Genomic DNA, 48078 nt, shown 5'->3' on the forward strand with positions numbered 1-48078 from the left:
GGTGATCTGGCAGCTGGCGGCCCCGGTGGAGCCGGCGAATCTGCTGGCGGAGCTGCGGCGGCTGGAGGAGCGCTGGCAACCGAGCCCGCGCCTGCTGTTGCTGCCCAGCCCCCTGAGCTGCCCCAGCGACTGGCTGCTGCAACTGCCGGTGCAGGGTCTGCTGCAGGACCCTGAACCCAGTGAATTGGTTGAAGCGATCACCACCCTGCTGGGGGGTGGTCGGGTGGTGGCCCTGCATCCATCCGCCAGCCGACCGGCCCCGGTGGCGGCGCCCCTGGGGCTGGGCCAATGGCTGCTGCAAAGCGGCCTGCAGCAGATCGAAATTGAACGGGTGCGCTGCGTTCTCGCCCTCGATCCACCCCCTGATTCGCTGCTGATGCAGGTGTTGCTGGAGGGGCGGCTGCGGGAGCTGGCGGCGGCGCGGCAGCTGCTGCTCTGGATCTGGGGCCCGGTGGTGCTGGCCTGGGGAGATGGCCGTGGCGAGGGCGGCGGCCCAACCCAGCCAGGCCCTGCTGCCGCTCACACCATCCAGGACGTCCCGCCTGGGGGCACGACGATCACCCTGCGGGAGCGCACGGCGATCGGGGTGTGGCGGGCGATCCAGGAGCGGCTCAACAGCGCCGCTGAGGCCGGCCTGGCCAACCGCACCGGCCAGCTGCTGGCGCTCGAAGGGCTCAGCCCCGAGCGTCGCCGCGACCTGCTGGTGGGGCTGATCGAGCAATTCGATCAGCTGCTGGAGCGCCTGCGCCAGGGCGAGGCCGGCGACCCGGAGCTGCTGAGCCACTGGCATCAGTGGCAGCCGGAACTGCGCCGCAGCGCCCTGCGCCAGTTGGCCGGCTCCTACGTGCAGCTGCCGCGGCTGGGGGAGCTGCTGGCGGTGGCCGACACCCTCGAGGCCAGCAGCGAACTGGCCAGCGCCGATCCGGAACTGCCGGAGGCCCAACCGATGCTTGGCGCCCTGCTCAGGGCCCAGCCGCTGCTGGTGGGCGGCCGCCTGCTGGCCCCGGATGAACCCCAGGCGCTGCTGCAGCTGGAGATGCTGGTGAGCAACTGGCTGATCCGCAATGCCGAACTGATTTGTGCTGAAGTGCTGTCCTGCTGCGGCAGCTGGCCGGAGCTGCGCCGTTACCTGCTCACCACCGACCTGCTGGCCACCCGCAACCTGGAGCGCCTGCGCAACCAGCTCAATGCCCAGCAACGCTGGGCCTCCTGGTTCCAGCGGCCGGTGCAGCTCTACGAAAGCCAGCGGCTGCTCTACCGGCTGGAGGCTGGGGCGATCGCGCCGCTGCTGCTCACCGAACCACGGGATCAGGAGTTGCGCCAACTGGGCTGGTTGCAACAGGCCGTCACCCTGGCCCTGGAAACCCGCGATGCCGTGGCCCCCCAGTTGCAGGCCGTCATCCAGCGCCTGGGGAATCTGGTGGTAGTGGTGCTCACCCAGGTGATCGGAAGGGCCATCGGCCTGGTGGGGCGAGGCATCCTCCAGGGCCTGGGCCGCAGCGTCGGCCGGGGCTGAAGCGCGGCAGCAACGAAAGGCTCGGGGGGTCACAATGACGCCAGTCCTGCCACCCACACCGTTGTTGCGCCTGCTCGCCCCGATCCGCCCATCCCTGGACCGCCTGCTGGCCCTCGGGTCTGCCCTTGCCCTGCTGCTGGCGCTGGTGATCGGCCCCGGGGCTCCGGCCGCCTTCGCCGCCCGCGACACGGACAGCTTCGATGGCAACATCTTCGCGCTCTACGCCGGCAACGGCTCCCTGGTGCCGCCCCGGAGCACCCTGGAGCAATCCCTGGCGGAGCACCGACCGGTGGTGCTGGCCTTCTACCTCGATGACAGCAGCGTCAGCAAGACCTTCTCTCCGGTCCTCTCTGAGCTCCAGCGCACTTGGGGCAACAACGTCGAGCTGATCTACCTCACCACCGACAACCTCCAGAACCGTCCTGACACGGGCCCCAGCGATCCGGCCCACTACTGGAAGGGCACGATTCCCCAGGTGGTGGTGATCGATGCCAACGGGACGGTGGTGTTCGATGCGGCAGGCCAGGTGAACACCGACGCGATCGACGCCGCCCTGGCCAAGGCCACGGGCCGGCCGGCGGCCCAGGGCCCCAAGGGCACGGTGGAGCGCAGCTTCAACGAGTTCAACAGCGAAATCACTCCGGCGCGCTGATGGCGACCCGCCTTGAAAGCGACAGCCTCGGGCCGGTGGAGGTGCCGGCGGAGCATTACTGGGGTGCCCAGACCCAGCGCTCGCTGCACTTCTTCTCCTATGGAGCGGTGATGCCGCTGACGCTGATCCACGCCTTCGCCCAGCTCAAGGCCGCCTGCGCCGAGGTGAACCAGGCCCAGGGCCTGCTTGATGACCAGCGCGGAGCACTGATCATCGCCGCCGCCGAGGAGGTGGCCGCCGGCCGGCTCGATGGCGAGTTTCCGCTGCGCATCTGGCAGACGGGCTCCGGCACCCAGACGAACATGAACCTCAATGAGGTGATCGCCAACCGGGCGATCGAGCGCAGCGGCGGCGTGCTGGGAAGCAAGGCACCGGTCCATCCCAACGACCATGTGAACCTGAGCCAGTCGAGCAACGACACCTTTCCGGCGGCGTTGCACGTGGCGGTGGCCCTGGAGCTGGAGCAGCGCCTGATCCCGGCGGTGGAAGCGCTGCGGGAGGCACTGAATGCCAAGGCTGAGGCGTTTGCAACGATCATCAAGATCGGCCGCACCCACCTCCAGGACGCCGTGCCCCTGAGCCTCGGGCAGGAGTTTTCGGGCTATGTGGCCCAGCTGGATCTGGGGCTCGAGAGCCTGCGCCTGAGCCTGCCGCGCCTCCGCGAGCTGGCGATCGGCGGCACGGCCGTGGGCACGGGCCTCAATGCCCCCCATGGCTTTGGGGAGGCGGTGGCGGCGCGGCTGAGCGAGCGCCTGGGGCTGCCGTTCAGCAGTGCCGCGAACAAGTTCCAGGCGCTGGCGGGCCAAGAGGCTTTGGCGGCAACGCACGGGGCGCTCACGGTGCTGGCGGGGAGCCTGATGAAGATCGCCAACGACCTGCGCTGGCTCGCCAGCGGGCCCCGCTGCGGGCTGGGGGAGCTGATCCTGCCCGAGAACGAACCGGGATCGAGCATCATGCCGGGCAAGGTGAATCCCACCCAGTGCGAGAGCCTGACGATGGTGGCGGTGCAGGTGATGGGCAACAACACCGCCGTGCAGTTGGCCGCCAGCCAGGGCAACTTCGAGCTCAACGTGTTCAAGCCCCTGATCGCCGCCAATGTGCTCGAAAGCATCGAGCTGCTGCGCGGCGCCTGCACGGGCTTCCGCCGCTTCTGCGTGGAGGGGCTGGAGGCGAACAGCTCCCGCATCGAGGAGCTGCTCGACCGCAGTCTGATGCTGGTGACAGCGCTCACGCCGGCGATCGGCTACGACCGCGCCTGCTCAATCGCCAAGCACGCGCACCAGCACGGCCTCAGCCTCAAAGAGGCGGCCCTGGTGCTGGGGGAGATCAGTGTCGAGGAGTTCGAGCGCTGGGTGCAGCCCGAGCAGATGGTCTGAAGGCCTGGAGGCCAAAATGGAGCCTGGGCCCAGGCCCGACCGCGCCGCTCAGCGCAGGGACTCCATGGAGGCCGCCATCCGCAGGAAGCTGACGTCGTCGATGGGGCGGCAGTCGCTGGGTTGATGGCTCTCCTTCCAAAGGGGTCCAGGAGTGGCCAGGCATTCCCCAGGCAGGGGACGGCCTAGGCAGCCTCTGGAGGCACTGCCGGGGTCTGAAGCCCAGCGCTGGGCGATCAACGTCCGCCAGCGACGCCGGCCATGACCCGGGCCATCACACGCACGCGCAGCCGCCGGGGCAGCAGCGCCTGGGAGGCGGCCAGCAACCGCGCCAGGCCGCCAGGATGAACGGTGATGCGGCGTCCCAGTGCCGCGAGCGTGGCGGCGGCCACCACTTCAGGGCTCTCGGCCGTGTCGAGACGCATGGCGGCGCGGGCCGCAAAGCCCGTGTGCACAGGGCCGGGGGCGGAGGCCAGCACATCGACACCCTGGGGGGCGAGCTCGATCGCGAGCCCTTCGGCGAGCGTCTGCACGTAGGCCTTGGTGGCGGCGTAATTGGCCGCCAAGGGAGTGCCCTGAAAAGCCAGCTGGGAGCTGAGCAGCACCAGCCCCCCGCGGCCGCGCCGCGCCAGACGGCTGCCGAAGCCATGGGCCAGGGCAGCCACCGCCCGGCAGTTGACATCGATCATCTCCAGCTCGCTGGCGAGTTCCGCCCTGAGAAAAGGCCCGGAGCTACCGAAGCCGGCGGCGGCCACCAGCAGGCCCACATCGCGTTCAGCGGTGGCGTCCAGCAGCAGGCCCGGAGCCCTGGGATCAGCGAGATCAAGGGCCACAACGCGAGCTTCGATGGCGTGGAGGGAGCTGAGCTCCTCGGCCAGGGCCGCCAGCACGCTCTGGCGCCGGGCCACCAGCACCAGATCCAGGCCCGCCTGGGCGAGCTGGCGGGCGAAGGCTTGGCCAAGGCCATCGGAGGCGCCGGTCACCACGGCCCAGGGGCCATAGCGCTCCAGCGGCCGCGGGTGAGCGGGATGGAATGGGACAGGCACGGCGGCGGTCACAACAGCGGAGGAGGCGGTGGGATCAGACCGGACGGCGCCGTCGCCAACTCTCCAGCCATGGGCATCAGTCTGATCAGACCCACCCGCCAGCCGCTTGCCCCCCCGACTGCAGCGTGGCGCGAACCCCGGCAACAACGCACGATCCAGGAGCCCCGGGGGTGTCGAAACGCTGGCCTGGCCCTGGCCGGGGGGGCGCTCGGGAGGACCGGAACGGATCGGTCCAGCGACTGAAACCGCGATGCAACCTTGTTCAGAGGGGCGGATGGCCCTGCGGGCGCAACAGAGTGGGTCGCAACGGATCCGGCGGCGGCGGGGCAGCGATCTCCTCCACGCTCACGAGACCACCCACCCAGAAGGCCTCCCCCTGGCGTTCGAGCAGGAACAACAGCAGCAGGGCACACAGTCGCTGCAACAGACGGGCCCGATCGACCACGGCCACCTGCAGGGTCTCGAGGGTGGTCAAGGCACTGGGGGACTGAACCGGGGCGGCGACGGCGGCGAGAGCCCACACGTCGGCAAAGACGAACAGGTGCTGGGGACTCGCCTCAGCCAGGTAGAGATCCAGTTCGAGCTCCCGTCCCCTGGGCCCAGCCAGCAGGTCTTTGGCCTTCCAGCGCAGGGGGAGATCCCGGCCCAGCGCGCCCAGACGATCCCCCGGAGCGAAGCCGCGTCTAAGGCCCTTGAGGAGCTTCCGCGCGGGGCCGCCGGTCTGGCTCAGGAACCGCCGGCGCAGCTTCGGGCGCGAGCGCAGCAATCGATCGAGCCGCTTCCAGCCCCGCTCCAGCGTTCGTGCCAAGACCCGCACGGCCCGGAGCCGACGCACAAGCTGCCCAGCACGGACAAGGTCCATGGGGGACTCGTTGACGCTCGCGCTGGGGGACTCCGGATCAAGGCCGGATCCGATCGCCTCAAGACCCAGGCGCAGGTCGTTGTGCAGACGGGCGAGGTCCAGTAGCAACTGGCGCTCCCATGCCTTCAGCTTCCACAGGGCCTTGCTGTTGATCCGGGCACGCTGGAGGGTCATCGGATGGGGCGCAGGCAGAGCGCCACGGGTGGCTCGCCCTTCAAGCGTGCGGCAAGGGTCAAGCAGTGCCAAGGCGGATCAACCAAGACCCGTCAGCGAGAAACATGGGCACTCTCCGGTCCTGAGAACAAGTCGGTAGGGGTCACGCCATGACCACCAGGGCGACCCTCTCTGACCAAGCCCTCCAGGACGGGGCGCCGGTTCACGGCTCAGCGGAAGGCGGAAGCTGTTGAGCTCTACCAGCAGGAGGTCCTTGTCTGCACTGCCGTGGCCCAACGTCGGGGGCTTCCCTCCTGCAGCCTGACCCGCTGGATGCAGCAGGCCAGGCCGATCAAGGCACCTTGAGGCTCCTCGCCAGCGAGGAGGGCGCTGAGCTCAACCGGCTCCGCAAGGAGAAGTTGGAGCTCACTGGGGAGAAGGATTGGGCGGGCGGCCGCAGCGCTACTCCGTCGCCATGGGGTGCCGATCGCGACGCCCTCCCCGGGCCAGGCACCGGATCTGCCATCCCAGCTAGCACCCAAAGACCACCACACCCCCAGGCGGGAGGTTACCGCGCTCAATCCACCAGCCCGTCTCCTTGGTCCAGAGCGCGGCGCCGGGACTGGCGCTGGTGCCCCTGGCGGCGGTGATCGCCAAAGGCTGGCCTGCCGGGTGGACCCCAGGGAGCTGCAGAGGCCGCACCCTTCGGACCGCAGGCCTCACCTGACGCCGTCCCGGCTGACGGCGTGGGCGCCAGTGTCGCGCGAAGCCGAGCTCAGCCGGGGCGATGGACAGCACGGCGGCAGCGGTCATGGTGACGGCAGTGGCCAGGCATGGTCGGGATGGCACCCAAGCGGGTCAACTCCCCAGGTCCCTCACTTCGCCTCCATCCAGTTCGGCCCCACGCCCGTCTCCACTGCCAACGGCACGCTGAGCTTCACGGCGTTCTCCATCACCGTGCGGGTGAGATCCCTCACCACATCGAGTGCCTCGGGGGCGGTCTCCAGCACCAGTTCATCGTGCACCTGCAGCAGCAGCCGCGCCGGCAGCTGCCTGGCAATCAGCTCGTGGTGCAGCTGCACCATCGCCAGCTTGATGATGTCGGCCGACGAGCCCTGGATCGGGGCGTTGGCCGCCGCGCGCAGTTGCTGGGCCTCCAGGCCGCCCCGGCGCGCCACCTCCAGCTCGATTTCCAGGGGGTCCTTACCCTTGAGCCGCCCGAGGCCGTTGGGATCGAACTCAAACGGGCGCCGGCGCCCCAGGATCGTCTCCACGTAGCCGCGGCTGAGGGCGAGGCGTTCCTGCAGCTCCAGGAAGGCGAACACCTTCGGGTAGCGCTGCTTGTACTTGCTCAGGAACTCCTTGGCCTGGGCCTGGCTGAGGGCCGTTTCCCGCGCCAGCCGCTGGGCGCCCATGCCGTAGATCACCCCGAAGTTGATCGTCTTGCCCAGGCGCCGCTCATCGGCACTCACCTCGGTTTTGTCGAGCAGCAGCCGGGCGGTGAGCGCGTGCACATCGTCGCCGCTGCGGTAGGCCTCCACCAGCACCTCCTCGCCCGAGAGGTGGGTGAGGATGCGCAGCTCGATCTGGCTGTAGTCAGCGCTGATCAGGCTCCAGCCTTCCTCGGGCAGGAAGGCCTTGCGGATCCGCCGGGAGTAGGCGGTGCGGATGGGGATGTTCTGCAGGTTGGGGTTGCTGCTGCTCAGGCGCCCTGTCGCCGTTACGGCCTGGTTGAAGTCGGTGTGCACCCGCCCGGTTTCGGGCTCCACCAGCAGCGGCAGCGCATCGACGTAGGTGCTCTTGAGCTTGCTGAGGATGCGGTGCTCCAGCAGCTTGGCCACCACCGGATGGTCGGCTTCGAGCTTCTCGAGTACGGCCGCATCGGTGCTCCAGCCGGTTTTCGTTTTCCTTGATTTCTTGCGGTCGAGCCCCAGGGTCTCGAACAGCAGCTCCCCCAGCTGTTTGGGGGAGGCGAGGTTGAAGGCCACCCCCGCCAGCTCCTGGGCTTCGTTCACCAGCTTCTCGAGTTGGTCGCCGAGTTCCACGCTCAGCTCCGCCAGGTAGGCGGTGTCGATGCGGATGCCCGTGGCCTCCATCAACGCCAGCACGGGCTCCAGGGGCAGCTCCACCTCCGCCAGCAGCGCCGGCAACGCCGGCCCCAGGGCCGCCAGCTCCGCCGCCAGCACCAGCGCGAGCCGGCGGGTGAGGTGCACGTCCATGCCGCAGTAGAGCGCCGCCGCCTCGATCGGCACCGAGGCGAAGGTTTCTCCTTTCCCCACCAGTTCGCTGAAGGCGGTGGGTACAAAGCCGAACTCCCGCTCGGCCATCGCTTCGAGGCCGTGCTTGGCGTTGGCATCGCGCAGGTAATCGGCCAGCAGCGTGTCCATCACCACCCCGGCCAGGGGCAGGCCGTGGCGCAGCAGCACCAGCCGGTCGTACTTGGCGTTCTGCAGCGCCTTGGGGTGCTCGGCGCTCGCCAGCCAGGGGGCCAGGGCCCCCAGCACCGCCTCCAGGGGCAGCTGGGCCGGCGCCGCAGGCGGGGCGCTGAGCAGATCGGCGGCCATCGGTGGGTGGTGGCCGATCGGGATGTAGGCGAGCGCATCGAGCGCATCGCCCCAGCACACCCCCACCCCCACCAGTTCGGCCTGGAAGGGATTGAGGGCCGTGGTTTCGGTGTCGAGGGCCACGGGCGCGGTGGGATCGCTGGCCGTCAGCAGCTGCGCCACCAGGGCCTCCATTTGCTCGGGCGTCGAGATGATCTGCGGTTGCAGGGCCGGTAAAGCCCCAGCGGGGGGTCCAAGGTTGGAGGCGGCCTCGGGCGCCTCTGGTGCCAGCGCCTCTGGTGCGGGCGCCGCGGGCGCCGCCAGGGCCGCCGCAGGATCGGTGTGGGGCAGGTGATCGGCCGAGAAGGCGCGCTCGAACGCCCCCAGCTGCCGCACCAGGCTGTGCAGCTCCAACTCCGTGAGCCGCCGGGCCAGGGCGCCGCCATCCACCTCCGCCAGCTCCAGCCGGGGCTCCTCGGGCAAGGGGATGTCGATCAGGATCTCGGCCAGGTGGCGCGAGAGGTAGGCGTTGGCCTTGTCGGCGCTGAGCTTGGCCTTGAGCGCCCCCTTGAGCGCCCCCTGGCTGGCCTTTTCATCGCTGAGCGCTTCGAGGGCGGCGTAGACGCCATCGAGGCTGCCGTTCTCCTTGAGCAATGTGATCGCGGTCTTGGGGCCTACCCCCTTCACGCCGGGGATGTTGTCGCTGCTGTCGCCCGTGAGCGCCTTGAGGTCCACCACCCCTTCAGGGGTGACCCCCAGCTTGGCGATCACCCCTTCGCGATCGATCACCACCGGGCCGGCGGTCTTGGCGTAGGGGCCGCCGCCGCCCATGTAGAGCACGGCGATGTCCCTTTCGTCGTCGACGAGTTGGAACAGGTCGCGGTCCCCCGAAAGGATGCGCACCCGCCAGCCGTCATTCGCCGCCCGATTCGCCAGGGTGCCGAGCACGTCGTCGGCCTCGTAGCCGGGGGCCAGGCACAAGGAAAGGTTGAGTGGGCCCGCCAGGATCTCGCGCAGGTTGTCCAGGTCGGCGAAAAAATGCTCCGGGGCCACATCGCGGTGGGCCTTGTAGTTGACATCCGCCAGGTGGCGGAAGGTGGGTTCAGCCGTGTCGAAGGCGATCACCACCCCCTGGGGGGTCAGCCCCTTGACGTTCTCCAGCAGCGCCTTGAGGAAGCCGTAGGTGACGCTGGTGGGCACGCCATCGGCGGTGGCCAGCCCCCCATCGCCCCCCTTGGCAAACGCGTAGAAACTGCGGAAGGCCAGGGAATGGCCGTCCACCAGCAGCAGCATGGGTGCCTCGGGCTTTTGCTTCGCCGCCATCCCCTCTCGCGCCATGTCCGAACCGTCGCCACAGCCTGCCACCACCCACCCGGCCGAGGGCTCAGCCCCCGCCGGTTCCCCAGAGCAGGACGGCTTGCCGGCGGATTTTCTGCGCGGTGCCTCCGCTGCCGCCCAGTCGGCCGCGCGCCAGTTCAGCGCTGAGCTGCTGTGTTTCGGCCCTGGCGTGGAGGTGATCCTGGCGGCGGTGGCGGCCGAACCGGACGAGCCACGCCTCCAGCTGTTGGCGGCCATCCTGCAGCTCTATGCCCTGGATCCCGCCGGCCAGCGCCAGGCGAGCGTGCACCTGGCAGCGGCCAAGGCCGCCAGTGGCTGCCTCGACCGCTTCGGTCGCGAGCTGCTGGAGGCGCTCAGCCCCTGGCAGGCAGGGGAGTACGGCCTCGCCCTGCTGCGCCTGGAGCTGCTGTGCGTGAGCCACCGGGAGGCGCTGCTGCCACTGAAGTTGATCGAATGGCTGTGCTTCTGCCGCGGCCAGGAGCTGCACGGCCCGCGCCTGCTGGAGCGCTCCCAGCAGCTGGCCCAGGTGTTTCCCGACCACCCGGACCGGCTGGCGATCGGTTCCTTCGCCCTGGAGCTCTGTGGCTGCCTCGAGGAGGCGCGGGCCTTGGCGGAGGCCGCCATCGCCGCGCGCCCCGATAACGCCTGGGCCGACCACACCTTGTCCCACTGGGCCCTGCGCAGCGGCCGGCTGGAGGAGGGGCTGTGTCAGCAGCAGGGGCGCTGCCACACCTGGGTGCGCACCAGCGCCGGCCTGCGCGTCCACAACCTCTGGCACCTGGCCTTGCTGCACCTCGCCCTGGGGGATGGACTGGCGGCCGAGGCGGTGCTCGATGAGCTGTTGGCAGGGGCGCTCCCCGAGCACGGCCTGCTGCCCACCGGCGAGCTGATCGACCTGATCGCCCTGGGCTGGCGACTGGAGCTGGTCGGCCGCCGCCAGGAAAACCTCTGGGAACGCCTGCGCCCCCATCTTGGGGAGCGATCGTCGGAGCCGCTGCTGCCGTTTCTGGCGGTGCATTACGCCTGGCTGCTGGGTCGCTCAGGCGACCAACCGGCCCTGGCGAAGCTGCTGGCCGGCGGCGAGCGCCTGGCCGGCGCTCCGGGCCTGGAGACGTCCTGGAGCTGGGCCAGCGGTGGATTGGAGCTGGTGCGTGGGGTGGGGGCGGCGGCGGCCGGGCGGCGGGGCGAGGCCTGCGCCGTCCTGGTGCCCCAGGGCGGGCGGCTGCGCTTCGGGGGGGGCAGCGATGCCCAGGTGCAGGTGCTCAGCCAAACCCTCGATTGGTTGGAGCGCCAGGGCTGTGCCTGAGTCCAGCGGATGCCCTGGGGACTCCTGGGCCGACATCAGCCCCTGCGGCGCCTACCGCTGGCGGCTCCAACGCCGCTGGGATCCAGGCCGGCCCGCGCTGCTGTTCATCGGCCTCAACCCCTCCCGCGCCGATGGCCGCCGTGATGACCCCACCCTGCGGCGCCTGCTCGGTTTCGCCCGCCGCTGGGGCCACGGCTCACTCACGGTCGTGAACCTCTTCGCTCGCATCAGCCCCAGCCCGGCAGCCCTGCACCGCTGCGCCGATCCGATCGGCCCCGCCAACCACGACTGGCTCCGCCAGACCCTGGGTGAGGCCCTTGCGGCCCCAGCCTCCTCCAGGCTCTGGCTGGGCTGGGGCAACGGCGGCCGCTGGCGGAACCGCGATCAGCAGGTCCTGGAACTGCTCTCCGCCGGCGGCGGCGGCCGCCTCTGGGCCCTGGGGCGCACTGCCTCCGGCCAGCCCCGCCACCCTCTGTATGCCCCGGGCAGCGCCCGACTGGCACCGTGGCTTCTGGCGCAGGGCGGGAAGGCTGCGGCATCCTGAGGGGGCGTTGAGCCGCCCCGATGTCCCGCACCCCCCGACGCTTTGCAGTGCACCTGCTCTTCAGCGGTGGCCATCGCGAGGTGGTCAATTTCGCCACGCTGGAGGCCTTCCAGCAGTGGTATGCCGGGGTCCTCAACGCTGGTCCGCCGGAGGCCTACGTGAACGTGCCGATCAGCGAACTGCAGGGTGAATACCTTGTGGTGCGCCCCAGCGCCATTGTCGGGATCAGGGTGGAACCCCAGTTTGCCGTGAACGAGGATTGAGTCCCATCGGCGACCGCCTGGGCCTGCTCTGGGGCCTCACCGTCTTCGCGGGGTCCATGGCCCAGCTCCTCGGTCAGCTCAGCGGGCTGCCCACGGTGGTGCTGTTGCTGGCTTCGGGCCTGCTGATCGGTCGGGCAGGCTTCGATCTGGTGGATCCCGGGCTACTGGGCTCAGGGCTGGAGCCGATCGTGGGGCTGCTGGTGAGCCTTGTGCTGTTCGACGGTGGGCTCAACCTGCGCCTGGCCGGCCGCGAGCCCCGCCAGACCCTGCTGCGGATCGTGCTGGTGCGCGGTCTTGTGGGGCTGGCGGGAAGCGCGGCCCTGGCCCACGGCCTGGCTGGCCTCGACTGGCCCGTGGCCCTGGTGTTCGGGGGGATCGTGCTGGCCACGGGCCCCACGGTGATCACGCCGATGGTCCAGCAGATGCGCCTGAAGGCCCCCCTGGCCCAGGTGCTGGAGGCCGAAGGGCTGGTGCTTGAACCCTTCAGTGCCGTGCTGGCGGCCCTGCTCTTGGAGCTGGCCCTTGGTGAACTGGACAGCTGGGGGGACCTGGCCGGTGCCCTGGCCCTGCGGATGGGGGGCGGTGCCCTCGCCGGTGCCCTGGCGGGCTTCCTGCTGGCCGCCGTGCTCCAGCGCCTGCCCGCCACCGGCGAGCGCAGCGGCATGGTCCGCCTCCAGGTCACCCTTGGCCTGCTGTTCCTGCTGTTCAGCGGCGCCGAGGCTCTGCTGCCCGAGGCGGGGCTGCCAGCCGCCGTCACCGCCGGGGTGGTGGTGGGTTGGCGCCTCGACACCGAAGCCGATCAGCTCGATGTCCTGATCCGTCAGATGGCCCAGCTGGCGATCACGATGCTGTTCCCCTTGCTGGCGGCGGATGTCTCCTGGGGGGAGCTGAGCCCCCTGGGCTGGGGTGGGGTGGCCTGTGTGCTGGGGCTGATGCTGCTTCGGCTCCTGCTGGTGCAGGTGGCGGGGGTGGGTCTGCCCCTGGGCGGCCGGGAGAAGTTCCTGTTGAGCTGGATCGCGCCCCGGGGCATCGTTACGGCCGCGGTGGCCAGCCTGTTCGCCATCCGCCTCGAGGACGCCGGTGTGCCAGGGGCCACCCTGCTCAAGGGCCTGGTGTTCCTGACGATTCTGCTCACCGTGGGACTCCAGGGCTTCACCGCCCCGGCCCTGGCCCGGCACCTGGAGCTGGTGGATCCCGAACCGGAAGCCACCGCAGGCGGCTCGGCCACCGGGGCCTCAGAGGCTGCGCTCGAGCCGGGCGAGGTCCTCGCCACTGGGGTGGAGTAGCTGCCAGGTGGTCACCAGATCGGGGCCCTGGAGGCTGCCGAGCAGGGCGGCGCGCAGGCTCTTCATCAGCACCCCTTTCTTTACGCCTGCGGCCTTGGCCGCGGCCCCCAGCAGCTCCTGGGCCTCATCCGGGACCAAGGGGACCCCTCTGCGGGCTTTGAGGGCTCCCAGCAGGGCGGCGAGGGCCGGCCGGGCCCCCTCCGTTTCCAGCTGAGCGCAGGCCGCCTCGTTCAACTCCGGCCGCTCGAAGAAGGGTTTGGCCTGCTCCACGCCATCGGCCAGCAGGGTGAGGGAGGGACCCAGCAGCTCCGTCAGTTGCTCCTGCCAAGCCGGATCGCTGCCGATCGCACCGGAGGCGGCCCAGCCTTGCGCCTCCCAGAGGGGCAACAGCTGACGGCGCAGCTCGGCCGCCCCTAGGCCATGGAGCACCTGGCCGTTGATCCAGTTCAGCTTGTCCCAGTCGAAGCGGGCGCCGGCCCGGTTGACGCGCTCGAAATCGAACACCGCCGCCGCCTGCTCGAGGGTGAAACGCTCCCCCATGCCCTCCGGCGGCGACCAGCCCAGCAGGGTCATGTAGTTGGCCAGGGCACCGGCGGTAAAGCCCATCGCCTGAAACTCCGACACCGAGGTGACCCCGTCACGCTTGGAGAGCTTGCGGCCCTCCTGGTTCAGAATCAAAGGTGTGTGGGCGAACTGCGGCAGCGGCAGGCCCAGGGCCTCGTAAAGAAGGATCTGCTTGGCGGTGTTGGCGATGTGGTCCTCGCCGCGGATCACGTGGCTGATCGCCATCGCCGCGTCATCCACCACCACCACCAGGTTGTAGAGGGGATCGCCGATGGCCCCGGAGGGCGCCCGCCGGGCAATCACCATGTCGCCGCCCAGGTCGGCCCCAGCCCAGCGCATCGGCCCACGCACGAGGTCGTGCCATTCGATCGCGGCCCCGTCATCGATGCGGAAGCGGATCACGCTCTGGCGGCCCGCGGCGATGAAGGCCTGCTCCTGCTCCGGGCTCAGGTCGCGGTGGCGGTTGTCGTAGCGCGGGGCCTTGTTCGCGGCGGCCTGGGCCTCGCGCATCGCCGTGAGTTCCTCCTCTCTGACGTAGCAGCGGTAGGCGTGGCCGCTCTCCAGCAGCTGCGCAATCGCCTGGCGGTGGGCCTCGATCCGCTCGCTCTGGATCACCGGTTCGCCGTCCCAGGACAGCCCGAGCCAGGCCAGGCCGCCAAGGATGTTGGTGGTGAATTCGGGCTTGGAACGCTCCCGATCGGTGTCCTCGATGCGCAGGAGGAACTGGCCCCCGTGGCGGCGGGCGAACAGCCAGTTGAACACCGCCGTGCGGGCCGTGCCGATGTGGAGCGTGCCCGTGGGGCTGGGGGCCAGGCGCACCCGAACAGGTCCGGCTACCGGCACGTGAGGGACTCCAGCAAGAGGTGAACGGGACTGACGGGATTCGAACCCGCAACTTCCGCCGTGACAGGGCGGTGCTCTAACCGGTTGAACTACAGTCCCAGTCCGGCTTTTGGCCGAGCTGCGTTGCGCTTGCAACCTCGGAAGTATCCGCGATCACGGGTCCCGCCGTCAACACACCACCTTGAACTGACCCGCTTCAACGGACCGTCTCAGGCGACGGATGGGGCTGGGATCCGATGCAACTCGGCGAGCATGGCATCGATGCTCTCGGGGTTGGCCGCTTTCTGGGGTGTGCTGAGCAGTTCACGGCCGATGACCAGGGCCCCGAGGTGGGCGAATTGCTGCCGCATGGCGCAAAGCAGCTTCTGGCCACCGCCACCACTATGGGTGGAGAGGGCCACGGGCACCCCCTGGAAGAGGGCACGGAAATCGGCGCTGCTGGTGGAGAGCCAGGCGATCGCGTTGACAAGAGTGGGGGGGAGACTGCCGTTGTATTCAGGCGCGCAGACCCACAGCCGCCGCTGCTCCAGCAGCACCCTGGCCAGCACCTCCAGGGGTTCTCCAGGCCCCTGGCTCTGGCGAGCGGGGGTGAACAGAGGCAGATCGAGGACCGTCAGATCGATCAACTGGGAGCCATGGCCCAGGGCCTGGGCGCGTTCTGCGACCAGCTGAGCCAGCACCCGGTTCTGGCCTGAGCTGGCCGTGAGGATGATCATGGGAATTGTGCGAAGCCGCTGAAGCCAGCCTCAGGGGCGGAAGCCAGCCGGTTCGATCAGGCGCACCTGGTTGCCCCGGGCAGTGAATTCACGCCCCTGGTCGCTCTGGACGACGACACGTCCTCCGGATTTGACCCGGATCACCCGGGCCCGAACCCAGCCGAGGGCAGCGGATTCGAGCACCTTGACCACATCACCGGGTTGTAGATCCAACTCCATGTCCGGAACCGCGAAACTGCAGAGGGCGTAGTCGGACGCGCCGTGGAGGACTTGAACCCCCGACATCAGGTTTTGGAGACCTGCGTTCTACCAACTGAACTAACGGCGCAAGGCGACATCCCTTGAGCCGCTGACAAAAATGTCAGCAGCCTGGATGAACGAGGACGAAGGCCTCAGCGATCGAAGCGCTGCTTGACGCGGGTGGCCTTGCCCACCCGATCCCGCAGATAAAAGAGCTTCGCTCGACGCACCTTACCGCGCCGCTCCACCTTGACGGAAGCCACCTGGGGGCTGTGCAGCATGAACACGCGTTCGACGCCGATGCCCTGGAAAATGCGGCGAACGGTGATGGTCTCGTTGAGGCCGCCGTGGCGCTTGGCGATCACCACTCCCTCGTAGGGCTGGATGCGCTCCTTGTTGCCCTCACTGATGCGCACCCCGACGCGCACGGTGTCGCCCACGTAGATCTCAGGCAGGTCGTTTTTGAGCTGCTCGGCTTCGAAGGCGCGAATCAGGTCGTAGGCGCTGAGCTTGCCGGTTTTCACCTTCGTGACCGGAGGTTCGGCCACGGCGGTTGCCGTTGGGGCGACCGTTTCTACTGCGGTGTCCGCGGCCTCAGCCACGGTTTCGCTCAACTCGTTCGATTCCGCTTCCATCTTCCGATTCCTTGAGCTCCTGGCCAAAGAAAGAGTGTACCGGCTCAGGGTTCCCTCTCCTGGACGGGAACGCCGGTGCCGAACTGCGCGGCCGGGGCCCTCCGTGCAGTTTTGCTCCATTTCTGCACCAGCATTCCAGCCCCGGTCGCCAGCATCCAGAGGAGACCCAGACCATTGAGCAGCACATAGACGCTCTTGAGCGGACTGCCCAGCCACTCCCCCTCGTGCAGCACCATCAAAACGTGGGTCTGATCGCGGCTCAGGCCGGCCCAATCATTGAGCAGGCGGTAAGCCATTCCGGTGCAGACCGTGAGCAGCAGCGGTGTGAGCACCACCGGCGCGATCAGGCCATGGAGACGGCGGAACGGCGCCTGGGAAGCCATGGGGTGGCTGGTGCGTCAGTCGGTCCAGTGTGGCGGTTGATAACTTGAAGGACCGCCGCTGGCGTTGACGCATGAATCTCTTCGCGGACCTGCTGGCCACAACCAACGCCGCGGCCACCAAGGCGGCCAGCAGCACCACCCAGGTGGGTCCGCGGATCCAGAAGAGCCGCCGTGGGGTGGAGATCAAATCGGCGCGGGAGATCGAGACGATGCGCCGCGCCAGCCGCATCGTCGCCACGGTGCTGCGAGAGATCACGGAATTGGCGGCGCCAGGGCTCACCACGGCCGATCTGGACCGCCACGCTGAAAAGCGCATCCGCGAACTGGGCGCCACCCCCAGCTTCAAGGGGTACCACGGCTTCCCCGCCAGCATCTGCGCCAGCATCAACGATGAAGTGGTGCATGGGATTCCCAACAGCAAAAAAATGATCCAGGCTGGAGATCTGGTCAAGATCGACACCGGTGCCTACTTCGAGGGCTACCACGGCGACAGTTGCATCAGCCTCTGCGTCGGTGAGGGCGTCAGTGAAGAAAGCCGCCGTCTTTGCCGCGTGGCCCAGGAAGCGTTGATGAAGGGTCTGGCCCAGATCAAGGCCGGCCACACCCTGCTCGACATTGCCGGTGCCGTCCAGGACCACGTCGAAGCGCACGGCTATGCCGTTGTGGAGGATTACACCGGCCATGGCGTCGGCCGCAACCTGCACGAAGAACCCTCGGTGTTCAACTTCCGCACCAAGGATTTGCCCAACATGAAGCTCAGGGCCGGCATGACCCTGGCGGTGGAGCCGATTCTCAATGCGGGCTCCAAGGCCTGCCGCACCCTCAAGGACCGCTGGACCGTGGTCACCGTCGATGGTTCGCTCTCGGCCCAGTGGGAGCACACGATTGCCGTCACCAGCGACGGTTGCGAGATCCTCACCGATCGGGATTTCTAGGCTCCGGTCGGGATGCCTCGGCTCCTGCGCCGATTTTTGGCCCAGTGATCAGCCCGAAGTAGATCCGGCGCCCGAGGGCCGCCAGCGGCATCGTGAGGTAGGTGAGCGGGTTGGGGGTGACGATGATCAGCCCGAGGCCGCGGCTGGCCTGGCCCAGCACCTGGCGGGCCACGAAGTCCGCCGGCATCACGCCGATCGGGTTGAGGGCGGAACGGAACGGCCCCAGCACCAGCCGGCGCAGGCGCCAGGGGGCGCCGGGGGCATCGAGTTGGCGCAGGCTCAGCAGCTCCCCCAGCAACCGTTTGCTCAGCTCGTAGAGCGGACTGAGCGCCGGCTGAACCTCGGCCTCCGACGTGTTCACCCATACCTCCTTCAGTGGTGACGCAGGATCGGGACGTCCCTGGCGCTCGCAGATCGCCACAAACAGCTCCAGCAATCGCCAGGCGCTCAGGGCATTCACCTCCAGGGAGCGCTCCACCGCCTCAGGGCTGCGAGCCCCATGGACGTTGAGGCCGTGGTTGATCACCAGGATGTCGACGTGCTCCAGCAGCGGCGCCAGGGCGCTCTCCTCGCCGCAGCTCCACTGCACCTGCTCGAGGCCGATCAGTTGCCCGTCGCCCCCCCTCAGTACCAGGGGTTCCGGCGAACTGCTGAGGGCGATGGGCTCGGCGCCGCGGCGCTGGAGTTCCTGCAGCAACTCCCTGCCGAGGCTGCCGCTGGCGCCACTCACGGCCACCCGCCGGCCCTTCAGGGGCAGAGCCCGGCCCAGAAGGGCATCAAGGAGATTCATTGGCTGGCCCCAAGCCATGGGCGAATGCCACGCAGGCTGGCAGCATGGTGCAACCTTTACTCGCGTGGCGCCCGATACATCGATGGCCTCGAGCAATGCCACGGATCTGGCCTCCCATGACGCCGCCCAGGTGGCCCTCTATGCCCCTTACTGCAGCGGGGTCAGTCGTGAGGAGGTGCTTGATCAGGCCATCCATCTGCTGGGCAAGGGGCGGGTGGAGGGCCAAAGGGTCCTGAAGTTCGGCACGCCCCATGTCTTTGAGCTGCGCTGGCAGGCCGGGACTTCCCCCCAGGAACGCAGCAGTTGTGATCTGAGTTTCCCCCAGATGCCTGAGGTGCTCTACAGCTTTTCCGTGCCCACCCACCAGCTCGTGCTCTGGCTGATGGACCTGATCCAGACCCGGGAAGGGGGCGCCGCACCGGACCTGCCAGAAAACTTCTGGCGCTGGCTCCTGGTCGGCGAGATTCCCCATAACCCTGAGCGCTAGATGGCCCCCACGCTTCTGATTGGCTCCTGTCACCCCTTCAGCGGCAAGTCGGCCGTGGTGCTTGGCCTGGGGCGCCAATTGGTGCAGCAGGGTCTGGCCCTGCGCTTCGGCAAACCCCTGGCCACCAGCGTCAGCCCCGATCCTGAACAGGAGTCGATCGAGCTGATCGATGACGACGTGCGTTTCGTCGGCCGCACCCTCGGCCTCGCCCCTGAGCAGCTGCTGCCCTCGCTTGAGCTGCTGGAGGCGGGCACGGCCCAGGCCCGGCTCCTGGAGGGGCACTGCAGATCCGGAGCTGGGTTGGCGTTGCTGCAGCGTCGCCTGGAGGCCTTCAGCGACGGGGTGACCCTCCTTGAGGCGGCGGGAAGCCTCAGCGAAGGGTTGATCTATGGACTCAACCTCAGCCACCTCGCCGAGACCTTCGCCGCCCCTGTGGTGCTCGTGCACCTCTGGGAGGACAGCCGCAGCGTTGATGCGCTGCTGGAAGCCCAGCAGCAGTTGGGGGAGCATCTGGCCGGTGTGGTGCTCAACGCCGTCAATCCCGACCAGGTGGGGGAGTTGCGCGCTGAGCTGGTGCCTGCTCTTGAACGGCTCGGGCTGCCGGTGTTCGGCGTGATGCCGCGCAGCCCGCTGCTGCGCAGCGTGACCGTGGAGGAGTTGGCCGGGCGTCTGGGGGCGCGCGTGCTTTGCTGCAGCGAGCGGGTTGATCTGTTGGTGGAAACCCTCAGCATCGGCGCCATGAATGTCAATTCGGCGATGGAGTTCTTCCGCCGCCGCCGCAACATGGCCGTGGTCACCGGAGCGGACCGCACCGACATCCAGCTGGCGGCCCTGGAAGCCTCCACCCAATGCCTGATCCTCACCGGCCAAGGCGAACCCCTGCCCCAGTTGATCAACCGCGCCGAGGAGTTGGAGGTCCCGATTCTCAAAGTTGAGCACGACACCCTCACCACCGTCGAGGTGATCGAGAGAGCCTTCGGGCATGTCCGCCTGCACGAATCGGTCAAGGCGACCTACGCCTTCCGCCTGGTGGAGGAGCACTGCCGCTTCGAGCGCTTGTTCGATCGGCTGCGTTTGCCGCAACGGGCCTGAGGAGGGCGCTGCTAATTTCGTGCGGCTGGTTGATCGCACGCGTTGGCCCGGTCCCTTGATATCCCGTCCCTCGACCGGATCGACACCCTTGCCCAGGAACTGGCCATGCTCCAGGACCGGGGCAAGCGCCGGATCGCCATCCTCGGCAGCCGCCACGTGCCGGTGGTCTCGATCCATCTGGTGGAACTGGTGGCACGCTCCCTGGCCCAGGAGGGCCACAACCTGGTCACCTCCGGCTCCCAGGGGGTCAACGCCGCCGTGATCCGTGGCGTGCTCGAGGTGGACCCCAGTCGGCTCACGGTGCTGCTGCCCCAGAGCCTGGAGCGCCAGCCCAGTGAATCCCGCGACCAACTCGAGCGCGTGCTGCACCTGGTGGAGAAGCCCGAGCACGATGAGCTGCCCTTGCCGATGGCCAGCAGCCTCTGCAACCAGGAGATCATTGGCCGCTGCGATCAACTCATCTGTTACGCCTTCCACGACAGCGAAACCCTGCTCACCAGCTGCCGCACCGCCGAAGACATGGGCAAGGTAGTCAGCCTGATGTTCTTCGACTGAGCGAGACCGGCCTTGGGCGCGGCCACCGCAGGGTGCAGAGCCCAGGGCCGTTCAGGATTCCTCGGCCATCACCTCCAGCCGGGTGCCCACCCGGCGCATCACCACCACTTGATCGCCCGGAGCCAAGGGGCGGGGGAACTCAAGGCTTTCTGCGGCCCAGCTCTGGCCCTGCCAGCGCACCCGGCCTCGCCCCTGGGCATCGAAGGCGGCGATCACCTCGGCCCGGTCGTTGGCGGGGGCGAGGCGCTCCAGCTTGGAGGGCTGCCGACCGGACCAGCGCCAGAGCGCCGCGCCCCCCAGCAGGCTGATCACGGCGAAGGCCGCCACCTGGAGCGCCACGGACAACCCCAGCAGGGCCGTGAGCGCAGAGACCACCAGGGCCGCCACCGCCGCGATCACAAACCCCCCGAATCCGGGGATGCTGACTTCGATCAGAAAAAGCACCCCAGCCAAAGCGAGCCAGATCAATGGGGCCATCGGGCCAAGGCGAATCGATTCAGTCTGCTCTGGGCTGGGCTGGGCAGATGGGCTGCTTAGCCTGGATGGGTTGAACGCCCACCCTTGGTCGATGGAATTACTCTCGCTCCCGGCACTGATCCTGCTGGGTTTTCTTGGCTTCAGCAGCGTCAAGATCACCAATGGTGGGCGCTCGATGCTGGTGGAGCGCCTCGGCAAGTTCGACCGCGAACTCAAACCCGGCCTCTCGATGGTAATGCCGGTTGTTGAGCGGATCGTGAGCAATGAATCGCTCAAGGAGCGCGTGCTCGACATCCCCCCCCAGCAGTGCATCACCAAGGACAACGTCTCAATCGAAGTGGATGCGGTGGTCTATTGGCAGCTGCTGGAGCACGCCAAGGCCTACTACGCCCTCGACAACCTCAAGTCGGCGATGGTGAACCTGGTGCTCACGCAGATCCGTTCGGAGATGGGCAAGCTCGACCTCGACCAGACCTTCTCCACCCGATCGGAGGTGAACGAGTTGCTGCTCCGGGAGCTTGATCAGGCCACGGATCCCTGGGGCGTCAAGGTCACCCGCGTGGAGATGCGCGACATCGTTCCTTCTTCCGGGGTGCAGCAGGCGATGGAGATGCAGATGAGCGCCGAGCGTGAAAAACGTGCCGCCATCCTGCGCTCGGAAGGCGAGAAAGAGGCTCAGCTCAATGCGGCCCGGGGGCGGGCCGAGGCCCTGGTGTTCGATGCCCAGGCCCAGAAGGAGGCCCTGGTGCTGGGGGCCCAGGCCCAGGCGGAACAGCAGAAGCTATTGGCGGTGGCCCGGGCGGAAGCAGCCGGTGAGTTGGCGGCCTTGATCGAGAGCCACCCGGCGGGGGGCGAGGCCCTGCGCCTGCTGCTGGCCAAGGACTGGATGGGGCTCGGCCAGGAACTGGCCAAGGCCCCGGGCGGCAGTGTGCTGATGGTGGATCCCCAGAGTCCCGCCTCCCTGCTCACCGCCCTCAAGGGGCTGCAGGAGAAGGGCTGAGGGCGGACCGCCGCCCGGTGGCCCTGCGGTCTGGCCGGCTCAACCCGCCGCCAGCACCGCCTTGAGGCCTTCGGAATACAGCACCCCAGTGGCGAGCAGCGCGCCGATCCAGCAGAGGCTGCGCAGTGGAGGCACGTTGGCCACATAGGCGCCGTTGTAGGCCAGGCGCAGCAGCGGATGGGCCCAGGCGGCCATCAGCGCCGCCGGTGCGTTCACGCCGGCGACCAGGCAGAGCAGGCAGGCCGGGGCATGGAGCGTGAACGCCTCGAAGGCGTTCTGGTGGGCCCAGCTGGCCCGCTGCCCCCAGGCCGGCAGCCGCTCGAACATCGCCCGCGGTGCCGCCAGATCGGCCACGCTGAAATCAGCTCGGGAGCGGCCCAGGGCCAGCGGCACCAGGCTCACGATCACCACCGCGCCGGCCAGCACCAGCGACCAGGCGAAGGGGGCAGCGGCAGTCAGGGGCATGGCGGAAGGGGGAGTCGGCGAGGTCCCTTTTCTAGGCTGCAAGGCCGTTCACCCGTTGCGAAGTCCGATGGCCGACACCTACTCCTTCGATGTGGTCTCCGATTTCGATCGCCAGGAGCTGGTCAACGCCGTGGACCAGGTGCGCCGCGAGGTGGGCCAGCGCTACGACCTCAAGGACTCCAAAACCGAGATTGAGGTGGAGGAGGGCAGCCTCACGATCACCACCGCCAGCGACATGACGTTGGAGGCCGTGGTCGATGTGCTGCGCCAGAAGGCCACCAAACGGGAGCTGTCGCTCAAGATCTTCGACCTCCAGACCCCCGAGCCCGTGGGCGGTAACCGGGTGCAGCAGAAGGTGGTGCTGCGCAAGGGTCTCAGCCAGGAACTGGCCAAGAAGCTTTCCAAGACGGTGCGCGATCAGCTCAAGAAGGTGACCGTGGCGATCCAGGGCGACAGCCTGCGGGTCACCGGCAAGAACAAGGACGACCTGCAACAGGCGATCCAGCTGTTGCGCGCCGAGGATCTGGAGCTGCCGTTGCAGTTCGAGAACTTCCGCTGATCGCCATGGCTTGCGGGGCTGGCCGGCTCCCCGGAGCTCAGCTCAGTACAGGCCGACGCAGTTGCCTGTTGGGGTGAGCTTCATCAGCGACCAGAGGGCGTCGTACTGGGCCGCCGTCACGAGCTGTTCCTGCTGCATCTTGCGGGCCGCCGGTGTGCCGGGGGCCGCCGAGGCCCCCAGGTCCTTGTTGAGGATGACGAATCCCTGGCACATCACATCGATGTCGAGGTTGAGATCGACGGCCCGGGCGGGAAGGCCCAGCATGGGAAGGAGCCCAGCGCTCAAGGCAGCGGCAGTGAAGCCAGTGGCGATGAAGGCAAGGACGATCGGTTTCATCTGAACAGAACCATCCTTGAGAGCCGGTGGCGGCTGACTTCCTAGGCTAAGGCTCCCGTTGATGATCGACCTGGGGTTGGCCTGGCGCTTCTGGATCGACCGGGGTGGCACCTTCACCGACCTGGTGGCCCGCAGCCCAGACGGTGAGCTGGTGGTGCGCAAAGTGTTGTCGGCGGCGGCCGGCGGTGATCCGGTGGTGGCGGCGATCCGGGAGCTGGTGGGGGTGGGCCCTGGGGAACCCCTGCCCGAGGGAGCCATCGCTGAGGTGCGCCTGGGCACCACCGTGGCCACCAATGCGTTGCTGGAGCGCTCCGGCGCCCCCACCCTGCTGCTGGTGAGCCATGGCTTCGCCGATGCCCTGCTGATCGGCGACCAGCACCGGCCCGAGCTCTTCGCCCTGCGGATCGTGAAGCCCGACCAGCTCCATGGGCGGGTGCTGGAGGTGGGTGGCCGCCTGGCCGCCGACGGCAGCGAGCTGGAACCGCTCCGGCTGGATGCCGATCTGGAGGCGGAGCTGCGCCGTGCCCGGGCCGATGGCTACCACAGCCTCGCCGTGGCCTTGCTCCATGGCGCCCGCCATCCCCGCCATGAGCGTGCCCTGGGGGAGTGGCTGCGCCAGCTGTGGTTCGAGGCCGTGGCCCTCTCCCACGAGGTGAGCCCCCTGACCAAGCTGGTGCCCCGGGCCCAGACCGCCGTGCTGGAGGCCTATGTGGATCCGCCCCTGCGGGCCTACCTGGGCCAGCTGCAGGCCGAGCTGGGGTCGGATTGTGGGTTGCGGGTGATGCAGTCGAGTGGCGGATTGATTGCGCCGGAGCAGCTGCGGGCCAAGGACACGATTCTCTCCGGCCCGGCTGGGGGCCTGGTGGGCGCCTGCCGCATCGCGGCAGCGGCTGGGCTTGGCGCGATCGTCGGCTTCGACATGGGTGGCACTTCCACGGATGTGTTCCATTCCGCCGGGCCTGGGCGGCCCTGGGAGCGCTGCAGCGAAACGGAGATCGCCGGCCTCACCCTGCAGGCGCCGATGCTGGCGATCCACACCGTCGCCGCCGGTGGTGGCTCCGTGGTGCATGTCGATGGCGAGCGGTTGCAGGTGGGGCCCGCCTCCGCCGGCGCCGACCCCGGACCGGCCTGCTACCAGCGCGGCGGCCCGGCCACGGTCACCGATGCCAACCTGTTGCTGGGGCGCCTGCGGCCCGAGGCCTTCCCGGCGCTGTTCGGCCCAGGCGGTGATCAGCCTTTGGAGGTCGCGGCGTCGGCGGCGCGGTTCGAGGCCCTGGCGGCGCAGCTGATGGCGGGTGGGACCACGCCCCAGCCCATCGAACGTCTGGCGGAGGGGGCGGTGGAAATCGCCGTGGCGCGCATGGCCGGTGCGATCCGGCGGATCTCGATCCAGCGGGGCCACGACCTGCGCCAGGCCGCCCTGGTGGGCTACGGCGGGGCCGGCGGACAGCACGCCTGTGCCCTGGCGGAGGCCCTGGGCATGGCCCAGGTGTTGCTCCATCCCCTCGCTGGGGTGCTCTCCGCCTACGGCATGGGTCTGGCCGAGGAGCGGCGGATCCATGAGCGCAGCGTGCTGGAGCCCCTCGATGCAGCCTGCGTGCAGCGGTTGCACGCGCTGGCGGAGCGCCTCGATGGCGAACCGCTGCCGAACTCGTCGCGGCGGGTGACCGTCTGGCTGCGGCTCCGGGGCGCTGAGGTGAGCCTGCCGGTAGCCCTGGACGCGTTGGAGGCGATGACGCGCAGCTTTCTGGGGAGCCATCAGCAGCGCTACGGCTACACCCCCGCCTTGGTGGGCGGCACGCCCGTGGCTTTGGAGGTGGAATGGCTGAGCGTGGAGCGGGTGGCGGCCGGCGCTCCCCTGGCGGATCGGGCGCAAGAGTCCGGCGGCGATCCCCAGGGACCAGGGAGCAGTCCTGCCACGGCACCCCTGTTCATCGACGGGGCCTGGCGGCCAGCGTCGCTACTCTCCCGGGAGCGCCTGAGGCCGGGTGATCGGCTCAAGGGGCCAGCCCTGATCACCGAGTCCACCGGCACCGTGTTGTTGGCACCGGGCTGGGACCTCCAGGTGCTGGCGGGGGGGGAGTTGCTGCTGCGCCATGCCCCCTCGGGCCCTGGCCGCGCCGGGGCCCATGCCCTTGGCGCAAGCTCAGGCGATCCGGAGGCAGGCGATCCGAAGGCAGTGGATCCGAAGGCCGTGGATCCGGTGCTGCTGGAGCTGTTTCACTACCGCTTCACCGCCATCGCCGAGCAGATGGGCGAACGCCTGCGGCTCACCAGCAGCTCGGTGAACATCCGTGAGCGGCTGGATTTCTCCTGTGCTCTGTTTGATCGCCGCGGCGATCTGGTCGCCAACGCCCCCCACATTCCGGTACACCTGGGCTCCATGGGCGAAAGCGTCGCCAGCCTGTTGGCGGCCGTTGCCCGCGGGGAGCGCCCGCCCCTGGCCCCCGGCGATGCCGTGGTCTCCAACGACCCCTACAACGGCGGCACCCACCTGCCGGATCTGACCGTGATCACGCCGGTGTTCGCCGCTGCCGGTGCCAAATCCGCTGAGCCGTCGTTCTTCGTGGCCAGCCGCGGCCACCACGCCGATGTGGGCGGCCTCACCCCCGGCTCGATGCCGCCGGGCAGCTCCAGCATCGAAGAAGAGGGCCTGCTGCTCGATAACGTGCCGTTTTTGGTGCAGGGCGAATTCCCGGAGGCGATCTGGCGCCAACGGCTCGCTGCCGGAGCCTGGCCGGTGCGCAACCCCGACCAGCTCCTGGCTGATCTCCAGGCCCAGGTGGCGGCCAATCGCCTGGGGGCGGCCGAGCTGGAGCGCCTGGTGGGCCTGGTGGGGCGCGAGCGGGTGCTCGCCTACATGGGCCATGGGCAGGACAATGCGGCCGAGGCGGTGCGGCGGGTGATCGATCGCCTGGAGGATGGGGCCTTCCGGGTGGAGCTCGATGACGGGGCCGCCATCGCCGTGGCGGTGCGGATCGACCGGGCCGCGCGCCGGGCCACGGTTGATTTCAGCGGCACCTCCCCCCAGCACCCGGGCAACCTCAACGCCCCCCTGGCGATCACCAAGGCGGTGGTGCTCTATGTGTTCCGCACCCTGGTGGGGGAAGCCATCCCGCTCAATGCCGGCTGTTTTCGCCCCCTTGATCTGCTGGTGCCGGAGGGCTGCCTGTTGCGGCCCCGGCACCCCGCCGCCGTGGTGGCCGGCAATGTGGAAACCTCCCAGGCGATCGCCAATGCCCTGTTCGGCGCCCTGGGGGTGATGGCGGCGGCCCAGGGCACGATGAACAACCTCAGCTTCGGCAACGGCCACTGCCAGTACTACGAGACCATCTGTGGTGGCAGCGGCGCCGGTGCCACGTTCGCGGGGGCTGACGCCATCCAGAGCCACATGACCAACTCGCGCCTCACCGACCCGGAGGTGCTCGAAAGCCGTTTCCCGGTGCGGCTGGAGTCGTTTCAGGTTCGGCGCGGCAGTGGTGGCCTGGGCCGCCACCGTGGGGGCGATGGGGTGGTGCGGCGTCTGCGCTTCCTGGAGCCGCTGACGGTGTCGATCCTCTCGGGATCCCGCCGGGTGGCCCCGTTCGGCCTGGCGGGTGGTGAGTCGGGGGCGCTCGGCCTCAACCGCCTCGAGCGCGCCGATGGGTCGATCGACGCGTTGGCGGGCAGTGTCGAGCTGGAGGTTCAGCCCGGTGATCTGCTGGAGATCGCCACCCCCGGAGGCGGCGGCTATGGCGCCTAGGTTCAGGTTTCTGTCGGCCCTGGCCCTGCCCCTGCTGGCGGCGCTGACGCTTGTGGCCGGCTGCGCAGGTGATTCCGCTGGCCCGCTGGCGGCTGGCCGCCTGGGCCTGATCCAGCAGCGGGGCCGGCTGATCTGCGGCATCAATGGCCAGTTGCCGGGCTTCAGCAGCGTGGGCGCCGATGGCCGCTTCCAGGGCCTCGATGTGGAGATCTGCCGCGCCGTGGCCGCCGCCGTGTTCGGGGATCCATCCAAGCTCGATCTCAAGCTGCTCAGCAGCAACGACCGCTTCGCCGCCGTGGCCAGCGGCGATGTCGATCTGCTCTCGCGCAACACCACCTTCAACCTCGGCCGCGATGCCCCCGGCGGCAACGCCCTGTCGTTTGCGCCGATCGTCTACTACGACGGCGGCGGGGTGCTGGCACCGGTGGCCAGCGGCATCACGCGCCTGGCGGATCTGGCCGGGCGCACGGTCTGCGTGGTGAGCGGCTCCACCAACGAGGGCGTGCTCGCCGATCGCATGGGCAGCCTCGGGCTTGCCTATGTGCCGATCCGCTACCGCAACGCCGACGAGACCTTTAGTGCCTATCTCTCGGGCCGCTGCGAGGCCGTCACCAGCGACCGCTCCGGCCTGGCGGCCCGCCGCACCCTGTTCCCCGATCCCGCCGCCCACCGCCTGCTCCCCGGCATCCTCAGCAAGGAGCCGATGGCCCCCGCCAGCGGCCAGGCCGATCCGCTCTGGGCCGATGCCGTGCGCTGGAGCGTGCGCGCCCTGATCGAGGCGGAGGAGCTGGGGCTGAGCCGCGCCAACCTCTCCGAGCGCACCGCAGCGGCCCGGGCCGATCCCCGCCAGAGCCGGCTGCGGCGCTTTCTGGGCCTCGAGGGCGACCTGGGCCGCCAACTGGGCCTCCCCGCCGACTTCGCCGCCCGGGCCGTGGCGGCGGTGGGCAACTACGGCGAGCTGTTCGAGCGCACCCTGGGCCAGGGCTCGCCCCTGGGGTTGGAGCGCGGCCCCAACCGCCTCTGGCGCGAGGGCGGGCTGCTCTATTCGCCGCCCTTTCGCTGAGCCTGTTCGCTGGGGCCTTTCGCTGGGGTGATGCGTGAGCCGCGCCTTGATCGTCAGGCCCTGCCGGTCGCCCCATAACCTGAGCCGACACAAGCAGGCCCCCACGGCAGCGGTTCGATGGCGTATCTCCTCATTGTTTTTGAAATCGTGGTGGGGATCCTGCTGCTGTTCGGCGGCGGCGAGCTGTTCGTGGCCGGTTCGGTGGCCCTCTCGCTGTTGCTGGGGATCCCCCAGTTGGTGATCGGTCTGACGGTGGTGTCCCTGGGCACCAGCGCCCCGGAACTGTTTGTGAGCCTGCTCGCCACCACCCAGGGCGGCAGCGGCGGCGATGCCCTGGCGGTGAGCAACATCGTGGGCTCGAACATCTTCAACGTGCTGGTGGTGCTCGGCGCCAGCGCCGTGGTCATGCCCCTGCGGGTCAACAGCCGGCTGGTGCGAAGGGATGTGCCGCTGCTGTTCGGGGTCTCGATGGCCACCTGGGGCATGGCCTCGGGCGGACGGCTCACCTGGATCGCTGGGCTGGCGCTGCTCTCGGGCACGGTGATCAACCTGATCTGGGAAATCGTCTCAGCGCGCGAGGAGCCGGCTGGGGCCGGTGATGATTTCGAGGACGATGGCGCCGCTCCCGCCCCGGTGGCCGCGGCCAAGCTGGCGGGCGGTCTGGTGCTGCTGGTGATCGGCTCCCAGCTGCTGGTCAAAGGGGCAACGGCGGCGGCCCTGGGGCTGGGGGTGAGCGAAACGGTGATCGGCCTGACGATCGTCGCCGCCGGCACCTCGATGCCGGAGCTGGTCACCTCGGTGGTGGCGGCCTACCGGGGCAAGGGTGACCTGGCGATCGGCAATGTGGTGGGCAGCAACCTGCTCAACCAGCTGGTGATCCTCGGCCTCTGCGCCACGGTCTCCGGCGGCCGGGGCCTGGGGGTGGAGCAGGTGATGATCAGCCGCGATTTCCCGATCATGGTGGCCACCACCCTGGCCTGCCTGCCGATCTTCTGGAGCGGTGGGGTGATCACCCGCACCGAGGGCTGGCTGCTGCTGGGGCTCTATGGCTGTTACCTGCTCGAGCAGATCCTGCTCAACACCGTTCCCGGCGCCCTCGATGAATTCCGACTGGTGGTGCTGGTGGCGGTGCTGCCGGCGTCGCTGCTGTTTATCACCTGGGGGGCGCTGCAGTGGCGCAAACGCCGATTGGTCGGTGGCTGATCGACCCCGGCTGATCCGCCCCTAGCGCCCCAGATAGGAGGCCTGCAGGCCCTCGTCATCGAGCAGTTCCGTGGCGCTGCCGCTGCGACTGACGCGGCCCGCCTCCAGCAGGTAGCCGCGGCTGGCGATCGCCAGGGCGGCCCGGGCGTTCTGCTCCACCAGCAGGATCGAGAGCCCCTGGCGGTGCAGCTCCGCGAGGATTCCCATCACTTCGGCCACCAGCTTCGGTGCCAGCCCCAGGCTGGGTTCATCGAGCATCAGCAGGGTGGGGCGGCCCATCAGGGCGCGGGCGATCGCCAGCATCTGCTGCTCCCCCCCCGAGAGGCTGCCGGCCAGCTGGCTGCGCCGTTCCGCCAGCCGCGGGAACAGGCCGTAGCAGCGCTCCAGGTCGGTGGCGATGCCGCTGTGGTCGCGGCGCAGGTAGGCCCCCAGCTCCAGGTTGGTGGCCACGCTCTGGCGGCTGAGCACCCGGCGCCCCTCCGGGCAGTGGCCGATGCCCAGGCGCACGGTGGTTTCTGTGGCCACGCCCTTGAGGGACTGCCCGCGCCAGCGCACGGCGCCGCCGCTGGGGGCGACCAGCTGGGAGATCGCCTTCAAGGTGGTGCTCTTGCCGGCGCCGTTGGAGCCCAGCAGGGTCACCAGCTCGCCGCTGCGCACCTCCAGATCCACCTCCTCGAGGGCGGCGATGCGGCCATAGCGCACGCTCAGGCGCTCCAGGTGCAGCAGTGGGGCTTGGAGTGGGGCCTGGAGTGGGGCGGCGGTGTTCATGAAGCCTCCTCCACGGCTCCGCCCAGGTAGGCCTCGATCACGGCCGGATCGCGGCGCACCAGCTCGGGCGTGCCCAGGGCGATGCGTTCGCCGAAATTGAGCACCGCCAGGCGGTCGCAGAGGTCCATCATCAGCGGCACGTGGTGCTCGATGATCAGCACGGTGAGATCAAAGCGCTGTCGCAGCAGGCGGATCAGGGCGCTGAGTTCGCTCTTCTCGGCCGGGTTCAGGCCGGCGGCCGGTTCATCGAGCAGCAGCAGACGCGGGCCGGTGGCCAGGGCCCGGGCGATCTCCAGGCGCCGCTGGTTGCCGTAGGAGAGGCTGCCGGCGCTCTGCTGGGCCAGGGGTGCCAGCTCCAGCAGCTCCAGCAGGTTGAAGGCCTGCGCCTCCAGCTCCCGTTGGCGGCGCCGGAAGGCAGCCGTGCCCAGGAGCCCCGCCACCAGGGGCGTGCGGCCGCGGCCATGGAGCCCCACCAGCACGTTCTCCAGGGCACTCATGGAGGCGAACAGGCGCAGGTTCTGGAAGGTGCGCGCCAGCCCCAGGCGGGCGATCCGGTCGGGGCGCAGGCCGCTGATCGGCTGGCCGCGCCAGAGGATGCGGCCGCCGCTGGCGGCGGTGAGGCCGGAGATCAGGTTGAACAGGGTGGTCTTGCCGGCGCCGTTGGGGCCGATCAGCCCGAAGATCTCGCCGCTCTTCACCGCCAGGCTCACCCGATCGAGGGCCCGCAGGCCGCCGAAGCGGCAGTTCAGTGCCTGCAACTCCAGCAGCGGGCTGCCGCTCAGGGGGGCCTGGTTCATGGCGCCGGAGCCTCCGCGCTTGTCTGCCGGAACGGCCAGCGCAGCCTGCGTAGCAGCTCCGGTGTGATCAGGCCCTGGGGAAACAGGATCGGTCCGAGCAGGATCACCAGCCCGTAGACCACCAGCCGCAGGTCGCCCACGGGGCGCAGCAGCTCGGGCAGGGCGGTGAGCGCCAGCCCCCCCACCACCGGCCCCAGCCAGGTGCGCGAGCCGCCGAAGACCACGAAGGCCAAGGTGGTGATGCTGGCGTCGAAGCTGCCCTGACGCGCATTCCAGGTGTTCAGGAAGTGGGCGCTGATCACCCCCGCCACCGCCGCCACCAGGGCGCTGAACAGGAAGCTCAGCAATTTCACCCGCGCGGTGTCGAGGCCCATGCAGGCGGCGGCCAGCTCGTCTTCGCGGATCGCCTCCATCGCCCGCCCCAGCCGCAGGCGCTCCAGGCGGGCGCAGAGCCAGCAGACCAGGGCCAGCACCGCCAGGCTGAGCAGCAGATAGCCCACCGGGCCCTCGAAGGGTTGCGGGATGGCGAAGAGGCCGGTGGCGCCGCCGGTGAACCCCAGGTTGAGGTTGAGCACCCGCAGGATCTCCACCAGGGCGATGGTGGCGATCGCCAGGTAGATGCCCTTGAGCTTCAGCACCGGCCCGCCGATGGCCAGGGCCAGAGCGCCGGCGATCAGGGCCGCCAGCACCAGCTCCAGCAGCAGCGAGGGCAGCGGGTAGAGCGCCCCATCCCCAGCAAGGGCCGGGAAGCGGGTGGAGAGCAGGGCGGCGGTGTAGCCGCCGATGGCGTAGAAGCCGGGCGTTGCCAGCGAGAGCTGGCCGGCTCGCAGGGGCAGATAGACCGAGAGCCCCAGCAGGGCCCCCAGCAGCATCTGCACCAACAGCGAAGCATCGAGGGGCATGGGCGCTTCGCTCAGACCTTGGTGATCGTGGGACGCCCCAGCAGCCCCCGGGGCCGCAGCAGCAGCACGGCGAACAGGAAGGCGTAGGCCACGGCGTCCTTGAAGCCTGAATAATCCGCCGGCACCAGGGCCTCGGCCAGCCCCACGATCAGGCCGCCGAGCACCGCCCCGGGCACGCTGCCCAGCCCGCCGAGCACCAGCACCCCGAGGCCCTTGAGGCCGTAGCCGATGCCGAAGTAGGGCCCGGCGATGCTGACGCTGAGCCCCACCAGCCCCCCCGCCACCCCGGCCAGAAATCCGCTGACCCCAAAGGCCAGCTGCACCATGCGATCGCTGTTGATGCCGAGCAGCCGGGCGGTGGTGGGATCTTCCGCCACCGCCTGCAGGGCCTTGCCGCCGCGGCTGCGCTCCAGCCAGAGGGTGAGCACCACCACCACCAGCGCCGCGATCGCCATCAGCAGCAGCTGCACCGTGCGCACCTGCGCCCCCCCCAGGCTCACCGCCGCCGGCAGGGTCCCGAGGGCGGAGGTGGGGATCGCGTAGCTCTCGGCCCCCACCAGCAGTTGCAGCAGGTTCACCAGGATCACCCCGGCCCCGAGGCTGGAGATCAACGCCAGCAGCGGGTCGGCGCCCCGCCGGCGCAGGGGCCGGAAGGCGGCCGCCTCCACCAGCAGGCTCACCGCGGCGGCCCCGACCCCGGCCAGCAGCAGCGCCAGCGGAAACGGCAGGGTGAAGGGCAGTTGCAGGCCCGCCAGCAGGCCGTTGGCGCCCACGGCCCCGCCGATCAGCAGGTAGGTGAAGTAGGCCCCGAGGGTGAACACCGCCCCATGGGCGAAGTTGATCACACCCAGCACCGAGAACACCAGGGTGTACCCGAGGGCGAACAGGGCGTAGACGGCGCCGCTGGAGAGACCGTTGACCAGCAGCTGCAGCAGGTGGTCCAAGTGCCTCCTCCGTCAGTTCAGCAGGGCGAAGCGGCCCGTGCGGCCCCCCGGCGCCATGCGCACCTGGGCGACGAAGAACTGCTTCTGCACCACCTCGCCGTCGGCTGTGAAGCCGATCTCCCCCAGCGGGGTCTGGTAGCGGCCCGAGAGCAGTTCGCTGTTGAGGGCGGCCCGCGCCGACCTGAGGTTGAGCTTGGCCAGGGGCTGGCGGCGATCGAGGCGATCGGCCGCCTCGCTGATCACCTGCAGGGCGGTGAAGGCCTGGGCTGTGAGCTGGGGCGGGATCGCCCCGCCCTTGGCGGCCTTGTAGCGACGCACGAACTCCCTGTTCGCGGGGGTATCGAGTTCGGGGCTGTAGGCCTGGGCAATCAGGATGCCATCGCAGTGCTTCTGGCAGATCGGGTAGATGTTCGGCGTGTTCATGCCGTTGCCGACCACGATCACGCCCCGGTAGCCCAGCTCCCTGAGCTGGCGGATCAGATTGCCCCCATCCACCGCCTGCAGCGAGAGCACGATCAGATCAGGCTTCAGGCGCAGGGCGGCGGTGATCTGGTTCTGGAAGTCCTGGTCGTTGAGCTGGGTGCGCTGCACCGTCACCGGAGGCAGCCCCTTGGCGCTCAGGGCCTTCTGGAAGATGGTGGTTTCCGAGGTGCTGTAGGCGTCGTCGTGGGCGTAGAACACCGCCGCCCGCTTGATTCCCGGGTGGAGTTCGAGCGCCTTGGCGATCGAGAGTGGCGCGATCACCGAGCTCTGGGCCGAGACACGGCTGATGAAGCTGCCGATCTCGGGGATGCCGCTGGCGGTGTTGGAGGGGGCCACCACGGGCACGCCCCGGCGCTGGGCGATCGGATCGGCGGCGAAGGCCTGCTGGGAGAGGGTGGGGCCGATCAGGGCGATGGCGCCTCCCTCGATCAGCAGGTTGAAGGCCGAGGTGGCGGATTGTTCGTCGCTGCCGCCGTCTTCGAGGCGCAGGGCCACGGGCTTGCCCCCTGGTCCCTTGACGCTCTCCTGGGCCAGCCGCAGGCCGATCTGCTGGTCCTGGCCGTAGACGTTGGCGTTGCCGGTCAGCGACAGGGCCGCCCCCACGGGCAGGCCGGCGCTGAGGTTCAGGGGCTTGGTGTCAGCTCCCGGGCCACAGCCCGTGAGCGCTGCCAGCAGGGCCACCAGGCCCAGAGCGCGAGCCCCGATCACGCGATCTGGGCGAAGCTGGAGCGGAAGGCATCCAGGGTGGCGTCGATGTCCTCGTCGCTGTGGGCCAGGGAGGTGAAGCCCGCCTCGAAGGCGCTCGGTGCCAGGTAGACGCCGCGCTCGAGCATGGCGCGGTGCAACTGGCCGAAGCGCACGGTATCGGCCGCCTTGGCCTCCTCGAAATTGCGCACGGGTCCCTTGCAGAGGAAGAAGCCGAACATGGCGCTGATCGAGCCGCCGCAGATCGGCAGCTCCACCTCGCCGGCGGCCGCCAGAATGCCAGCGATCAATCGGCTGGTGATCGCTTCGAGGCGTTCGTAGGTACCGGGCTGCCTGAGCAGCTCCAAGGTGTGGATGCCGGCGGTCATCGCCAGGGGATTGCCGCTCAAGGTGCCCGCCTGGTACATCGGGCCGGCCGGGGCCACCATCGCCATGATCTCGGCGCGACCGCCGTAGGCCCCAACGGGCAAGCCGCCGCCGATCACCTTGCCGAGGGTGGTGAGGTCGGGGGTGATGCCGAACTTGGCCTGGGCGCCGCCGTAGGCGATGCGGAAGCCGGTCATCACTTCATCGAAGGTGAGCAGGGCGCCGTTTTCCGTGGTGATCTCGCGCAGGCCCTCCAGGAAGCCCGGCTCGGGGGTGATGAAGCCGGCATTGCCCACCACGGGCTCGAGGATCACGCCGGCGATTTCGCCTGGGTTCTCGGCGAACAGCCGCTTGACGGCCTCCAGGTCGTTGTAGGGGGCGGTGAGGGTGGAAGCGGTGGTGCTGCGGGGCACACCGGGGGAATCGGGCAGGCCGAGGGTGGCCACGCCCGAGCCCGCCTTGACCAGGAACATGTCGGCGTGGCCGTGGTAGCAGCCCTCGAACTTGATCAGCTTTTCGCGCCCGGTGAAGGCGCGCATCAGCCGCAAGACCGACATGCAGGCCTCGGTGCCGGAGTTCACGAAGCGCACCATCTCCACGCTGGGGACGGCGTCGATCACCATCTCAGCCAGCTGGTTCTCAAGGGCACAGGGGGCGCCGAAGCTGGTGCCTTTGCCGAGGGCGTTGCGCAGGGCGCCGATCACCTTCGGGTGGGCATGGCCGCAGATTGCCGGCCCCCAGCTGCCGATGTAATCGATGTAGCGGTTTCCGTCCACGTCCCAGGCGTAGGCGCCCTTGACGTGATCGAACACGATCGGCTGGCCGCCCACGGACTTGAAGGCGCGGACGGGGGAACTGACACCCCCCGGCATGAGGTTCTGGGCGGCACTGAAGAGTTCCTGCGAACGCGTTGTGTTCAAGGCAGGAGCAGTCGCAGGGGCCGTAGTCAAGGCGTGTTCCGCAGACGATTGGGGGGGCAGGGCCACCGGGTGGTGACAGGCCGAAAGCCATCTTGGCCTAAAACAGTACCCACCGGATTTCTCCGTTACCCCGTGCCGCGCCCGTGACCCCGGATTGGTCCCGCCTTGAACGGCGGCTGAGGAAGGTTCTGCCGGAGCGGGCCGTGGTGGCCAAGCCCCAGGAGCTGCTCACCTACGACAGCGATGGACTCAGCCTGCACCGCCAGGCGCCGCCGCTGGTGGTGCTGCCCGAGAGCGCCGAACAGGTGGCGGCCGTGTTGCGCGCCTGTCATGAGCTGGCGGTGCCGTTCGTGGCCCGGGGCAGCGGCACCGGCCTCTCGGGCGGGGCCGTGGACGAGCAGGGGGCGGTGGTGGTGGTCACCAGCCGCATGCGCAAGGTGCTGCAGGTGGATCTGGCCAACCAGCGGATCACCGTCGAGCCCGGGGTGATCAACAGCTGGGTCACCCGGGCCGTCGCCGGCGAGGGCTACTACTACGCCCCTGATCCCTCCAGCCAGGTGGTCTGTTCCATCGGCGGCAACGTGGCCGAGAACTCCGGCGGCGTGCACTGCCTCAAGTACGGGGTCACCAGCAACCATGTGCTGGAGCTGGAGGTGGTGCTGCCCGACGGCACGGTCACCCGCCTGGGCGGGCCGCTGGCGGAGATGCCCGGCCTCGACCTGCGCGGGGTGTTCATCGGCAGCGAGGGCACCCTGGGCATTGCCACGGCGATCACCCTGCGGCTGCTGCGGGCGCCCCAGTCGGTGGAGGTGCTGCTGGCGGATTTCGCCTCGATGGAGGCCGCTGGCGAGGCGGTGCGGGCGGTCACGGCCGCGGGGGTGCTGCCGGCGGGGATGGAGATCATGGACAACTTCACGCTCAACGCCGTCGATGATCTGTTCGGCACCGATGAATACCCGCGTGATGCGGCGGCGGTGCTGTTGATCGAGCTGGATGGCCAGGCCCAGGAGGTGGCCGCCGCCGCCGCCCTCACCCGCGACCTGTGCCTCCGCTCGGGGGCGCGCTCGATCCGCCAGGCGGTGGATGCGGCCGATCGGGCCCTGCTCTGGAAGGGCCGCAAGTCGGCCTTCGCGGCCGTGGGCCGCATCACCCCCACCTACTACGTGCAGGACGGCGTCGTGCCCCGCAGCGCCCTGCCTTCGGTGCTGGCGGCGATCGATGCGCTCAGTGCCGCCTATGGCCTGCGGGTGGCCAACGTGTTCCACGCCGGCGACGGCAACCTGCATCCGCTGATCCTCTACGACCGCCACGAACTGGGGGTGGAGGCGAAGGTGCAGGAGCTGGGGGGAGAGATCCTGCGGCTGTGCGTGCAGGCCGGTGGCAGCATCACCGGCGAGCACGGCGTGGGCTCCGACAAGCGCTGCTACCTCGACTGGATGTTCGCCCCCGACGATCTGGCCACCATGCAGCTGGTGCGCCGCGCCTTCGACCCCGAGGGCCTGGCCAACCCGGGCAAGATCTTCCCCACCCCGAAGAGCTGCGGCGAGTCGTCCCGCCGGGCCGAGACGATCAGGCTGGAGGTCCCTGCCACGGGGCGGCCGGTGCTGGAGGTTTTTTAAGGGCTGATGGTGGCTTTGGAGAAAGGTTGAGTGCCTTGGGGCCGGCGTTGAACGTTCAGGCCTCCGCTGGATCCTTCGGCTTGAGGTCGTCGCCCCGCAGCACCCTCAGCTCCCCATTGATCCGCACCGCCACCCCTGTCCCCGTCTGGAGGGCCAATTCCCTGGCCCGCTGACCAGCCCGCACGAGGGCTGCCGACACCTTCTGCATGTCGGGGTCATCGAGCTCGCTCTTGAATCCGGCTGTCATCCATGAACTCCTTCTTCCAGGAGCTTGGGTTGCTCGCCCCCATGATCGATCAACTGCCAGCGGTCGACCCTCTGGCGGTCGACCTGCTCTCAATTCTCCAACCGGCGCGGAAGCGGCGGCGAATCACGTCCTCTGGAATCGCATGCCCGCCTTGGCTGATGCGGAGGCGAACACGCTCGATCGCTTCTTCTGCGTTGGCCAGTTGCAGGAAGATCAGCTTGACGCGGTAGCCCGCCTGCCTCCAGTGATCGATTCGGTGGGCGTAGGCAAGACCCGAGAGGGTGGTTTCAAGCGCGAAGCTCTGCTTTGTCGCCACGCAATGCTCGATCTCCTCGAGCATCAACCGGGCGGCCCGGCGTGCCGACCGCTCCGGTGCGAAAGGGGAGAGACCAGCGGCAATCAGATCGGCGTTGATGAAGGTGCTCAGCCCTGCGTCCTTGGGCAGGAACTCGCGAGCAAAGGTGGTCTTTCCGGCCCCATTGGGTCCAGCAACAATCACGATCCGCATCTCCCTCTGATCTGGCCCTGAGTGGGTTCAGGATCACCTCCATGCGAGAGAGGCACAATTCTGCGCAAGCGCTTCGGACGCTGGCACTCGACCTGATGGCAAGCCAAATGGCAACAATTCAGCGGTGTCCATGAAGTGACCCTGACGTGACCCCCTTTGTCGGCCGCATTAGTGGTGCGCCGCGCCTTCGACCCCGAGGGCCGTGCCAACCCGGGCAAGATCTTCCCCACCCCGAAGAGCTGCGGCGAGTCGTCCCGCCGGGCCGAGACGATCAGGCTGGAGGTGCCAGCTACGGGGCGGCCGGTGCTGGAGGTGTTCTGACCGTTGAGCTCATTTTTTCCCACCATCGGCGCTTCCACCTGAACGGGCTCCCGGTGAAGCGGGTTGCGGAGGCTCATCGATCACCCCGAACGACTCCAGCAGTCGATTGATGCGACGCGACAGCACCCGCACCTCGTGCAGGGTGTCCACCAGTGGCGGATGGGCCTCACGCATCAGCGCCAGAGCTTCTTCGGTGGCCTTGCGGGCGGCGGCACCGGTGTTGTCGATCCGTTGGGCGGTGCCTTCGTACACCTGCAGCGTCTGGCGGGTGGTGGCGGCGGTTCGGCCGGTTTCCAGCTCCAGACGGCCGCTGAGACGCCTGAGGTCCTGCATCGTTGTCTGGAAGCTGTTGATCGCCCGGGGCACATCGCGTTCGGCGACCGTGGCCGTGCCCTCCAGGGTGCGGTTGAGCTTGAGCCGGGTGGCGGCGATCTCCTCAAGCAGCTGGGCGAGGTCGGGCCCCTGCTCGAACGGAATCAGCAGACCGCTGCGGGGTGGTTCCTTCCCAGGAGGCCGTACATCCGGGGTGAGGGCGATCTGGCTGGCGCCGATCAGCCCCTCCTGGTAACGCTCGGCACGGCTGGCGGGACCGACCAGGCGGCGGTACGTCTCGGCGATACGCAGATCGACCGCCACCTTCCCGTCCATGCCCAACGTCACCTTCTCCACCCTCCCCACCCGGAAGCCGGAGAGAGTGACGTTCACGCCCGGCCAGATGCCGCTGGCATCGGTGGTGCGAAAACGCACCGTAAAACTGCGGGCCACCCAGCTCTGCTGCTGCCAGGTGGCGTTCAGCATCCAGGCACCCAGCAGCAGGGCGCCCGCTGGTACCGCCCAGCTCAGACCTGTGCCCACCGCCTCAACCGACCAGCGCCGCAGCCAGACGGGCCTTGAATCTGGAGGTGGTTCGTTCATGGCCTTCCGTTGAGGCTGGGCGGAAATACGGCGAGCCAGAACACCTCCAGCAACACCACTGAAAGAGAACAGTTCACGATCGCTGTGCTGATCAGGGTGGCCAATTTCTCCGGATGCTGGAGGCAGCGTTTGCCGATGATGTGGCACAGGCTGGCCGACACCGCCGCCAACAGCAGGGTGCGCAGCACGGCGCTGCTCACCACCCTTGGAGTCAGCGATCCGAGGAACAGGGGCAGTTGCTCGGTGAGATCGGGCCGGGGGGAGGCGAGCACGCTGGCGGTGAACGCAGCCAGGATGAAATAGGGAAGCAGCAGCAGGGCCGCCAGCATTGCCGTGGCCACGCGAGGCCCAAGGATGTGGGCGCCTGGCCTGGCCTGAATCCGGCTGGCCAGTTCCACCCTGGCTGGAACGCAGCAGCCGATCCAGACCAGGTTCACCACCAGCGGTGAGAAGATCTCTACGGTGCCGAAGCTGGTGGTTTCCAGGGCGAAGGTGCTGCCCTGGCGAAGCGGCTCCATCAGCCCGCGCGTGAGCCCGGCGCCGATCACGCCACCCATCACTAGCGCCAGCGGTGCGGCTCTGAGCAGTTCATGCCGAACCCTGTGCAGCATCGGCGTGGGGAAGCGGCTCGGAGCCTAGGTGGGCTCTCAGGCCGTGCTGTTCATGGCTGGAGCTGACCGAGTCGCTGCTTGGGAGCACCCCGAACCTAAGGAGCACAGGGCAAAGGAAGTCCCTGATTCGGCTCGGGCTTCATCGCCAGAAGTGCCGTTCCTTTGATGGGATGACGCAGGGGTTGGGCTGGGGGCGCACTCGGATTGCTGGGATAGCCCCTGCCATCAAACGAGAGAACGGCATAGCCGCCATGGCCGGCATCCTGACGCACGTTCACGATCAAATCCTTCCAGCCGTGATGCTTCTGTTCGGCCACGATCAGGGGTGGTCTGAACAGGGTCATTCGCGTGACCAAGGTGGGTCCCTTCACCCCATTGCGAAAGACATAGAAGTTGCAGCCACCGGTGCCGCAGGTGTAGGGGCCTTGAACGGTGGCCACGATCTCCGGGCTGCCGTCACCATTGAGATCCACGCGATCGTAGGCATAACGAAGGGAGCCCACTTGCGTGCAGGCTCTTTTCTGCTTAAACGCCTCTGCCTGCTTCCACTCACTTGAACCTGGATCGGGTCCGTGACCTTGTCCATCCTCCACCCGCACTGGAAACAGCTCACGGCGTAAGGCCGCTTCCAGGAGGGGATCAGGCGCGATGAGGGGCGGCCGTGAGTTCAAGATCACCGGCTGTGGAGTCTTCTCCGTTGCGCTCCATGCGGGGCGTGGGGCGAGGCCCATGCTTCCCCAGATGGCCAGGGGGGCCAACACGAGCGGCAGGGGGGAGATCCATGAAGGTGTGGGGCTTGCCAAAAGACGATGCTCTACGTTCACAGCAATTTTAGGGAAGTTCTGAGTCACGGAGGCATCGATGCGTCGTTCGCGGCGCATCGATCGATGGCTTCACAATGACCAGCGGGCCGCCATCGCGATAGCCAAGGTCTAGCTCGCGACCGAGCCGCTCCAACTCGATGGTCGCCGAATGAAGGATCAACTTTCGACCTCACAGCAGGGCAAATGTTGCACCTTGACGTAAAAAGCTGGCTAAAATTATCGTGGCCTCAGTTCAATTTCTTTCAACAACCCAAGGGAGTCTTCAAGGTGAAACAGAGAAAGCACGTTGTTGCTGCCACGGCCGCCACCACGATCCTGTTGATGTGGCCGATTGCCTCCCATGCCATTGATCCGGCCTATGCCAAGAAGCTTGATCGGTCTGGCTGCACCCAAGTCACCGAATTAAAAGGCTGCGATATCAACAAGACCAAAGCCGAAAACGCCAAAGCTGGTTTCGCTGTGGCACCACCTGCCACATCTTCGCCTACGGCTTCGACCTACACCGGTCAGTGGGTCGCCAAGAACGCCGGAACCGGAAAGACCGTTGCCACCATCCGCGTTGATGGCAATAACAAGGTGTGGGTGAACGGCAAGCCTGTGGCCGGCAAGCTCAGTGATGGTGCCCTGGTGTTCAAAACGGGCTTGATCACCTTCACGATTCAAGGCGATCCCCGCGTCGTGAAGGAGAGCAGTTGGACTGATTTTGACGCAAAAACCACCGGCCCTATTCGACGGCCTGATCAAGGATTGATTCCAATGATCAGCAGGGGCTTGGCTCCTGCTGTCTCCGTGCTCATTCAAGTAGTCAGCTGATCTTTTGGGCCACCGTCTGAACACGGTTCGGAACGAAAGGAAGTTCCCAATTTGTAGGAGTTTTCAGAACGGCGAAACGAACCCTGGCCGGTTGAACGGACCTGATGTCGTCGCGGCTGAGCTCATCATCAATGGGTCAGAGCTTCAGAGCCCCTGTTCACGGAAATAGCGCCGGATGGCATCCTCCGCGACACTCACCTGGGCCGCGTCACAGGCAGAGGTTTTGCTGAAGTACTTCCCGGACTTGTTGAAATTGACCCGACAGGCGCCGTCAAATTTCACCTGACGGATGCCCAATAGAAGGGTGACAATCTCGGGCGGTTTTGCCATGGAGGCCCCGCTGTCGGGAGCGGAGCTGCCGCTGGGGGCGGCCTTGGAGTACGGGGCCGTATCCCAGAAGACAAAGATCGACTGCTTTTCCAGCCGGTAAACCTGTCCGCGATTGGCCTCCAGCATCTCGCGCTTGGCAGGCTCACCACGCTCATCAAAGAAGGCGTTGGGCGTGCTCTCGTTGGGCTTGAGCTCGATCGTCTGGCCGCCCTTGAGCTGAATGCTCACGAAGCCCTGACGCTGGGAAAAGGTGCACAGCCCCGAGGAGGTGGCTTTGTCGTCTCCTGCGGGAAAAACATCGCAACGGGCATCGACGGTGTCGGCCATCACCGGCGCAGCGAGGGCCACAGAACCAAGACTCATCAGAGAGGCGGCGAGGATATGGAGTCGTTTCATCAACACTCTTTCTATTAATTCATCCTTGCATGGTGCCTCTTATTGGCTTCGGTGTGGTTCTCGGTTGCGGAACTGGCACATCTCCTTGGCTGTCGCTCCATGAGCCCTCTGGGTGAGACGACGTTGTCCGGGCCATGACTGAATCACTACGGAATGAACTCACATCTCAACATCCTGAGGCAAAAAACGGAATCAATTTTTGAAGCCATTATTCTCCTTGGGCGGAGGATCAAAGCTAGCAGGATCGCGGCGATCAACTGATGCAACGGTACGCCGATCATGGTCACGCTTTGCGCTAGCCCAGGCTCGGGCCCTGTGTATGGGATTGGGGCATGGAGAGGCAGAAGGAACGTACCACCCAGCGCAAGAACCAGCGTGAGGATGAAAAGAACTCTGGCGTCCGTGCTGCGCTCACGAACGCTTCCGGCCATCAAGCCAAGCAGCACAAAGGGTGCAACAAGCAAGGCGAGAAAGGGAAGATCGCTGCCTTACAATCCGGGCGAACGAGCACAGACGATGATCAGGCTCGTGAAGGTGGCAAACGCGCAGACGGCTCTGGTGGCCTGGTCACCCATGACAGTCCTTGCCTCCATCCTTGCTCTCTGGCATCAACCGCCGTTGGATCGACAACGACTCCAGTTGCCGCAACCGTTCCTCCTGGCTGGCCTTCACGCAGGTCCGCAGGTTCTCCTGAGCCCTCCAGCATTGGTCCATGGTTTCCACCCAGTGGCGCTGATCCTCCATCAGGGCCTCGCGCTCTGGCGGCTTGAGTGAGGCATCGTCCCGCAGGCGGCGAAAGGCCTGGCGCAGCTGCGCGTCGATGGCCGTCAGTTCGGCATCCCGACAGATCAGTACCGTGGCGGCGCTGCCCGCGAGCTGACAGCGAATCGTCTCCCCATCGAAGGACTCCGGTGGTGGAGGGATCGCCTGGGCGCCGAGAGTGCCAAAGACCCCTGCCAAAAGTACGGGGAAAAATGGCAACGGCCACCTGTTCATGGACCACAAGGCTTGTTGCAGCGTCGTCCGTGCCGGTGGGCGTAACAGAGGCATCACTTCAAGGCGATCCTCGCCTCATGAATGAGATCAGCTGATTCAATATTTACCCACAAACAGCCGGCCCGATCCGTCGCCCGTGATCGAGGGCTGATTCAGAAAAAGAACTTCACCCCGGCTTCGATGCCATTTTGGTTGATGCTGTAGGCATTTTCAGGGGTGGCCCCATTGGTGCCGCCCAGGTGCAGGTAGCGCCAGGAGAGATTCAGCTGGGTGGAGTTCCCAATCGCATAGCCAACGCCCACCTGGGTGTTCCAGGAGTAGTCATCAGCATTGTTCACACCGAATCCGCCGAGGTCGGCGCGGGCGAACAGGCGCAGGCGCGGAGAGAGAAACACCATCGCCTGGGTGCCGACCAGGGGCTGGGCCACGGTGCTGCTGAAGGATTGCTGCCGCTGCAGATTCAACCCCTGGAGCGTCCGTGATCCCGCCTGTCCCGGTCCTCGAAACGTCAAGGTCCGGCCAGGACCCTGGAGCTCCAGCCCCAGGTCGTACTGCATGTTGACGAACCGCACTCCCGCGTAGGGGATGACTGTGAAACTGCCGGCGCGGGCCACGGCCGTTTCGCGGTCTCCGATGCGGTAGCGCAGGGCCAGGTCGTAAATGCCCTGGATGTTTCCGACACTGGCGTTCAGGCTGGCCTGGCCGTCAGGGGTGAGCGTCAGGCTGCGCTGGCCGCGAGGGCCTTCGATGCTGCGCGTCTTGATCTCCCGGAGCGTCCCCTCCTCACCCTTGACCGAGACGTAGCTGATGTCGGTGAGGAGACCGATTCGCCCGTATTCGACGCTGCCCCTGAAGGCGGCCGTGGAGGTGAGGGGCCTGAGCACCTGACCGAGGTCGAGATCAAGATCGGTACTGAAGCCGTTGACGGTGGTGCTCCCGGTGGTGCGCAGCGGCGCAAATCCGTAGAGTTCCACGGTGCCTGCCCAGGGCGAGGCCACAGCGGCAGCAACTTCTTCAGGGGCTACCGCTTCGGGTGATGGAGCACCGTCTGCTCTCGGGATGTCCAGGCCCGGCTGAGCCGAAGCCATAGGCGCCATCGCCAACAGGGCCAGCGCACCGCCAGCGGAGCCGATCAACCGACCCTTGGGGGGCCAACATCCGTTCCTCTTCATCGGGTGCCCCAGGCTGAGGAAGAGAAATTAGACGGAGCCGCGATCGATGGGCGGCGAAAGGAGCCGGACGCTGGGCCGGCGCGCCTGGTTGATCTGCCGCCCATCAGGCTGCTTCTACGGTTTGGAGCGCCGATCGCGTCATGGCGCCATCACCGCAGCGGCGCCGCTGCTCAGCTGCCGAAAGAACAGCCGACGAGGAAGATTAGCCATCACCCCCTGTGCATCGACCGACAGGGGAGCACCGACGCCCCTCCACCGGCCATGTCCAGGCCTAGAGGCCCGGGAGCTCCTTCAGGGCAAGGTGATGCTCAAATCGATGGGAGGCACCCGGAGGGATCAAGGTGTTGTACGGGGTGCCGCAGACGCCCGGACGCCACCGCTCTGGCCCGATCAATCGCTATACAGGCCGAGACGGCCAGCCGTGGTTCCGGAGGCGTTCGAGGTTGCCCAGGCCTACGCCCACTTGATCCAGCGGGAGCTTCTCTTGCAGGCCCACGGGAACCAGCCTCCCGCGGAAGACTCCAGGGCCAGGGTCAGTTCCTGACTAAGGGAATGACCGATGGCCGACTCGGCCGCCGGCGGATGTATCGCAAGAGCCTCTGAAGGTTCGCTGCAGAGCTAAAGGCAAGGCCTGTTGGAAGGCACATAGCGATCAACGCAGAGTCTCGACGGCAGTCAAGAGAGAGAAGCAGGGATGACATCATCTCTACTGGCTAGACGACACCGTCTCCCCCACATCTGGCGTGGACCATCAATGGGTCAGCGGTCAGGGCGGCCGCCATGGGAGTCAGATCACGTCCAGAGGCATGTCAGGAATCCTTGATCCAGAAGAATCGTCCGGGCCATTTCCACACCCATCAAGGACGTCTCAGACCAGCGAGGTGAGTCTGAGGGTGCGGCACGACTCATGGAGTTCTGCAGAACCACATATATCACCGAGATTCCAGACAGGTCATCGGTGAACCACTGCCATGACAGAAATCAGGTGCTGTTGCCTCCCTGAATAGACGCGCTTATGCTGCCGATAAACTAGGTGGATGGATTTTCTGCGGTCCGCCGAAACGGCGTTAGGCACATCGCGAGGCATCTATGGGTTACACGGAGAAACAATGGCGATGGCGGCTGGCAGAGCGCAGTGACCTGAGCTCGCATGTCGTCCACTTGACCCGTGAGGCCGGCTCCCAAAATGCCTTAAACGTCCTGCTCAAAATCTTGAATGATCGTGTTATACAGGGAAGCGACTCCACATCTGGCTTCATCTGTGGTTCTAGAAAAGCCGTATGTTTTCAGGACGCTCCGTTAACTGGGGTATGCCAGAACGTCTTCTATGAACAGAAGTACCGGGAAGCAAATAAAGGCAGCAAAACCCGGTATCTCGCCGTAGGGCTGGCATTCCCGAAGACATACGTCTACGCGAAAGGCGGGCGACCGGTGGTTTATGACAAGACAAATATAGCGAAGCAGTACCTGCCAAAGGATCAGCATTGGCGAATCGTCAACTTTGACCTTGATGACTTAAAGAATATAATCGACTGGACACATGAGCGTGAATGGCGTGTTCCCGAAGAATTCCAGTTCGAGCTAGACCAGGCAACTGTACTTCTCACAAACGAATCCGCATACCACCATTTTGTGAAACTCGATACTGCAAGTGGTGCAGCCTTGATGCCTAAGCTGAACGGGCTCGTGGTGATGAGCAGGCTGCTTTTCTAGCTGCCCACGGTTGTGCGCCTAACATCAAGATCCAGCGGTCGGGTGCATGAATTACAAACATGTTCCAGTGTATATCCGCCGCTGATCTTGAGCGTTAGCCGTTCTCATCCCGTCAACCCTCCGAGATGGAGATGATCAATGGATTCACAGATTCATACTAAAGCTGATGCACAAAGGGATCCAGGAATCTGCATGTTGCTCCGTTTCATTCGCAACCCGTTTGTCAGCCTCCTGGCGCTCAACAACCTCTTGCTCTACGTGCATTGGTCAGGCAACGCTTACATGCTGACGTTCCCATCAGGCCTGGGAATGCCCCTGTTCCTCCCCTCAGGCCTGTTCACGGGCGCTTTCATCACCGCGAACCTCTTACTCGTGTATTGGAGCTACGCGCATTTTCTGGAACGCAGAGCAGTCAGCGAACTTGCCCTGCCCGGTTTAGGTCGCGAACTCGGCATCGGTCTGCTGCTCGGTTTCGGCCTATTCACCATCTGTGTTTTGATCGCCATGGCTCTCGGTCTCTACCGCATCGAGGGTATCGACCGCTGGCAGAACTTATTGGCAGGGGTGACAGGAGGGACGTTCACCACACCCTTTGGCGAGGAGCTGCTGTTCCGCGGCGTGTGGTTTCGCATTCTTGAGGGCGTGTTCGGCGGCTGGGTGGCTCTGGTTGTCTCCTCCCTGTGGTTCGGCTTCGTGCACGCCGGGAACACAGGCGAGACCTTTGCAGGTGTCGCGTCCATCGCCATCGTGTACGGTCCGTTGCTGGCTGTGCCCTTTATGGTTAGCCGCCGCCTATGGATTGGCATTGGCCTACACGGAGCCTGGAACTACACGATGGGCAAAGTTTTCTCAGGTGCCATATCAGGTAATTCAGCCTCACCGGGCCTGTTCAAGACCACTTTTCAAGGACCGGAACTGCTCACCGGTGGCAGCGCTGGCATGGAGGGATCGCTGATCGCCATGTTGGTAAGTCTTGCGTTCACCGCGGTCATGCTGATCCTGGCTGTGCGGCGCGGCATGATCGTGCCACCTTCTTGGAGTCGCAAGATCACTCGTCCGCAGTTAGACGTCTAACATCAAGATACAGCGGGCGGTTCTAATGATTTCTAAATCGCGGCATCCAGCTATTTTCCGCCGCTGATCTTGAGCGTTAGCCAGAGCCGAGGAAGCGCGGAGGCGGCCAACGTGGCTACAATGTGAGCACGTCTGCAGGGTGTGGTCGTGGTTCGAGCGAAGTTGGTCAAAATCGGCAATTCGAGAGGGATCCGTCTCGCCAAGCCGCTGCTTGAGGTTGCTGGGCTTGCTGACGAAGTCGAGATCGAGGCGGCTCCAGGGGTTTTGACCATCAGGCCAGCGGCTCATCCGAGGGCTGGCTGGGCAGATGCGGCAGCATCTTTTGAGTCGGAGGGACTTCTCGATGAAATGACCACCACTCGGTTTGATGATGAAGAGTGGTCATGGTGACTGAAGAATCCGTCTCAAGAGGCGATATCTTCCTTGTTGCGTTGAATCCCACGCGAGGATCTGAAATCAGGAAGACGAGGCCTTGTGTCGTAGTGTCGCCTGACGAACTGAATGCTCATCTTCGTACTTTCATCGTTGCCCCGCTTACAACTGGCGGACATCCATACCCCTTTCGTGTGCGGTGCAGGTTTGAGGGCAAGGAAGGTCACGTGGTGGCTGATCAGCTGAGAGCTGTAGATGGTGATCGACTTGTCAAGCGATTGGGGAGTCTGTCGGAGACCACGCTTAATGAGTTGCTGGGTGTTCTTCAAGCGATGTTCGCTGTTTAGAGTCCTGGCTAACAAAGCCATGATCCTGACCCGCCCCCTTCTACTTCCCGCAGCCCAATAAGAACATTCACCTGTGGCTCCTTGCGGCCAGTTGATGGAGAGCGTTATCCGTATCCAGCAAGCCGTTGACCGGAAGCCGCGTTTGGTACCGGGAGGCAGTACCATGCTGGAATGAAGCGGAAGCACCAGCGCACCCTTGAGCTGATCTTCTCTCGTCCCGTAAGCGGCAGCTTGCCATGGAGGGACATCGAGGCCCTGTTTCAGGAGCTTGGTGGGGATGTCAGTGAGAGGGCGGGCAGCCGAGTCGCGGTCGTTCTGTTTGGCGAAGTCAGGGTCTTCCACAGACCCCACCCATCGCCCGATACAGACAAGGGTGCTGTTGCTTCGATCCGCAAATGGTTTGAAGAACACGGAGTGACACCATGAATCTCATGAATGTGGATGGCTATCACGCCAAAATTGACTACGACGAGGTAACGGATCAGTTTCGCGGGGAAATTCTTGGACTTACTGGAGGAGCGGACTTTTATGGGGCCAGTCCTGAGGAGCTTCGCCGAGAATTCAAAAAGTCATTGGACGTCTTTCTTGAGGTCTGCAAGGAGCAAGGAATCGAGCCCCGCAGACACTATTCAGGTAAGTTCAATCTTCGGATTCCGCCTGAACTACATGAGAAGTTAGCGATGACTGCGGAGGCGCAGGGAAAGAGTCTCAATTCGCTCGCTCAAGAAGCACTCCAGAGAAGTGTCACGGCATAGAGGAACGGATAACAAGCCCCTCGAGTGGACAGGCCTCCATCGATTCTCTGCTTGCGGTGTAAATTCCTTGCCTGCCACTCAGGGGCAGCGTTAGACCGACGCAAAACACCGATGCGACTACGAGGTAACCTAAAATCGTGGAATGATGAGCGAGGCTTCGGGTTCATCGAGCCAGCTCAGGGTGGCAAGGATATCTTTGTTCATATCAAGGCT

53 protein-coding genes and 2 tRNA genes (1 of these 55 only partly in view) are annotated in these 48078 nt (G+C 67.0%); 27 read left to right on the plus strand and 28 right to left on the minus strand.

Annotated elements, in window-relative coordinates; genetic code table 11:
* From KBY88_RS10190 to fumC, 3 genes are all read left to right on the plus strand, one after another.
* On the plus strand, positions 1-1516 hold the 3' portion of the coding sequence (locus KBY88_RS10190) for a DUF3685 domain-containing protein (RefSeq protein WP_254939820.1). 152 nt of this gene lie to the left of the window's left edge; only the last 1516 of its 1668 coding nucleotides appear in the window; the start codon falls outside the window, past its left edge; it ends in the stop codon at positions 1514-1516.
* A gap of 64 nt (positions 1517-1580) precedes the next feature.
* Positions 1581-2168 (plus strand): thylakoid membrane photosystem I accumulation factor, encoded by a 588-nt coding sequence (locus tag KBY88_RS10195; protein ID WP_396102952.1) that lies wholly within the window; start codon positions 1581-1583, stop codon positions 2166-2168.
* Positions 2168-3544: a class II fumarate hydratase gene (gene fumC / locus KBY88_RS10200; RefSeq protein WP_254939821.1), complete on the plus strand. Its 1377-nt coding sequence runs from the start codon at positions 2168-2170 to the stop codon at positions 3542-3544. Before KBY88_RS10195 ends, fumC begins: the two co-directional genes overlap by 1 nt.
* 233 nt (positions 3545-3777) lie before the next feature.
* Here fumC and KBY88_RS10205 read toward each other — a convergent pair whose 3' ends face one another.
* Both KBY88_RS10205 and KBY88_RS10210 read right to left on the minus strand, forming a co-directional pair.
* The gene (locus KBY88_RS10205) at positions 3778-4587 is read right to left on the minus strand and encodes an SDR family NAD(P)-dependent oxidoreductase (RefSeq protein ID WP_254939822.1); all 810 of its coding nucleotides are present in this window, start codon (positions 4585-4587) and stop codon (positions 3778-3780) included.
* Positions 4588-4849: 262 nt separating this feature from the next.
* A complete protein-coding gene (locus KBY88_RS10210; protein ID WP_254939823.1) occupies positions 4850-5623 on the minus strand; it encodes a hypothetical protein in 774 nt (257 codons plus the stop codon).
* 171 nt (positions 5624-5794) lie between these two features.
* Here KBY88_RS10210 and KBY88_RS16270 point away from each other — a divergent pair, with 171 nt between their 5' ends.
* Positions 5795-5968, plus strand: coding sequence for a transposase (locus KBY88_RS16270; protein WP_396102954.1), 174 nt, complete (start codon positions 5795-5797; stop codon positions 5966-5968).
* A 509-nt stretch (positions 5969-6477) separates the two neighbouring features.
* Here KBY88_RS16270 and polA read toward each other — a convergent pair.
* Positions 6478-9468, minus strand: coding sequence for a DNA polymerase I (gene polA / locus KBY88_RS10215; protein ID WP_254939824.1), 2991 nt, complete (start codon positions 9466-9468; stop codon positions 6478-6480).
* A gap of 13 nt (positions 9469-9481) precedes the next feature.
* On the opposite strand from polA, the gene KBY88_RS10220 reads away from it, so the two are divergent.
* From KBY88_RS10220 to KBY88_RS10235, 4 genes are read left to right on the plus strand one after another with little or no spacing between them, the layout of a single operon-like run.
* Positions 9482-10789 (plus strand): tetratricopeptide repeat protein, encoded by a 1308-nt coding sequence (locus KBY88_RS10220; RefSeq protein WP_254939825.1) that lies wholly within the window; start codon positions 9482-9484, stop codon positions 10787-10789.
* Complete coding sequence (locus KBY88_RS10225) at positions 10782-11333, plus strand: DUF1643 domain-containing protein (protein ID WP_254939826.1); 552 nt, start codon at positions 10782-10784, stop codon at positions 11331-11333. The genes KBY88_RS10220 and KBY88_RS10225 overlap by 8 nt, the downstream gene beginning before the upstream one ends.
* Positions 11334-11353: 20 nt before the next feature.
* The gene (locus KBY88_RS10230; RefSeq protein WP_254939827.1) at positions 11354-11596 is read left to right on the plus strand and encodes a hypothetical protein; all 243 of its coding nucleotides are present in this window, start codon (positions 11354-11356) and stop codon (positions 11594-11596) included.
* A 56-nt stretch (positions 11597-11652) separates the two neighbouring features.
* Positions 11653-12882: a cation:proton antiporter gene (locus KBY88_RS10235; protein WP_396102956.1), complete on the plus strand. Its 1230-nt coding sequence runs from the start codon at positions 11653-11655 to the stop codon at positions 12880-12882.
* Here the strand turns inward: KBY88_RS10235 and gltX are convergent.
* The 7 genes from gltX to KBY88_RS10270 all read right to left on the minus strand — a co-directional run bounded on the left by gltX (position 12832) and on the right by KBY88_RS10270 (position 16263).
* Entirely contained in the window at positions 12832-14289 is a 1458-nt protein-coding gene (gltX, locus tag KBY88_RS10240) for a glutamate--tRNA ligase (protein ID WP_254939829.1), read from the minus strand. The two genes, KBY88_RS10235 and gltX, sit on opposite strands and share 51 nt — an antisense overlap.
* Before the next feature lie 25 nt (positions 14290-14314).
* Positions 14315-14388, minus strand: a tRNA-Asp gene (locus KBY88_RS10245).
* Positions 14389-14498: 110 nt separating this feature from the next.
* On the minus strand, positions 14499-15005 hold the full coding sequence (locus KBY88_RS10250; RefSeq protein WP_254939830.1) for an NADPH-dependent FMN reductase: 507 nt from the start codon (positions 15003-15005) through the stop codon (positions 14499-14501).
* A 30-nt stretch (positions 15006-15035) separates the two neighbouring features.
* Positions 15036-15224 (minus strand): SH3 domain-containing protein, encoded by a 189-nt coding sequence (locus KBY88_RS10255; RefSeq protein ID WP_006043540.1) that lies wholly within the window; start codon positions 15222-15224, stop codon positions 15036-15038.
* A 36-nt stretch (positions 15225-15260) separates the two neighbouring features.
* Positions 15261-15333, minus strand: a tRNA-Trp gene (locus tag KBY88_RS10260).
* A 64-nt stretch (positions 15334-15397) separates the two neighbouring features.
* The gene (gene rplS, locus KBY88_RS10265; protein WP_254939831.1) at positions 15398-15880 is read right to left on the minus strand and encodes a 50S ribosomal protein L19; all 483 of its coding nucleotides are present in this window, start codon (positions 15878-15880) and stop codon (positions 15398-15400) included.
* 44 nt (positions 15881-15924) lie between these two features.
* Positions 15925-16263 (minus strand): peptidase, encoded by a 339-nt coding sequence (locus tag KBY88_RS10270; protein WP_254939832.1) that lies wholly within the window; start codon positions 16261-16263, stop codon positions 15925-15927.
* 71 nt (positions 16264-16334) lie between these two features.
* On the opposite strand from KBY88_RS10270, the gene map reads away from it, so the two are divergent.
* Positions 16335-17198, plus strand: coding sequence for a type I methionyl aminopeptidase (gene map, locus KBY88_RS10275; RefSeq protein ID WP_254939833.1), 864 nt, complete (start codon positions 16335-16337; stop codon positions 17196-17198).
* Here the strand turns inward: map and KBY88_RS10280 are convergent.
* Positions 17179-17988: a short-chain dehydrogenase gene (locus tag KBY88_RS10280; protein ID WP_254939834.1), complete on the minus strand. Its 810-nt coding sequence runs from the start codon at positions 17986-17988 to the stop codon at positions 17179-17181. The two genes, map and KBY88_RS10280, sit on opposite strands and share 20 nt — an antisense overlap.
* Positions 17989-18052: 64 nt before the next feature.
* Between KBY88_RS10280 and ebsA the strand changes: the two genes are divergently transcribed.
* From ebsA to KBY88_RS10295, 3 genes are read left to right on the plus strand one after another with little or no spacing between them, the layout of a single operon-like run.
* The gene (ebsA, locus tag KBY88_RS10285; protein WP_254939835.1) at positions 18053-18475 is read left to right on the plus strand and encodes a type IV pilus biogenesis protein EbsA; all 423 of its coding nucleotides are present in this window, start codon (positions 18053-18055) and stop codon (positions 18473-18475) included.
* Positions 18476-19567, plus strand: a complete 1092-nt coding sequence (locus KBY88_RS10290) for a phosphotransacetylase family protein (RefSeq protein ID WP_254939836.1) — start codon at positions 18476-18478, stop codon at positions 19565-19567.
* 42 nt (positions 19568-19609) lie between these two features.
* Positions 19610-20122, plus strand: a complete 513-nt coding sequence (locus tag KBY88_RS10295) for a DNA-processing protein DprA (protein ID WP_254939837.1) — start codon at positions 19610-19612, stop codon at positions 20120-20122.
* Positions 20123-20173: 51 nt separating this feature from the next.
* Here the strand turns inward: KBY88_RS10295 and KBY88_RS10300 are convergent, their stop codons facing one another.
* The gene (locus tag KBY88_RS10300) at positions 20174-20599 is read right to left on the minus strand and encodes an NfeD family protein (protein ID WP_254939838.1); all 426 of its coding nucleotides are present in this window, start codon (positions 20597-20599) and stop codon (positions 20174-20176) included.
* 91 nt (positions 20600-20690) lie between these two features.
* Between KBY88_RS10300 and KBY88_RS10305 the strand changes: the two genes are divergently transcribed.
* Positions 20691-21599 carry an SPFH domain-containing protein gene (locus KBY88_RS10305; protein ID WP_254939839.1) on the plus strand — a complete coding sequence of 303 codons (909 nt, stop codon included), beginning with the start codon at positions 20691-20693 and terminating at the stop codon, positions 21597-21599.
* 39 nt (positions 21600-21638) lie between these two features.
* Here KBY88_RS10305 and KBY88_RS10310 read toward each other — a convergent pair whose 3' ends face one another.
* Positions 21639-22064 (minus strand): MAPEG family protein, encoded by a 426-nt coding sequence (locus KBY88_RS10310; RefSeq protein WP_254939840.1) that lies wholly within the window; start codon positions 22062-22064, stop codon positions 21639-21641.
* A gap of 67 nt (positions 22065-22131) precedes the next feature.
* Here KBY88_RS10310 and KBY88_RS10315 point away from each other — a divergent pair, with 67 nt between their 5' ends.
* Positions 22132-22623: a YajQ family cyclic di-GMP-binding protein gene (locus KBY88_RS10315; RefSeq protein WP_254939841.1), complete on the plus strand. Its 492-nt coding sequence runs from the start codon at positions 22132-22134 to the stop codon at positions 22621-22623.
* A gap of 42 nt (positions 22624-22665) precedes the next feature.
* On the opposite strand, the gene KBY88_RS10320 is transcribed toward KBY88_RS10315, so the two are convergent.
* Positions 22666-22959: a hypothetical protein gene (locus KBY88_RS10320; protein WP_254939842.1), complete on the minus strand. Its 294-nt coding sequence runs from the start codon at positions 22957-22959 to the stop codon at positions 22666-22668.
* Between the two features lie 61 nt (positions 22960-23020).
* Here KBY88_RS10320 and KBY88_RS10325 point away from each other — a divergent pair, with 61 nt between their 5' ends.
* The 3 genes from KBY88_RS10325 (at position 23021) to KBY88_RS10335 (ending at position 28967) form a co-directional block, all read left to right on the plus strand.
* On the plus strand, positions 23021-26701 hold the full coding sequence (locus KBY88_RS10325; protein WP_254939843.1) for a hydantoinase B/oxoprolinase family protein: 3681 nt from the start codon (positions 23021-23023) through the stop codon (positions 26699-26701).
* Entirely contained in the window at positions 26691-27764 is a 1074-nt protein-coding gene (locus KBY88_RS10330) for an amino acid ABC transporter substrate-binding protein (RefSeq protein ID WP_254939844.1), read from the plus strand. Before KBY88_RS10325 ends, KBY88_RS10330 begins: the two co-directional genes overlap by 11 nt.
* A 117-nt stretch (positions 27765-27881) precedes the next feature.
* The gene (locus KBY88_RS10335) at positions 27882-28967 is read left to right on the plus strand and encodes a calcium/sodium antiporter (RefSeq protein WP_254939845.1); all 1086 of its coding nucleotides are present in this window, start codon (positions 27882-27884) and stop codon (positions 28965-28967) included.
* 21 nt (positions 28968-28988) lie between these two features.
* Here KBY88_RS10335 and KBY88_RS10340 read toward each other — a convergent pair whose 3' ends face one another.
* From KBY88_RS10340 to hemL, 6 genes are read right to left on the minus strand one after another with little or no spacing between them, the layout of a single operon-like run.
* Positions 28989-29735: an ABC transporter ATP-binding protein gene (locus KBY88_RS10340; protein ID WP_254939846.1), complete on the minus strand. Its 747-nt coding sequence runs from the start codon at positions 29733-29735 to the stop codon at positions 28989-28991.
* Positions 29732-30532, minus strand: coding sequence for an ABC transporter ATP-binding protein (locus tag KBY88_RS10345; RefSeq protein WP_254939847.1), 801 nt, complete (start codon positions 30530-30532; stop codon positions 29732-29734). Before KBY88_RS10345 ends, KBY88_RS10340 begins: the two co-directional genes overlap by 4 nt.
* Positions 30529-31434 (minus strand): branched-chain amino acid ABC transporter permease, encoded by a 906-nt coding sequence (locus KBY88_RS10350; protein ID WP_254939848.1) that lies wholly within the window; start codon positions 31432-31434, stop codon positions 30529-30531. Before KBY88_RS10350 ends, KBY88_RS10345 begins: the two co-directional genes overlap by 4 nt.
* Before the next feature lie 11 nt (positions 31435-31445).
* Positions 31446-32378, minus strand: a complete 933-nt coding sequence (locus KBY88_RS10355) for a branched-chain amino acid ABC transporter permease (protein ID WP_254939849.1) — start codon at positions 32376-32378, stop codon at positions 31446-31448.
* Between the two features lie 12 nt (positions 32379-32390).
* Positions 32391-33569 (minus strand): ABC transporter substrate-binding protein, encoded by a 1179-nt coding sequence (locus KBY88_RS10360; protein ID WP_254939850.1) that lies wholly within the window; start codon positions 33567-33569, stop codon positions 32391-32393.
* A complete protein-coding gene (hemL, locus tag KBY88_RS10365) occupies positions 33566-34804 on the minus strand; it encodes a glutamate-1-semialdehyde 2,1-aminomutase (RefSeq protein ID WP_396102958.1) in 1239 nt (412 codons plus the stop codon). Before hemL ends, KBY88_RS10360 begins: the two co-directional genes overlap by 4 nt.
* A gap of 191 nt (positions 34805-34995) precedes the next feature.
* Here hemL and KBY88_RS10370 point away from each other — a divergent pair, with 191 nt between their 5' ends.
* Positions 34996-36471, plus strand: a complete 1476-nt coding sequence (locus KBY88_RS10370) for an FAD-linked oxidase C-terminal domain-containing protein (RefSeq protein WP_254939852.1) — start codon at positions 34996-34998, stop codon at positions 36469-36471.
* A 55-nt stretch (positions 36472-36526) separates the two neighbouring features.
* Here the strand turns inward: KBY88_RS10370 and KBY88_RS10375 are convergent, their stop codons facing one another.
* Positions 36527-36718 (minus strand): hypothetical protein, encoded by a 192-nt coding sequence (locus KBY88_RS10375; protein WP_254939853.1) that lies wholly within the window; start codon positions 36716-36718, stop codon positions 36527-36529.
* A 49-nt stretch (positions 36719-36767) separates the two neighbouring features.
* On the minus strand, positions 36768-37226 hold the full coding sequence (locus KBY88_RS10380; RefSeq protein ID WP_254939854.1) for an ATPase: 459 nt from the start codon (positions 37224-37226) through the stop codon (positions 36768-36770).
* A 156-nt stretch (positions 37227-37382) separates the two neighbouring features.
* On the opposite strand from KBY88_RS10380, the gene KBY88_RS10385 reads away from it, so the two are divergent.
* A complete protein-coding gene (locus KBY88_RS10385; RefSeq protein ID WP_254939855.1) occupies positions 37383-37547 on the plus strand; it encodes a hypothetical protein in 165 nt (54 codons plus the stop codon).
* A gap of 9 nt (positions 37548-37556) precedes the next feature.
* Here the strand turns inward: KBY88_RS10385 and KBY88_RS10390 are convergent, their stop codons facing one another.
* From KBY88_RS10390 to KBY88_RS10400, 3 genes are all read right to left on the minus strand, one after another.
* Positions 37557-38462 (minus strand): MlaD family protein, encoded by a 906-nt coding sequence (locus KBY88_RS10390; protein ID WP_254939856.1) that lies wholly within the window; start codon positions 38460-38462, stop codon positions 37557-37559.
* Positions 38459-39073, minus strand: a complete 615-nt coding sequence (locus KBY88_RS10395) for a hypothetical protein (protein ID WP_254939857.1) — start codon at positions 39071-39073, stop codon at positions 38459-38461. The genes KBY88_RS10390 and KBY88_RS10395 overlap by 4 nt, the downstream gene beginning before the upstream one ends.
* 95 nt (positions 39074-39168) lie before the next feature.
* A complete protein-coding gene (locus tag KBY88_RS10400) occupies positions 39169-39576 on the minus strand; it encodes a COG3650 family protein (protein ID WP_254939858.1) in 408 nt (135 codons plus the stop codon).
* 504 nt (positions 39577-40080) lie between these two features.
* Between KBY88_RS10400 and KBY88_RS10405 the strand changes: the two genes are divergently transcribed.
* Entirely contained in the window at positions 40081-40710 is a 630-nt protein-coding gene (locus KBY88_RS10405) for a hypothetical protein (protein ID WP_254939859.1), read from the plus strand.
* A gap of 144 nt (positions 40711-40854) precedes the next feature.
* Here KBY88_RS10405 and KBY88_RS10410 read toward each other — a convergent pair whose 3' ends face one another.
* The 3 genes from KBY88_RS10410 to KBY88_RS10420 form a co-directional block, all read right to left on the minus strand.
* The gene (locus KBY88_RS10410; protein ID WP_254939860.1) at positions 40855-41367 is read right to left on the minus strand and encodes a hypothetical protein; all 513 of its coding nucleotides are present in this window, start codon (positions 41365-41367) and stop codon (positions 40855-40857) included.
* Between the two features lie 636 nt (positions 41368-42003).
* Positions 42004-42417, minus strand: coding sequence for a lysozyme inhibitor LprI family protein (locus KBY88_RS10415; RefSeq protein ID WP_254939861.1), 414 nt, complete (start codon positions 42415-42417; stop codon positions 42004-42006).
* Positions 42418-42584: 167 nt separating this feature from the next.
* A complete protein-coding gene (locus KBY88_RS10420) occupies positions 42585-43406 on the minus strand; it encodes a hypothetical protein (RefSeq protein WP_254939862.1) in 822 nt (273 codons plus the stop codon).
* Positions 43407-44765: 1359 nt separating this feature from the next.
* On the opposite strand from KBY88_RS10420, the gene KBY88_RS10425 reads away from it, so the two are divergent.
* The 7 genes from KBY88_RS10425 to KBY88_RS16275 form a co-directional block, all read left to right on the plus strand.
* Positions 44766-45317: a hypothetical protein gene (locus KBY88_RS10425; protein WP_254939863.1), complete on the plus strand. Its 552-nt coding sequence runs from the start codon at positions 44766-44768 to the stop codon at positions 45315-45317.
* A 192-nt stretch (positions 45318-45509) separates the two neighbouring features.
* Positions 45510-46391, plus strand: coding sequence for a CPBP family intramembrane glutamic endopeptidase (locus tag KBY88_RS10430; RefSeq protein WP_254939864.1), 882 nt, complete (start codon positions 45510-45512; stop codon positions 46389-46391).
* 147 nt (positions 46392-46538) lie between these two features.
* Positions 46539-46781 (plus strand): AbrB/MazE/SpoVT family DNA-binding domain-containing protein, encoded by a 243-nt coding sequence (locus KBY88_RS10435; protein WP_254939865.1) that lies wholly within the window; start codon positions 46539-46541, stop codon positions 46779-46781.
* On the plus strand, positions 46775-47110 hold the full coding sequence (locus KBY88_RS10440; RefSeq protein ID WP_254939866.1) for a type II toxin-antitoxin system PemK/MazF family toxin: 336 nt from the start codon (positions 46775-46777) through the stop codon (positions 47108-47110). The genes KBY88_RS10435 and KBY88_RS10440 overlap by 7 nt, the downstream gene beginning before the upstream one ends.
* A gap of 171 nt (positions 47111-47281) precedes the next feature.
* Positions 47282-47536 (plus strand): type II toxin-antitoxin system HicA family toxin, encoded by a 255-nt coding sequence (locus KBY88_RS10445; RefSeq protein ID WP_193913882.1) that lies wholly within the window; start codon positions 47282-47284, stop codon positions 47534-47536.
* Positions 47533-47865, plus strand: a complete 333-nt coding sequence (locus tag KBY88_RS10450; protein ID WP_254939867.1) for a type II toxin-antitoxin system HicB family antitoxin — start codon at positions 47533-47535, stop codon at positions 47863-47865. The genes KBY88_RS10445 and KBY88_RS10450 overlap by 4 nt, the downstream gene beginning before the upstream one ends.
* A 111-nt stretch (positions 47866-47976) precedes the next feature.
* Positions 47977-48078 (plus strand): cold shock domain-containing protein (locus KBY88_RS16275; protein ID WP_396102960.1); only part of this gene is annotated, 102 nt, incomplete at its 3' end.

The organism is Cyanobium sp. Morenito 9A2 (genome assembly GCF_024345575.1).
Classification (GTDB): Bacteria; Cyanobacteriota; Cyanobacteriia; order PCC-6307; family Cyanobiaceae; genus ATX-6F1.

Coding starts and splice junctions, on each gene's coding strand:
- KBY88_RS10210 (WP_254939823.1), bottom strand. CDS start 5,623: ATGACCCTCCAGCGTGCCCGGATCAACAGCAAGGCCCTGTGGAAGCTG.
- KBY88_RS10305 (WP_254939839.1), top strand. CDS start 20,691: ATGGAATTACTCTCGCTCCCGGCACTGATCCTGCTGGGTTTTCTTGGC.
- hemL (WP_396102958.1), bottom strand. CDS start 34,804: ATGCCGGGGGGTGTCAGTTCCCCCGTCCGCGCCTTCAAGTCCGTGGGC.
- KBY88_RS10315 (WP_254939841.1), top strand. CDS start 22,132: ATGGCCGACACCTACTCCTTCGATGTGGTCTCCGATTTCGATCGCCAG.
- KBY88_RS10405 (WP_254939859.1), top strand. CDS start 40,081: ATGTTGCACCTTGACGTAAAAAGCTGGCTAAAATTATCGTGGCCTCAG.
- KBY88_RS10350 (WP_254939848.1), bottom strand. CDS start 31,434: ATGCCCCTCGATGCTTCGCTGTTGGTGCAGATGCTGCTGGGGGCCCTG.
- fumC (WP_254939821.1), top strand. CDS start 2,168: ATGGCGACCCGCCTTGAAAGCGACAGCCTCGGGCCGGTGGAGGTGCCG.
- KBY88_RS10220 (WP_254939825.1), top strand. CDS start 9,482: ATGTCCGAACCGTCGCCACAGCCTGCCACCACCCACCCGGCCGAGGGC.
- KBY88_RS10410 (WP_254939860.1), bottom strand. CDS start 41,367: ATGGCCGACACCGTCGATGCCCGTTGCGATGTTTTTCCCGCAGGAGAC.
- KBY88_RS10345 (WP_254939847.1), bottom strand. CDS start 30,532: ATGAACCAGGCCCCCCTGAGCGGCAGCCCGCTGCTGGAGTTGCAGGCA.
- KBY88_RS10390 (WP_254939856.1), bottom strand. CDS start 38,462: ATGAACGAACCACCTCCAGATTCAAGGCCCGTCTGGCTGCGGCGCTGG.
- polA (WP_254939824.1), bottom strand. CDS start 9,468: ATGGCGGCGAAGCAAAAGCCCGAGGCACCCATGCTGCTGCTGGTGGAC.
- KBY88_RS10375 (WP_254939853.1), bottom strand. CDS start 36,718: ATGACAGCCGGATTCAAGAGCGAGCTCGATGACCCCGACATGCAGAAG.
- KBY88_RS10330 (WP_254939844.1), top strand. CDS start 26,691: ATGGCGCCTAGGTTCAGGTTTCTGTCGGCCCTGGCCCTGCCCCTGCTG.
- KBY88_RS10255 (WP_006043540.1), bottom strand. CDS start 15,224: ATGGAGTTGGATCTACAACCCGGTGATGTGGTCAAGGTGCTCGAATCC.
- KBY88_RS10270 (WP_254939832.1), bottom strand. CDS start 16,263: ATGGCTTCCCAGGCGCCGTTCCGCCGTCTCCATGGCCTGATCGCGCCG.
- KBY88_RS10340 (WP_254939846.1), bottom strand. CDS start 29,735: ATGAACACCGCCGCCCCACTCCAGGCCCCACTCCAAGCCCCACTGCTG.
- KBY88_RS10310 (WP_254939840.1), bottom strand. CDS start 22,064: ATGCCCCTGACTGCCGCTGCCCCCTTCGCCTGGTCGCTGGTGCTGGCC.
- KBY88_RS10300 (WP_254939838.1), bottom strand. CDS start 20,599: ATGGCCCCATTGATCTGGCTCGCTTTGGCTGGGGTGCTTTTTCTGATC.
- KBY88_RS10430 (WP_254939864.1), top strand. CDS start 45,510: ATGTTGCTCCGTTTCATTCGCAACCCGTTTGTCAGCCTCCTGGCGCTC.
- KBY88_RS10445 (WP_193913882.1), top strand. CDS start 47,282: ATGAAGCGGAAGCACCAGCGCACCCTTGAGCTGATCTTCTCTCGTCCC.
- KBY88_RS10290 (WP_254939836.1), top strand. CDS start 18,476: ATGGCCCCCACGCTTCTGATTGGCTCCTGTCACCCCTTCAGCGGCAAG.
- KBY88_RS10395 (WP_254939857.1), bottom strand. CDS start 39,073: ATGCTGCACAGGGTTCGGCATGAACTGCTCAGAGCCGCACCGCTGGCG.
- KBY88_RS10440 (WP_254939866.1), top strand. CDS start 46,775: ATGGTGACTGAAGAATCCGTCTCAAGAGGCGATATCTTCCTTGTTGCG.
- KBY88_RS10320 (WP_254939842.1), bottom strand. CDS start 22,959: ATGAAACCGATCGTCCTTGCCTTCATCGCCACTGGCTTCACTGCCGCT.
- KBY88_RS10250 (WP_254939830.1), bottom strand. CDS start 15,005: ATGATCATCCTCACGGCCAGCTCAGGCCAGAACCGGGTGCTGGCTCAG.
- KBY88_RS10335 (WP_254939845.1), top strand. CDS start 27,882: ATGGCGTATCTCCTCATTGTTTTTGAAATCGTGGTGGGGATCCTGCTG.
- KBY88_RS10280 (WP_254939834.1), bottom strand. CDS start 17,988: ATGAATCTCCTTGATGCCCTTCTGGGCCGGGCTCTGCCCCTGAAGGGC.
- KBY88_RS10235 (WP_396102956.1), top strand. CDS start 11,653: ATGGCCCAGCTCCTCGGTCAGCTCAGCGGGCTGCCCACGGTGGTGCTG.
- KBY88_RS10450 (WP_254939867.1), top strand. CDS start 47,533: ATGAATCTCATGAATGTGGATGGCTATCACGCCAAAATTGACTACGAC.
- KBY88_RS10325 (WP_254939843.1), top strand. CDS start 23,021: ATGATCGACCTGGGGTTGGCCTGGCGCTTCTGGATCGACCGGGGTGGC.
- rplS (WP_254939831.1), bottom strand. CDS start 15,880: ATGGAAGCGGAATCGAACGAGTTGAGCGAAACCGTGGCTGAGGCCGCG.
- map (WP_254939833.1), top strand. CDS start 16,335: ATGAATCTCTTCGCGGACCTGCTGGCCACAACCAACGCCGCGGCCACC.
- KBY88_RS10230 (WP_254939827.1), top strand. CDS start 11,354: ATGTCCCGCACCCCCCGACGCTTTGCAGTGCACCTGCTCTTCAGCGGT.
- KBY88_RS10380 (WP_254939854.1), bottom strand. CDS start 37,226: ATGCGGATCGTGATTGTTGCTGGACCCAATGGGGCCGGAAAGACCACC.